Here is a 57,671-nt window from a genome sequence, read left to right on the forward strand (position 1 = left end):
TGGCAAAATCGTCTCCAATTGATCAATGCGCTCGGCAGCAGCATAAAGTGTGGTTGCTAGCGCTGTTTGCTGTCTTCCTTTCTGTTGGTTTGTATGATTAAAAATATTTAATAACTCCGGATGATTGGAAAGCATTCGTTTATAAAAATGACTTGTGATTTCTGTTCCTTGCTTAGCTAAAACTGGCACGGTGGACTTTATAATTTCAATAGTACGTTCGGATAACATAAATTTGCACTCCTTTGTTTTGAAAAAAAGATGTATTTTATATATATCTTTAAAATAGTTGATCTTCGTCTTAAAAGCAATATTTTAAATACATCTTTTGAAAAGATGTCACATTTTTGAACCTAAATTATCCATCAGTGTATAATGGAGCTAGTACGGACAAAGAGAGGGAGGCCAATGCGTCTTACAAACTATACTGACTATTCGCTCCGTGTGCTCATTTACATTGGCACGAAAAACCGAGAGGAATTATCCAATATTAAAGAAATTGCGGATGTGTACGGCATTTCAAAAAACCATTTAATGAAGGTCATTTACCAGCTTGGGAAAAACGGGTATATTGAAACGATTCGAGGACGAAATGGCGGTTTCCGTTTAGCACGTCCTGCATCCGAAATAAATATTGGCGATGTGGTCAGAAAAACTGAAGAAGATTTCCATCTTGTCGAATGTTTTAATGAAAAAAACAGCGAATGTGTGATCACATCCGCCTGCAGGCTGCGCCATGTTTTCCAGCAAGCCTTGCAAGCTTATTTACAAGTGCTGGATCAGTACACACTCGCTGATTTAATCATAAATCAAAACGAATTGAAGCATTTGTTTAATGTGAAGTAGAAAAAAGCCTTAAATGGTCTTTCGTTTTTTGAATGAGGCATTTATACATTTGTTTTGAAAGAAACGGCTGTTGTTATGTCCAACATTTGCAACGGTACAAAAAACCGATTTATTCATACAATAAACATAACTCCTTTTAGGGAGGGATGTTTATTATGAATAAAATGGATTACGACAAAGCATTATATTACACGCACCGTTCGCAATGGGACAATTTGATTATTTTAATGGTGCGCACAAACGACGATTTTCTTTCCAAAAAAATTGAGCATTTTTTACACGCTTATAATTTTGAACACGATTATCAAATTATTGAGCATAAACTATATGCTTTACTTCGTTATATTGACCATGCATTAGAAAACGTAACAGAGGTTGAACCGGAAATCGCGCTGAAATAGTTTCCAGAAAGGTGACTCAATAGTTTAAGCAACCTTTTTTCAGAAAAGTTATTTCTGAAAAATGGGGTTGCTTTTTCTTTCTGTTTTAGTCGTTTAAGTTATTGCTTCAATGCTGAAAGCGGCGATCGTTTTTGCCGAAAGCCCGTTTTTTCAGGAGCCTTTTTTCATGGCTATTGATCCGCTGCTATAATCGGCTATCAACTTTGCCAAAACTCGGGACTTAGCCCGCTTTTTTAAGAGCGTAAACGAAAAAGCGAGGGTGGAAAAACGTCTTGTTTTTCTCCCTCGCTCTTATTTTTAAGACTTATTGGACAGACTGAAGGGATCTCAATCGAAATGGAGTTAAGCTTTTTTAACTGTCAGAATATCATTTACTTTTTCCATTACGGCATTTATTAATTCTTCCAATGCCTTTTCACTATTATTCAGTGAATCGGCCTGAACAGCAAAATAAAATTTCACTTTCGGCTCGGTTCCCGAAGGCCGCAAACAGAACCAAGATCCGTCTTCAAGGAAATATTTCAATACATTTGATTTTGGCAAATCAATTGTTTCCTTTTTGTTCGATTGAAGCAATGTACGTTCACTTGTTAAATAATCCTCGATAATCGTAACCGTTTTACCTGCAATTTCAGCAAGCGGATTTTGGCGGAAAGATTCTAAAATTCGCTTAATCTGTTCTGCTCCGTCCTTACCTTTTAAGGTTAACGATTTTAACCCTTCTCTGTAATACCCGTATCGATTAAAAATTTCCATTAATCCGTCATAAAGTGTGAGCCCTTTTTTCTTATAAAATGCACATACTTCAACAGCTAAAACGGCCGCTTGAACGGCATCTTTGTCTCTGGCAAAATCGCCAATTAAATATCCGTAGCTTTCCTCATAACCGAATTGAAATTTGTATTGTTTCGTTTGTTCAAATTCTTTAATTTTTTCCCCGATAAATTTAAACCCGGTAAGCGTATCAATTGTTTTTAGTCCATATTCCTCCGCTATTGCGCGGCCTATTTCCGACGTAACAATCGTTTTTAGAACAACGCCATTTTCAGGCAGCAATCCTTTTTTCTTTTTCTCAGAAAGGATATAGTTGAGCAAAATCGCACCCGTTTGGTTTCCTGTTAACACAATGTATTCGCCTTTGTCATTTTTGACAGCAACTCCTAAACGGTCAGCATCAGGGTCAGTTCCGATTAAAATATCAGCATCAATGCGTTTCCCTTCTCTTATCGCTAGCTCAAACGCTGCATGCTCCTCAGGATTCGGCGAAGCCACTGTCGAAAAATTTGGATCTGGAAGCTCCTGCTCTTTGACGACGGTTACATTTTGATAGCCTAATGATTGAAGAGCTCGTCGAACCGGTTTATTGGCTGTACCATGAAGCGGCGTAAAAACGACCTTTACATCTACTTCTTTTGCCAAATTAGGATTCAGTGAAATCGTTTTGATCTTTTCATTATATGCTTCGTCTATTTCCGCTCCAATGATTTTAATCAAGCCTTTTTGTTTTAAAATATCTTCATTTTCAACAGCAACTTCTAATTCATTTTCAACTTCATTCACTTTTTTGATGATTTCATCAGCTATTTTTGGAGGAATCTGACCTCCATCCTCTCCGTAAACTTTAAATCCATTATATTCCGGCGGGTTATGGCTTGCCGTTATTACAACACCTGAAAATGCGTTTAAATAACGGACAGCAAAAGATAATTCAGGAGTTGGCCTTAATTCATCAAATACATAAGTTTGAATACCATGCGTTGCGATAGTTTTTGCCGCTTCCATAGCAAATTGCGGCGATTTGTGGCGGGAATCGTAAGCAATTACCACGCCGCGTCTTTTGGCTTCTTCTCCAAAAGATTCAATATATCTTGCCAATCCCTCAGAAGCCTTGCGGATTGTATAAATGTTCATCCGATTTGTGCCTGGGCCAATTTCTCCCCGCATTCCTCCTGTACCAAACTCTAAGCTTTTATAAAAGCAGTCCTCTAATTCGAGTTCATTGTCTGCTTTTTCTAGTAATTGCTGTTTTAGCTCTTGATCTATATCTTCTTTCGATATCCATCGTTGATAATTTTCTTTCCATTTCGCCATAACTTAACACCCCTCCAGTTCCCCTTCTTTTTCTCTCCTGAAATATTTTATCACAAATTTTATGGAAATGAGATGATCATCCCTATTTTTAGAACTATTCGAAACAGCTTTTACATATTTTTCGCAAATGATCGTCTTTCCATTTCTCGAGTTATTTATAAATTTATGTATTATTTGTATCATTTGAAAAAAAACAAACCGAGCGACAAAGCTCTTTGCCACTGAACGGAAAAAAGAGCGCCAAACGGACGCTCTTTTTTCAGCAAGGCACTCCCATCCCGGGATTGCAAGAGGGGTTATTGAAGATCTTTTTCAGAAATGTTTGTTAATGCTTCTCCTGCCGCTTCATCAGAAGTCTTATTTGTTGCTAAATCTCCTAATGCGACCATGCCGACAACTTGATTATTTTCCACTACAGGCAACCGGCGAATTTGATTTTGTGCCATGATTTGGGCAGCTTCTTGCAGACTCGCGTCTGGACTACAGCATACAGGGTTTGTCGACATAACTTCTGCAACGGTTGTGCTTTCGTTTTTGCCCTGAGCTGTTGAGCGAAGCGTAATATCACGGTCTGTAATAATTCCTTTTAATTGTCCATTATCTGCAACAGGGATCGCACCAACATTATGCTGTCTCATTAACTGAGCAGCTTCCTGAACAGTTTGATTTGATGAAACGGAAATGACATTAGAAGACATGATATCGCGAATTTTATCCATAGTCTCACTCCTTTCGTTGATAGTTTGAACAATATGTAAAAATTTATGAATGATAATAATTCTTAGCTGATGTTTTATTGATTTCATCGCAAAATCATTTTTAATTCAGGGGAAATGTATTATAATGCCTTTAGAAAGAAAACAGAGAGGTTAGTTGGATGGATGATAAGCGAAAAGACAATTTGCTGTTGATAGGCTGGATCGCTTCTTTAATTTCTACCTTAGGAAGCCTGTATTTTTCTGAGATCATGCATTTCGAACCATGTAAATTGTGCTGGTTTCAAAGGATATTTATGTACCCGCTCGTTGTTATACTTGGAATAGCTGTAGTAAAAAAGGATTACAAAATTGCAAGCTATTCCTTAACTTTGTCCATTATGGGAGGCATGATTTCCATTTACCATTATTCTATACAAAAAATTCCTTTTTTGGGGGAACATAGCCTCGCATGCGGAAGAGTTCCTTGTACAAGCGACTACATTAATTGGTTTGGATTCGTTACAATTCCTTTCTTGGCTTTAATTGGCTTTTCAATTATTTTCCTCACAAGCTTTTTCATTTTACGGCAGAAAGGATAACGTTTCCGTTATTTTCAGATTTTTCAAGAGGCGAATGATGCAAATTCTATAGACCAGCAAACAAAACCTTTGGATTTATAGCTTTCAATTATGTTTTTTTACCCATATTAAGACTTAATCGCAATCCGGCAAGTTCATGAGGTCTTAGAAAGATAAACATTTATTTTTTGCGGTTGCCGTCATTCCCGTCATTTATGAAAATCGGTTTACATTTTTTAGTGCAAAGGAACGAAAGGAGTGAATAACGGCGATACTTTCCCCAAAATTTTTAAAATTACGGGGTCTTCTCGCCAAATTATATGAAAAAACTGCTTATATTCGGCGGAATCATTATTGTACTGTTCGCGGCACTGGCAATTGTAACAAATTTGCAAAATAAGCAAAAGGCGGAAGGAAATCCGTACAAAAAGTCGAGCCTGCATCCTGAAACCGTCAAGCTGCTGGATGATCCAAATTATCAAAACATCATACTTCCGGATGAGCTAGAAACAAAATTAAATAATCAAGAAGATGTCATTGTCTATTTTTTCAGTTCTACCTGCCCGCACTGTAAAAACACAACACCGATCTTAATGCCTTTGGCAAAAGAATTAAATGTGGATATCTACCAATACAACCTTCTTGAGTTTGAAGAGGGCTGGGATGAGTATAAAATTGATGCAACTCCAACGCTTGTCCATTATGTAAACGGAAAAGAAGCCGATCGTATCGTCGGTTCACAGGAAAAAAGCGTTTTTCGAGAAGCGCTGGAAAATTGGACAAAATCAAAATAAGGAAAACCTGTCTTTTCATGACAAACATGGAAGCTGTAAATGCTTGCTTGGCAATATGGAACAATTGTCTGTCGGAGAAAAACAAAAACTTGCACAAGAAAGTTAAAGCCGCTTTTATTTCAAAAGCGGCTTTTTGAATAATCAAATTTTGTCAATCTTAACAGGAAAAGCGGACAGAATATCCGTATCTCCAATATTTAGAAATTTTGTTCATACTGCAATAAATCGTCTTCATACGCTTGGCTCCAGCAAAATGATGAATGATTTGCAAATCACTATCGCAAAATAATCAATTTATCCGGAAAGATTTCCAAACATATTTCTTCTTCAAGCTCACAAATGTATTTCCATTGAAGCTGAAGCATTTTTTCACCTTTCAAAAGCTGCTGAACAGCATATAGGAAAGGCTTGTAGTATTACCGATTTCTTATTTCTTACCTTTTAAAAAGTATCAGGATCAGGACCTATCCGCTCATTTTTATTGAGGGAATCGATTTTTTCCATATCTTCTTGAGATAGTTCAAAATCGAAAATAGAAGCATTTTCAATAATTCGATGCTCTTTTGTCGATTTTGGAATTGTCACGACCTCATGTTGAAGATCCCAACGGAGAATCACCTGTGCGATCGTTTTATTGTATTTTTCAGCAATCTCGGCTAAAGTTTCATTATCGAGAAGCCCACCTCTCATAAGCGGGGACCAAGCTTCAAATTGAATGTTTTGCTCTTTGCAATATTTTCTAAGTTCCTCCTGTGTTAATCTTGGATGAAATTCCACCTGATTAACCATCGGTTTAATCTCCGCACTTTGCAATAAATCCTCTAAATGGTGAACATGGAAGTTGCAGACTCCAATCGCCCGAACTCTTCCGTCTTTATACAACCGTTCTAATGCCTTCCATGTTTCTTTATATTTTCCTGAAACTGGCCAGTGGATTAAATATAGATCCAAATAGTCTAATCCTAATCGATTTAGGCTGTCATCAAACGCTTTTAATGTAGAGTCGTAGCCTTGATCGTCATTCCAAACTTTTGTTGTGATAAATAGTTCTTCTCTCGGTATTCCCGATTCTTTTATCGCAATTCCGACTCCCTCTTCATTTTTATAATATGCCGCCGTATCTATGCTGCGGTAGCCCGCTTTAATTGCTGATTTTACAGCTTGAATCACTTCTTCCCCTTCATTGACTTTATATACGCCTAAACCAAACCACGGCATTTTAACACCATTATGTAAAGTCACCGTATCTTGCAAGCTTTTGACCAACCAACTCCACTCCCTTTCTAGTTTTGGTGCATCACTTCTATTATGCATGATCCCTGTCAAAAAGTGAATATTTCGAAAAAATTAAATCATTTCAACAATATCTTCCACTTCCTTTAGCATCGCCTTTTTCGTATTTTCATCGACATAAGGAACCGAATAAAAAAACTTATGAGTGATTGTTTCAATCCCGCAAAAATTTAAAATACCGACATCAACGATTGTCTCCATTGATGCAATTAACTGATACGGCTTTAAATAATTTTCCGGATGAGATGTTGTTTGAAAAATAATCGCTCTTTTATTTTGCAAAAGCCCTTTTGCCCCTTCATCCGTAAACGTAAAAGCGAAGCCATTCGTGAATATTTTTTCGATATATCCTTTTAAAATAGCGGGCATGCCGTTCCACCATGTCGGATAAATAAAAATTAATTGTTTTGCCCACGAAAAATGCATTTGCTCTTCTTGTATCGCTTTGGATACGGCTGGATTGTGTTTTGTAAAGTAATCCTCTTTTAAGACAGGATTAAAGTTCATTTCATATAAATCCCGAATTCTAATTTCATGCTGCTTTTGCTGAAGTTTTTGTACAGTAGTCTGCAAGATCGCGTAATTAAAACTGTTTGGATTTGGATGGGCGTAAATAATCAGTGAATTCATAAAACTACCTCCAGACGATGTTACTTTTAGTATGAAAGTTCTTGTTAAACTTCATGCACGACAGAAAATAATGAATCCCCTTTCATTTTTCATAATTTTTGAAATGGAAAATAATTATAAAATAAGGTTGAAAGTTAGTTGGAAATTGATAAAATAACAGTAATCTAAATCTTTTTTTGAAAAGGTTGGGAATACTATTTGAGTACAAAAAAAACTTGCCGTTTTATTATTCATGCAACTGGAAAAAATGGAGAAACGTATTTAGCGACCTGTCAAAACAAATGGGAAGTAAAACAATGGATTGCAGCCAATCACTCGAAAGTAAATAAAAAAGAATTGAAAATCATCGACAAACAGAAAAAACAAATAGTAGCCAAAAACATTTTCATTGTGTCCACCGTTCTACTTGTACTTTATCAGCTTTATATACTTCTTTAGGGACATCCAGTCAATTGGCTAGATTTTATTTTTGATCATTTTTTGGACAATTTCTTTAGTATAATATATAGAGAATTTGTTCTTTATTAGGAGGAACTTGAATGGAAAACTGGATTACAGAATTTATGGAGCAATATGGCTACCTCGGAATTTTTTTAATTATTGCGCTAGAAAACATTTTTCCACCGATTCCGTCCGAAATTGTCCTTCCTTTTGGCGGTTTTATGACCACTTATTCGAACTTGACAGTTCCAGGAGTTATTTTGGCGGCAACTTGCGGCTCCGTTGTCGGTGCAATCATTTTATACGGCGTCGGTCTGTTGCTAGATGTTGAGAGGTTGGAAAAAATTGTTGACCGTTGGGGATACATATTGAAAATTTCAAAAGAGGATATACATAAAGCAGACAATTGGTTTGACCGTTACGGCATATGGACTGTGTTATTTTGCCGAGTTATTCCGTTATTGCGAAGCTTAATTTCCATTCCTGCTGGAATGTCCAACATGAATTTCGTTTTATTTTTGATTTTCACTACGATCGGTTCTCTCGTATGGAATATATTTCTCGTATCGGTTGGCGCGGGATTAGGAGAAGCTTGGCCTCTCATTACCGAATACATAGACATTTATTCAAAAATCATTTATGCTGTGATCGCCGTTCTTGTATTTGCTGCAATCATCATTTGGTATTTTTTTCGATTCCGACGCTCCAAATCATAACGCTTTGCCTGAAGCGCTGAAAAATAATATATGCACGTTTTTTATACTTTTAGCTCGCCTCAATCAAACAAATACCGCTCGCAATGATGATTGAGGCTTAGCTATTCCATTCATCGCTGATAAGCGATTATTTCCACTTGTCTGGCCGAATGAAAGGATATTGGAAAGCTGCTTCGAAAACGCGCTTTCCAATGATTTGTTTTATGCGTCATACAATTCAAACAATGTAGCGAGGCCCAGACCACCTGCGATTCCTAATGTTGCGATTGCCCGTTTGCCTCTCAATCTTTTCATTTCTGTGCAAAGCCTTGCAACAAGAATAGCGCCTGAAGCACCATAAGGATGTCCGATGGCAATAGCCCCTCCTCCCACATTCAGCTTTTCCAATGGGATGTTTAATTGCTTAACAGAAGCCAATACTTGAGAGGCAAAAGCTTCATTAAATTCGATTAAATCGATATCCTCCATTTGGAAGCCGGTTCGTTTCAGCAGCTGTTGCACTGCTGGAACAGGACCAATGCCTAAAAGGTTCGGATCGACACCTGCACTTGTACAATCGACAAATTTCAGAACGGGCAGAAGCCCAAGCTCTCGGCATTTTTTTTCAGACATGACAAGGACGGCACAAGCCCCGTCATTCAATGGACAAGAATTGCCAACAGTGACTGTGCCATTTTCTTTAAATATCGGCTTCATGGCACGAAGCCTTTCCAAGCTCAACCTTTTCCTTGGACATTCATCACGATCCATGCCATTTACAGGGACAATTTCACTGCTGAATCTGTCATTCTCCATCGCTTGAACCGCTTTTTGATGGCTGCTGTATGCAAACAAGTCCTGCTCTTCCCTTGAAATTTGAAACGCTTCCGCAACATTTTCCGCCGCTTCCCCCATTTCAGGATCACCGAACGACTCCGGCGAAAACCGTGCTCTCGTATAGATCTTAGGTGGCTTCATTTCATATAAAGATAAAGGTTTTTCAATTCTCCAAGGGGCAAGGCTTGTACTTTCGACTCCTCCGGCAATATAAATGTCGCCGGCTCCTGATTGGACAAGCCGGCAAGCGAGATTCACCGCTTCCAATCCTGATCCGCATTGGCGATCAACAGTAATACCCGGAACTTGATCGGGAAGCCCCGCTAAAAGGAGTGAGAGTCTAGCGATATTTCCTCCTGGACCGACCGCATTTCCTAAAATAACTTCATCAATTTCCTGCGGATCGATTCCGCTCTCGTCTACAATCGCTTTGATGACTGCAGCAGCCAGTTGTTCAGGGCGGACGTTTTTAAACATTCCCCCCATTTTTCCAATAGGCGTTCTTTTTGCCATAACAATGACAGGGATCGTCATTTTTCTTCCCCTTTCACAATGAATTCAAGTTCTTTTCGCGCAATCTTTCCGCTGGATGTATAAGGGAACTCGTCCACTTCATAAAACGTTCGCGGGCATTTATATAACGGGAGCTCAGATCGGCAATAGCGCTTTAATGCATTGAAGCTTCTATGCTGAGCTTTCTCTTTCCATTTAATAAATGCAACCGGCTTCTGCCCCCAATAATCGTCCTCTACTCCGATAACAACCGCTTCCTCAACCTCATCCCGTTCCTTCAAAACTTTTTCAATTTCTTCCGGATAAATATTTAAACCGCCGCTGATGAACATATTTTTCTCGCGTCCAACGATCGTTAGAAAACCGTTCTCGTCTAAGTACCCTAAATCACCAATTGATGCGCCGTCATCCTTCAATACATTTTTTGTTTCAATCGGGTTGTTGAAATACCCTGAAAATAATAAATTGCTGCGTACGACTACTTCCCCAACTTCATTAAAGGATGCTTCCGACCCATCTTTTTTTCTGATTGCTACTTCCACACCTGGAAAAGGAATGCCGACACTTTTTGGCGCTATTTTAAAAATTTCATCATCGACATAACTGACAAAGCTTAATTCCGATGCGCCATAAAACTCAAACAACTGTCCGTTCGGAAACTTTTCTTTTAACTGCTTTCTAGCTTCATAAGAAAGCTTTGCACCAGACGAAATGATTGTTACATTGTTCATTATGCATTTCTCTTCATTTTTCATCATTTGAAGCAAAGCTTGAATCATCGTTGGAACGCCATAAAATACAGTTGCCTCTCTCTTTAACAAAATATTGAATGTTTCCTTTTGAGAAAAAGCCGGGAGCAAATAAAAAGTCGCCCCGATATGTAAGGCGTGAACAGCCGCAAACAAGGACAACGAATGACATAAAGGGCCGGGAGCAATGATGACATCATTTTTTCCATATCCAAAAATTTGTTCTCCTACATTAAAGCTTTCCAGCCAGGATTTATGATTTCTCATATATCCTTTCGGTTTTCCAGTTGAACCTGAAGTAAAGCCGAGATAAAACAATTCTTCATCAAACTCTTCCCACTTCTCGTGATGATCCGTTTGGACATCTTTTTTTATTTCATCAATTAACATGACGTTCTCATGCTTTATTCCGGTCCTGTCCAAAAAATTGCGGCTTCCAATGCATATATCCAGCTGGCAGCTTTCCAATACATGCCGGATATCGCGCTTTTTCCATTTTGGATCAAAAGGAACAGCAATCCCGCCAAGTGTAATAACGGCAAAAAACACTTCTAAAAATTCTGAAGTGTTTCCCATTAATATGCCAACTTTTATATTTTTTTTGTTTGTCAATCGAATGAAAGCTGTTTGTATTTTTTTTATATTTTCGTACAGTTCATAATATGTAACCGTCCGTCCATTTATTTGTTGAATTGCCGGTTTTTGAGGATGTTCGTATGCAAATTGGCTAATGTTTCTCCCGATCCCCATCAGCTCACCCCTTAAGCAGCCTGTTTATTACGAGCTTTAATCAATGGATACGATTTTTGAATTCTTACTGCCAAAAATGCTGAAATCACCGCTTTTGTTAAATCTCCTGGAATATAAGCCAACGCCGATATGCTCGCACTTATCCAATTCATATTGGCAATCCAAGACAAATAAGAAATGCCGCATAAATAAACAAATAAAATGCCTCCAATTATATTAAATACTAACACTTTCCAAAATGCTAATTTTTCAAAATTCTTTTCAACTAAAAAACCGATTATAAAGGATGCAAAAGGCCAAGATAAAATATATCCACCGCTCGGACCAAATAATACTGCCAGCCCGCCTCTTCCGCCAGCAAGAATCGGTGCTCCGGCTCCTACAAGTAATACAAACAACAATAAACTGATAAATCCTCGTTTGGATCCTAATATTGCCCCTGCCAGCATCACACCCAATGTTTGAGCGGTGATTGGCACTGGCGTGAACGGAAGCGCAATCGGCGGTATGAGGCCGAGCACAGCAACAACAGCCGCGAACATTGATACTAATACCATATCATATAACTTCATATAAATAACTCCTCGTATACTAAGTTTCAGAAAGTTTTTTTATCGAATTTCCAGTCCGATACGCTCCTTGACAATCGCATATCTTGGGTGGTTACCTTTGTGGGAGGGGCGCGCCCCTCCCACAAAGGGTTCAGCGTACCGGGGTTGGACTTTTCGCAATGTTCCTGGATAATGGTCTTAGGATCATCGGGGATACTCTTCTCACTCCTGTAGCTTCGACTACTTGTAAAGTCTGTCTCCCCGGCCCCTGTTTGGACGTCTAACCCGCAGGCTGTTCCCGTTGGTTTTCCCCATGCTGGAAGGAGCAGCTTCCAGGGCAGCCCATGGTCCAACGTGAGTTCTCATATGCGAGGGTGACTGGTCAACAGGCGCGATCCGGGGGCATCCCGAAGAGTCCTACCCCTCGATCCTACAACAATAGGAGGTGATCTCATGAAACTCTACGTCGGGATCGACGTGAGCTCACGCGACTTAGCCACCTGCATTATGGATCATGAAGGAAATACGTGCGCACGCTTCAAAGTGGATAATCATCTTCTGGGCGCCACCTTCCTTCGGGATCAAATCCTCCTGTGGGCTAACAAGCGAAAGCCAACCGAAATTCTGATCGGGATGGAAGCCACCTCGGTCTACAGTTGGCATCCAGCTATGTTTTTCCACCAGCAGGAGGCCTTGCAGGCTTGGAACGTCAAGGTGTTTACGATCAATCCAAAGCTCATTCGCAAGTTTAAAGAAGCCTATGTCGACTTGGAGAAAACGGATGACATCGATGCTTGGATCATTGCGGATCGGCTTCGCTTCGGCCGTCTGAAGATGACGGCTGTCCTCAAGGAGCAGTTTCTCGCGCTTCAGCGACTGACACGCATGCGATATCATCTCGTCCACCAGTTAACCCGTGAGAAACAGTATTTTCTCCAGCACTTGTTTTACAAATGCAGTTCCTTTACCCAAGAGGTGGACAGTTCGATCTTCGGACATGCCATTCTCGAACTGCTGCTTGAGTCGTGGAGCCTCGATGACATCTGCCAAATGGATGTCAAGCAGTTGGCCGACTTCCTGCGCCAAAAAGGGCGCAATCGCTTTGCCGATCCGGAATGCATCGCCAAGTCGATTCAAAAGGCGGCCCGTTCGTCGTATCGGTTGTCCAAGTGTGTCGAGGATTCCATCGACTTGCTGTTAGGGCTGTCGATTCAATCAATCCGCAGCCTGCAATCGCAGCTCAAAGAGCTCGATAAAGCCATTACCCGCCATCTTGAAGGCATTCCGAACACACTGCAAACCATCCCAGGCATCGGACCGGTTTATACCGCAGGCATCCTGGCCGAAATCGGGCAAATCGAGCGGTTTCACAATCAGGCCGCCTTGGCAAAATATGCCGGCTTGACATGGTCCAAGCACCAATCGGGCCGTTTTCAAGCCGAGGACACCTCCCTCATTCGTTCCGGCAATCGCTATCTCCGTTACTACCTAGTGGAGGCTGCCAACTCGGTACAACGGCATGATGCGACGTTTCGTGCGTACTACCGGAAGAAGTATGAGGAAGTGCCCAAACACCAACATAAACGAGCCCTCGTCCTCACCGCTAGAAAACTCGTGCGTGTGATCGATGCGCTGCTACGCAACGGTCAAATCTACACGCCAAGAAAGGGGGAAGATCGATAAGAGGATCGATCTGGTATACCAATATCAACCTTTAGACCCAGTTTATTACATGTACTAATACTGGGTTTCTTCAGTATTGCCTTTTTTCGGATCATCGGACAAGGGAATTTCCAATTTCTATGATTTTTCACCTTGACATATTACCGCAGGACTTTCGAAAAAATTTTATAATCACATAATAGTTGAAATAACGATTTTTGTAAACCTAAAATTTATTTAAGTTTACATTAAAATGTTTTTTCATAAAGAAATGACAATTAGGCTTGTTCACGATACAATATCTTTATAATTGCTATTGAGGTGACTCTTGTGCCCGAACTAGAGCTGACTTTTGATACATTAATCATCGCCCTTTCACTGCAGATCTGCATACAGATCGGGCTAAACTTTTTTCATCGTTATGTCCGTACTGGTTATCAAATTTCTGCCAAAGCGAAATTTGAACAGTTCAAAAACAGCTTTTTTGACAGCATTTCAAGAGAGATCCCGTATTTCACTTTCCTTTTTCTTTCATTTCTTATAAAGAAAAGAAAGCGGAAAGAGGGACCGGACGATATGGAGGATCATCTTTTTCCTTCCCTGTTGGAGACACATTTTGTTTATTTATAAGGAGGAAAAAGATGCGAAATATTTTGTATATCGTAGTCATGATCACTTTTGTTGCACTAACTGGATGCAGCGCTGGCAGCTCAAATCAATCAGGCTTTTTCCATCAAACATTCGTTGAACCTTTTTCAATTATTATTAAAACTTTTGCGGACTGGTTTCACGGCAGCTATGGAATCGCGATTATTTTAATTACGGTCTTGATTCGGTTGATTCTTATGCCGTTAATGCTTCGCCAATATAAAGACCAGCAAAATATGAAATTGAAAATGGAGAAAGTCATGCCGGAGATGAAGGAGCTGCAAGAAAGGTTTAAAAAGGCGAAGGATCAAGCAGAACAACAAAAAATTCAAAAGGAAATGATGGATTTCTATCGAAAGCACGACATCAATCCATTGAAAATGGGCTGCCTTCCCATTATTATTCAAATGCCGATCATCATGGGGCTGTATTATGCCATTCGCGGTTCGAAAGAAATTGCAACACATTCATTTTTATGGTTTAATCTCGGAACACCTGACCTTATTTTGACGCTTTGTGCTGCAGCTATTTATTATGTGCAATTTAAAGTTTCCATTAGAACGGTACCTGAAGATCAATTGCAAGGACCGATGAAAATGATGGGAATGCTGTCGCCGCTAATGATAGGAACAGCTTCTTTTGCTTCACCCGCTGCCTTGCCTCTTTACTGGACAGTGAGCGGATCATTCCTTATTCTGCAAACATTACTTGCGCAAAAGCTCTACTATAAACCAATAGAAAAAGAAAAAGGCCAGAACTCTGAACAGTAGAATCAGTAGCCGTACAAAAATACCTTTTGCGAACAATATGAATAAATTAGCGAATTGATCTTTCCTCTTGCGTTAGACAGTAAAATAACCTGTCTAGCGCAGGAGGAAATTTTTTTGGTTGAAAGGGACTGTGAAAATCTTCGTGCTTATCTTCTCTCCAACATTCAAATGAATCTGCTGAAATTTTTCCTTCAAAAAATCTTTTTGAACAGCTGTTACTAGAAACTGCAAAACAAAAGAAGGGACCTATGTCAGGCCCCTTTTCACATTTAGCTGGTTTTACTTTCTTGTTTTTTAAAAAAAGTTTTCATCGCATGAAACACATCTGCTTTTTGCTTTAACACAAAATAGCGGAATTTTGGATTGTTGATGTTTTTATAAGCAGACATTAAGGTGGAGTATCTGTTGTACTGGTTGACCTCGCCGTAACAAAAGATGTTGCAAATTTTCATCAGTTCTTCCACAAGCTTCACGCATCGGCTGTTGTCTGAAGTTAAATTATCTCCATCGGAAAAATGGAATGGATAAATATTGTACCGGGAAGGCGAGTATTTATCTTCAATAAGTGCTAATGCTTTTCGATAGGCAGAAGAACATATAGTGCCTCCGCTTTCACCTTTTGAAAAAAATTCATCCTCAGTGACAACCTTTGCCTCCGTATGATGGGCAATAAATTCAATATCTACCGTTTCGTATTTCGATCTTAAAAATCTAATCATCCAAAAGAAGAAACTTCTCGCCATGTATTTTTCCCATATTCCCATAGAACCGCTCGTATCCATCATTGCAAGCACAACAGCTTTTGACTCTGGTTTTTCCACTTCGTTCCAAGTTTTAAATTTCAAATCTTCCGGATATATCGGATAAAAACTTCGTTTTCCTGCCATCGCATTTCGTTTAAATGCCGAAAGCATTGTCCGTTTTTTATCAATGTTTCCCATAAGGCCTGTACGGCGAACATCGTTAAATTCTATTTTTTCAGCAATATTCACATCCATTTCCTTTTGCTGTAAATCTGGAAGTTCAAGTTCCTGAAAGAACGCTTTTTCCAAGTCCATAATCGACACTTCAGCTTCATAATAGTCCTCTCCAGGCAAATCTCCAGCGCCTTCACCTTTCCCAGCTGCTTGTGCATCATTGCTGCCATCCCTCGCAACGACATCGCCAATTTTACTGTCTCCCTCTCCTTGGCCGACATGTTTGTTTTTGTCATAGTTATATCGAATTTTATATTCATCAAGCGACCGTATCGGAATTTTTACTACATTTTTTCCGTTTGACATGATGATGCTTTCTTCTGAAATAAGATCAGGGAGATTATTGCGAATCGCTTCTTGCACTTTTTCTTGATGGCGAACTTGGTCATCATGGCCTTTACGATGGAGGGACCAATCCTCTCTAGAAACAACAAAGTGATGGTTCCCTTTGGATGTCATTTTTTTCCCTCCCTTAAAAAACTTGGCAATTCTTTTATTATATTCATACGAATGGGTTTGTTTGAAAAATAAGAGATTATTCTATCATATGCTTGAATCTTCCATAATTGACATGCTGTTATAAAAAACAGCTATTGCACACCTTTTTTGATTGGAAATTTTGAAAAAAATAGCGCCCATTGGGCGAATCATGAATGAAGCCAGCTTCAATTGTCAACGATTTAGCAAGCTGCCTACATAGCGAAGAAGTTCATTGGCAGATGTCGAATTGTATCCATATTCATCAATGAGTCTCGCTACAACCTCGTTAATTTTCTTTAATTGCTGTTCGTCAGGCGTTTTAGTTGACGTTGTAATTTTCACAACGTCCTTCAAATCTGCAAACAATTTTTTTTGAATAGCTTCGCGCAACCGCTCATGGGAATTGTAGTCAAAACGTTTCCCTTTTCTTGCATATGCTGAAATGCGAATCAAAATTTCTTCTCGGAAAGCTTTTTTTGCATTTTCTGAGATGCCGATTTGCTCCTCAATCGAACGCATCAATTTTTCATCCGGATTCATTTCCTCGCCTGTCAGCGGATCGCGGATTTTGCTTTTATTGCAATACGCTTCAACATTATCTAAATAGTTGTCCATTAAAGTTTTTGCTGATTCTTCATATGAATAGACAAACGCCTTTTGAACCTCTTTTTTCGCAATTTCATCGTATTCTTTCCGCGCGATGGAAATGAAATTCAAATAACGCTCACGGTCTTCTTCTGAAATCGAAGGATGCTGATATAAACCTTCTTTTAACGAACGAAGTACATCTAACGCATTGATAGAAGGCACTTCTTTCCGAATAATGGTAGAAGAAATCCGATTGATGACGTAACGAGGATCGATGCCGCTCATTCCTTCTTCCGGATATTCTTTTTTTAGCTCTTCCACATCTACAGCATTAAACCCTTCAACCAATTCTCCGTCGTAAAGCCGCATCTTTTTCACAAGATCGATATCCGATCTCTTCGGCTCCTTTAAACGGGTTAAAATAGTAAACATTGCCGCTACTCTCAATGTATGAGGAGCGATATGAACATCGGATACATCGCTTTCTTTAATCATTTTTTCGTAAATTCTTTCTTCATCGGAGACCTTTAAATTATACGGGATCGGCATGACGATAATTCGCGAATGGAGAGCCTCATTTTTTTTGTTTGAAATAAATGAACGATATTCTGTTTCATTCGTGTGAGCGACTATGAGCTCATCAGCTGAAATGAGCGCGAATCGGCCCGCTTTAAAATTTCCTTCCTGAGTTAGAGATAGCAGATGCCATAAAAATTTTTCATCACATTTCAACATCTCTTGAAACTCCATCATTCCTCTGTTTGCCTTGTTAAGCTCTCCATCAAATCGATAAGCCCTCGGATCGGATTCTGAGCCGTATTCAGCAATTGTAGAAAAATCTATACTTCCCGTTAAATCGGCAATATCCTGCGATTTTGGATCAGACGGACTGAATGTGCCGATTCCTACCCGTTTGTCTTCTGAGAAAAAAATTCGTTCAACTAAAACATCCTCAATTCTTCCGCCGTATTCTTCTTCAAGGCGCATCATATTAAGTGGAGATAAATTGCCTTCAATTCGAATGCCGTATTCTTTATAAAAGTCATCGCGAAGATGGTGCGGAATTAAGTGCAAAGGATCTTCATGCATCGGGCAGCCTTTAATTGCATAAACTGCACCTCTATCGGTTTTCGAATATTCTTCTAATCCCCTTTTTAACAAAGTGACAAGTGTAGATTTTCCGCCGCTGACAGGACCCATTAACAACAGAATTCTTTTTCTTACATCCAGCCGCTTAGCAGCGGGATGAAAATATTCTTCCACAAGCCGTTCCAATGCTTCGTCCAGTCCGAAAATTTCCTGGTTGAAAAATTTATATCGTTTTCGGCCATTAATCTCCTCAATCCCTGCATCTTTTATCATATTATAAACGCGAGAGTGGGCGGATTGGGCTATCCATGGTTTTTCTTTTAATATTTCCAAATATTCAGCGAAGGTGCCTTCCCATTTTAAGCGCTCTTCCATTTCTCTATGCTTTTCGATTTTTTTCAAAATATCCATCAGGGACCTCCTCCATCGTTGGTTTGAGCACCAGATTAATACAATTTATGCGAGGATGTCCTTAAAGATGATTTTTGATTAGCTTAATATTTGAAAATGAGTTAAAAAATTTTGACAAAATGACAAACCTTAGGGAAATTCTTTCACTCGTTGGGAATGTTAATGTATAATAAAACTAGTAATTTTTGATTACGTTGTACATATGAAGGAGGGATCTTTTTCATGAAAACTGCTTTAGTTTTAGGTGTCTGCATCACATTTTTAATTGCTATTTTCACTGCAGGATACAACGATAAACCTGGTGTCAACAAAAAATAATTTTGTGCATATTGATGATTTGTTCACAAGTAGTCCTCCCGATAATTTTGTGAAGCGATAAAGCAGGTAGGGAATTGCGGCTTGTTTTAGTTCCATGAAAATAACTCCAAAAACATAAAAGGGGTGCTAATTATGGCGGTAGAAAGAGTATTTATCAGCCCTGCAAAATATGTTCAAGGTAAAAATGTCATTACAAAAATCGCGAATTATCTTGAAGGAATTGGAAACAAGACAGTCGTGATAGCTGATGAAATAGTTTGGAAAATTGCTGGGCATACAATTGTAAACGAATTAAAAAAAGGAAATATTGCAGCCGAAGAAGTAGTTTTTAGCGGAGAAGCTTCGAGAAACGAGGTAGAAAGAATCGCGAATATTGCAAGAAAAGCAGAAGCTACTATTGTAATCGGCGTTGGTGGAGGAAAAACGTTAGATACCGCAAAAGCGGTAGCGGATGAATTAGATGCTTATATAGTGATTGTGCCGACAGCTGCTTCAACTGATGCTCCAACTAGTGCTCTTTCTGTTATATATTCTGATGACGGCGTATTTGAAAGCTACCGTTTTTATAAAAAGAATCCAGATCTTGTACTTGTCGATACGAAAATTATCGCTAATGCTCCGCCACGTTTACTTGCCTCTGGAATCGCTGATGCACTTGCAACTTGGGTGGAAGCACGCAGTGTTATAAAATCCGGAGGAAAAACGATGGCGGGCGGTATCCCTACAATTGCAGCTGAAGCAATTGCAGAAAAATGTGAACAAACTTTATTCAAGTACGGGAAGCTTGCCTATGAATCAGTAAAAGCAAAAGTGGTCACCCCTGCGTTAGAAGCGGTCGTCGAAGCAAACACGCTCCTTAGCGGACTAGGTTTTGAAAGCGGCGGTTTGGCAGCGGCTCATGCTATTCATAACGGATTTACCGCGTTAGAAGGCGAAATACATCATTTGACACACGGAGAGAAAGTGGCATTTGGTACTCTTGTCCAGCTCGCTCTCGAAGAACATTCACAACAAGAAATTGAACGCTATATTGAGCTTTATTTGAGCCTTGATTTGCCAGTCACGTTGGAGGACATTAAATTAAAAGATGCTTCACGCGAAGATATACTAAAAGTCGCTAAAGCAGCAACCGCAGAAGGGGAAACAATCCATAATGCATTCAATGTGACAGCTGATGATGTAGCAGATGCGATTTTTGCTGCTGATCAATATGCGAAAGCATATAAAGAAAAACACCGCAAATAACGTTTTGAATTGGCATTTCTTCATGGGATACCTTGTTGACTGCAAAAAAGGCCAGGCGCTTTGACAGCTCTGGCCTTTGTATTTGCTTTTTTAACCTTATGGTAGTCCGCTCCTTCTCATACTTCCTTTATATTTGAACAGAATAACCGCCAAAAATAATGTATATTTACAATCCGAAAGAAGCCCAAAACTAAAAGTGTTTAAGATAATCCATGAAAGCTTTGCTGTCTTAGCGCCTCATACACTAAAATAGCGGCAGTGTTCGACAAATTTAATGCCCGAACGTTTTCCGTCATTGGAATGCGCAAACACCGATCTTCATTTTCTGCAAGCAATTCTTTTGGAAGTCCTGTTGTTTCACGTCCAAAAATGAAGAAAATCTCTTTGGAAGGATCACTAAAATCATAGCTCGTATAATATCGTTTTCCAAATTTAGTTATATAGTAGAAATCCCCGTTCTGGTTTTGCTGAAAAAAATGGTCAAGAGAATCATAATAATGAATGTTTACAAATTCCCAATAATCAAGCCCTGCGCGTCGAAGCATTTTATCATCCGTTGAAAAACCTAAAGGACGAATTAAATGAAGGGCTGTATTAGTCGCCGCACAAGTTCTAGCAATATTTCCAGTATTTGCAGGGATTTCTGGTTGATATAAAACAACGTGTAATGCCACAATGATTCACCTCGAAAACTATTATAACATTTTTAAGAATCCTCATTATCATCAATGATATGAAAAAATTTATATTGAATGTTTTCTGTATAGGCAGTTGAGTCTTCGTACGACCAATATCTCATTCGGCTGTTGGATGTTTGGGCATTGACAAGCGGCATATCGCTTTTATCTTTTGCAACAACAAATGTTGAATGGTCAAATCTGCCGTCGCCTTGAAAATCATAACAAATCACATCCCCGGGCTTAAGCAGCTCAGGAGACGAAACTTCTTTCGCTCTAAGTCCTGTTTTCGATGTGGACAAATACAGCATCAGCGCATGAGCTACAGACCAGCTGTAGCTCCAATTATTATTCGCAAGCCACCATCCTGATGACCGGTTCGGGTAGCCTCTCATCGGCGCATCACCGGCACGTAAACATTGGGAAACATAATTTGTACAATTTACGTCAAAATAAGGATAATTCGGATTTCTGCTGTTCCACCACCGTTCCGCATATTGGACGCTTTTCAACCGATCATATTGAAAAGAAACCCGTTCATCTTTTTCTTGCCATTTTTCGTTTGTCCAATCATCCTCTTCATCTTTATGAAAACAGTCTTTTAGTTTAACTTCATCAGATATTAAATGACCTTTATTGGAAAACTTCGCTACCCGCTCTTCCCCAATTTCTTCTATATATAAAAAATCACCCTGCTTATAAAGAAGCCTGTAATCACATAAATAATCTACAACGGTTGCCTCATCTTCGATCTGTTTCGGCCATTTTATGAGACAAGTCGCTTTCACTATTTCCGCTTTTCGTTTTGCTGCCAGCTCTTTTTTCTTTTCACACCATTCAAGCTCTGAAGATTGCTGCCGATTGTGATTGACAGATTTGTTCACTAAAAATTGCAGCTTTTCATTTATTTTTCGATAAACAGCCTGTACGTCCACATTTGTCACCACCATTTTCGTTTCTTCTATATACGTATGATGGTGACAATTAAAATCATGCTTTCAACATTTCAATTCCTTTGACAATTTCATTCTTTACTTCTTCATCTTGTTCTTTTTCCAGAGCTTTTTCCAATTCAAAAAGCACTGATTGATCTCCTATCCTTCCAATCGCCCATGCGGCGGTTCCCCGAATAATCGGTCTTGAATCTTCGTGCATCAGTTTAATTAAGTCAGGCAAAGCCGTTCTATCTTTATAATGGGCTAAAGCGATGATCGCATTTCGCTGAATCGGTTTTTTTCCTCTCCATGAACCAGCTATATGGCCGAATTTTTCTTTAAACTCGCGGTTTGAAATATGAAGAAGCGGCTTTAATTTTGGCTTTGCAATTTCAGGATCCGGTTCCATTTCAGAATGGATATGGAAATCCTTTCCTTTATTTTCCGGACAAACAAGCTGACAAGTGTCACAGCCGTAAAGCCTGTTTCCGATTTTCCCACGATATTCATCAGGCAGAAACCCTTTTGTTTGCGTTAAAAAAGCAATACATTTCTTTGAATCGAGCTGCCCGCCTTGTACGAGCGCACCAGTCGGACATGAATCGACACATATGTTGCAGGATCCGCATCGGTCTTCAATGGGGCTGTCGGGAGGAAAAGGAATATTTGTAATCATTTCGCCCAAATATACATAAGAGCCGAATTCCGGTGTAATAATCATGCAGTTTTTTCCGCTCCATCCGATACCGGCTCGCTCTGCTACGGCCCGATCCGACAGCTCCCCCGTATCGACCATCGATTTAACCTGTGCTCCGTCCACTTTTTCTAAAATAAAGCTTTCCAGCTTTTTCAACCGATCTTTTAGAATCACGTGATAGTCTGTCCCCCATGAAGCCCTGCAAAATAAACCGCGCCGCTCTTTTTTTGTACTTCTGGGAGCATTTTTCATTTTTGAAGGATATGCCAACGCTATAGAGATAATCGATTTTGCTTTTGGAAGGAGCAGCTCAGGATTTGTCCGCTTTTCGATATCAGGCTCCTCGAATCCTGACTGATATCCTAACTGCTGCTGTACAATTAGCCGCTCCTTCAATGTTTCAAAAACATCAGCACTCGCAAAACCGATTTTATCGATTCCAATTTGCTTGCTGTATTCAATAATTTCTTGTTTGAGAACTGCGAAATCCACACCGCTCCACCCCCTTTATTTTTATTTCAAAAAATATATAAACTATGTTAAGATAAAATGGCTGAAAATAGGAGGGAAATCAATGGAATTTTTTATTGCTGAAGAGGTCAAACAACGAATTCCTCACTTTAAAATAGGCTTAATTGAGTATGATCATATTCAAGTATCCGAATCCCCCCAAATGTTAAAAGGGAGACTTCGTTTCTTTCAAGAATCTATTTTTTTCGATCTAGAAAATAAAAATGCAGCTGAATTAGACGGCATTCGAGAATGGCGGGAAGTCTTTAAGCGTGTTGGCACTGATCCTAATCGATACCGCCCATCCAATGAGGCTCTTTTTCGCCGCGTTCAAAAACAGCAATACTTACAGTCTATCCATTCAGCCGTTGACTTAAATAATTTTTTCTCCTTGAAATATGAAATTCCGTTAGGCATCTACGACCGAAACAAAATAAAAGGACCTATTACGTTAAAAATCGGTAAAAATGGCGATTCATATGATGCCATCAACGGCCGCCAAGTGAATTTGGAAAATAAACTAGTAACCTGTGATGCAAACGGACCTTTCGGAAGCCCCTATGTTGATTCTAAGCGAACAGCAGTACAGCTTTCGACAACAAGCGCTTTACATATCGTTTATTTAAAGCCATCGATGCGGACAGAAGAAGCAAAAAAATTACTTGAAGCGATGGCAAACATGTTTGTTCAAATTCACAGTGGAGATGCTCGCCAACAAATTTTCGCTTAAGCCTCTCCCTTTTCTTTCTTTTAATGGCATGGCAGCCATATACAAAATTTCTATAATGAAAAAACGCAATGCTTCGTTTGCTTATAAAAACGAAACACTGCGTTGATGAATGATATGTATGGAGCGGGTGATGGGAATCGAACCCACGACATCAGCTTGGAAGGCTGAGGTTTTACCACTAAACTACACCCGCATACATTATTTCTTTTCTATCAAGACGAAAAACACGCACTTGCCATGCCTCTTCCTCTTCCAGCTTATTCGAAGAAGGAGATGCGTCGAGGCAACTCGATGCTTATTCATTGAAGCATCGCTCGTGGCTGAGGTTTTACCACTAAACTACACCCGCATACATTATTTCTTTTCTATCAAGACGAAAAACACGCACTTGCCATGCCTCTTCCTCTTCCAGCTTATTCGAAGAAGTAAATGCGTCGAGGCAACTCGATGCTTATTCATTGAAGCATCGCTCGTGGCTGAGGTTTTACCACTAAACTACACCCGCATACATTATTTCTTTTCTATCAAGACGAAAAACACGCACTTGCCATGCCTCTTCCTCTTCCAGCTTATTCGAAGAAGTAAATGCGTCGAGGCAACTCGATGCTTATTCATTGAAGCATCGCTCGTGGCTGAGGTTTTACCACTAAACTACACCCGCATACATTATTTCTTTTCTATCAAGACGAAAAACACGCACTTGCCATGCCTCTTCCTCTTCCAGCTTATTCGAAGAAGGAGATGCGTCGAGGCAACTCGATGCTTATTCATCGAAGCATCGCTCGTGGTAGCCGTAATGCAATGACGGGTTTTATTATAGCAAAGCGAAAATGACGGTGCAACGGAAAAATGTAAAAAAAACGACATTTTTTTATGTTTTTGTCGAAATTGTGAACAAAATAGATACCAAGCTGTCCATTTAACACCCTATACCACTGAAAAAAGCATTAAATCAACAAGTTTTTCTTATTTCGTTCATATATTTACAAAGCTGGTGGTAAATGTCCGGCGTTTAAATGTAAACTCCGAAATCATGGCAAGCTTAGATAACAGTTAGATTGAACCCCTCAGTCATTCCTTCGCAAACTAAATTTATCAACCAACATAAAATACTAAGAGCTGAGAAGATTCCTATAAAATCAGAGTAAAGTTAAGACCAAATGATAACTATACCTCAAAAACTACACCATTTTGATTCATTGAAAAAATGTGATGAGCGCACTTATCCCATATCTTTTAACTTTCTATAGCACTTTCGTGACTACAGCTCCCATACCTTGCCCATTTCAGAGCTGTCAAGAATTTTTTCAAAGATAAATATACACTTATCCGGTGGATCAAAAATCTGCCTTTTTTATATTACTATAAACAACTTGCTCTTCTAAAAATTCAGCTGATGAATCGTTAAAAGAATCGAGTAGGAGGGAGCGATTAACTCCCGTCCTCTCACACCACCGTACGTACGGTTCCGTATACGGCGGTTCAATTAAGATAATTGACGCAAGTCTTTATAACTTCCGTGAATAGCTGTTCTCTTTATGCCAGTGGTCACTCCACCCTCCAAGAGATCTCCCACGGGATTCACCGCTTCCTCCCTCAAGTGAGGTACTACGTTTTCTGTGTTCATCATGACTCACTGAATGCCAAGGGCTATTCTCTCTTAATTGTTCGGTCCTTCTTAGTTGTTCTAGACCAACTAATACTATGACCTCTGCTGACTTCTGACTGTTCAGCTATCTATCACTAGATAGGTTACCAAGGTTACTTGGCGTGCCAGCCAGACCTCCCCGGGTAAGAGTGTAATCTTTCCTTCCATCCATCTGCTTCATTTACTCTGTATCACCTTCGGCAGAAAGGGCTTTGTTTTGTCTTGCAAACTCACCCAGTGATACCTAGCCTCATATGAAGTTCGTGTTCCGAGAGACCTTAAAGTTTGCCGCTCGCTTCCTTCAGATTCCGCGTCACCACGGACACCCTTGCGTTAAGCTAACTGCTACTTCTGCCTTCGCAGCTCGGGACTTTCACCCTATAGATTACACCCATGCCGGGCGCACAAGTAAAAAATCGACGTTCAAAAACGCCGATTTTCACCTTATTTTTTCAACATTTCAAACACTTGCTCGACATCCTTATCTCCTCTGCCAGAGAGATTAACGATCACAATATCCTCCTTGCTTAGCTGCGGGGCAAGTTTCATCGCATATGCTACAGCATGTGAACTTTCAAGGGCAGGGATGATTCCTTCCAACTTAGATAATTGCTGAAAAGCTTCCAAAGCCTCTTTTCCAGACACCGTAACATATTCTGCCCGTCCGGTTTCCTTCAAATAGCTGTGCTCTGGACCAATTCCAGGATAATCAAGCCCTGCTGCAATAGAGTAAGTCGGCATTGGATCATTATTTTCGTCAAGCAAAGTTAAGCATTTAAATCCGTGAATAACAGCTGGAACACCTTTCGTAAGCGTTGGTGCCTCTTCCGGCTCCACTCCTATTAATCTTACGTTTGGTTCGTCCAGATAATGCGCAAAAGCTCCGATTGCATTGCTTCCTCCTCCTGCACAAGCAATCACTGCTGTTGGAAGCTTCCCTTCTTTTTCAAGAATCTGCTTTTTCGACTCTTCACTAATAACCGATTGAAAATGCTTGACAATTGTTGGATACGGATGCGGGCCGACAGCAGATCCAAGCAAGTAAAACGTGTTTTGGTAATTTTCCACATAATCAGCTAAAGCTGCATCCACCGCATCCTTCAAACGTCCTTGTCCTTTTTCAACCGGTACTACCTTTGCACCAAGCAGCTCCATCCGAAACACATTTAATGCCTGCCGCTCTGTATCGAGCTTGCCCATATAGATGGTGCATTCCATTCCAAACATCGCACACGCGGTTGCTGTTGCAACACCGTGCTGTCCAGCACCCGTTTCTGCAATGATTCTAGTAGCCCCCATCCGTTTGGCAAGCAAGATCTGTCCAATTGCATTATTGATTTTATGTGCTCCGGTATGATTTAAATCTTCACGTTTTAAATAAACTTTCGCGCCCCCGAGCGCTTCTGTGAAATTTTTCGCATATGTCAGCGGATTTTCTCTACCAACATATTCTCTTAAATAATATGCCAATTCTTCATTAAACGTTGAATCGTTTTTAAATTTTTCGAAATTCTCTTCCAGTATGTCCAATGCTCTTTGCAAATCCTTTGGAACAAAGCTTCCTCCAAATTGGCCAAAATAACCCTTCTCAACTGTTTGCTGACTCATCTTACTCATCTCCTCTAAGCTTTTATTCAATTATAGCAAAACATGTTCAAATCAAACACTTATTTTTAGAATTTCTGCCGCTTATTATTTTGCATAGTTTAGCTCCCAAACTACACCGAATTTATCGATTACCACACCATATTTTGAATTCCAAAAAGTATCTTGCAATTCCATTTTGACCTGTCCGTCTTTCGCTAATGTTGTAAAAATTGAATTTATTTCATCTTCTGACTCCAAATCCAATGTCAGCCATATATTGTTCCCCTTCGTCACCGGTGAGAAAACATCGGCAAAATAAAGTACACATGATTCGTTAATATGCAGCTCGGCATGAATATATTTTCCTTCGTGGCCTTTAAACATTTCTTTTCCATCGGATGTCTCTACATTTTTAAGTTCTCCTCCAAATACTTGCTGATAATATTGCAACGCTTCCTTACAGTTATGCAAATAAATATGAGGGATTATTTTTTTCATCTTTTTTACCCGCCTTTGCCAGATTGTAGGGATAAACATTCTTCTCGTCCATTTTATCATAAGGGAATGACACCTTGTTTTATATAAAAATAAACGGGTTAAATGATTCAAAGCTTTTTCTTTTGTCCAAACTAAAATCTTTATGAAATAGAGCATTACTAGAAACAATTGAAATATTCTAAAATATAAAATGAAGTTAAAAAGCGCAGCGTGATGCAGGTTACCTGCTCCGAAAATAGTTTTCAAATTGGTAAACAAGAAACATCTTGTTATATTGTGTAATCTTTCTTAACGAGATACTTAGCAAAAAATTCAAATTATGTAAAAATCAATTTGGAGGACACATTCATGAAGAAGAATGACTACTTTCATTCGAAAAATTACACCGGGAATCATTTACATGTAGACAACTTTAAAGATGAATTTTCCCCTTTTATCGAAGGAATTGCCTGGGAAAGAACTGATGGCACAATGGATTTATTTTTTGACGATTTAAAAGAGGAAGAATTTCAACAATTATTTGCAAATAAAGAGCATTATTATGATAAATTTAAAGGTGGATTTATAGAAAATGTTCAAACAAATGAGGAAGCGTATGAAAAATTTCGTCAATGGGTGGATGAAGTACTGGAACCGTTTAGAAATGGCCAAAAATAAGCGAATGTTCCATTGAAATGCATTTTGCAAAATTCTCCCATATTTTTACTACAAATGAAAGAAGGGATCCTATCACATGAAAAAAGACAGTTGGAATGCAGCTTTGTATGATGCAAAACATTCATTTGTTTCCAAATTTGGAGAGCATTTGCTTGATCTGTTGGAGCCAAAAAAAGGTGAACGTATTCTTGACCTCGGCTGCGGTACGGGAGATTTAGCCTGGAAGCTTTACGAATTAGGAGTTGACGTCGTCGGAATTGATAAATCAGAAAATATGATTAATCAGGCTAAAGCAAAATACCCCGGTTTAAGCTTTGAGGTGAAGGATGTTCTAAATCTTGGATACCGCAACGAGTTTGATGCCGTTTTCTCCAATGCAGTTCTTCACTGGATCAAGCCGCCAAAACAGGCGTTAATCAATATATACCAGGCCTTAAAGGAGAACGGCCGTTTTGTAGCGGAATTCGGCGGCAAAGGCAATGTCAAAACGATTACCGATGCCATCCGAAATGAATTCAATAAATTGGGCATGGAGGAATTAGCAGACCAATTTCCTTGGTATTTCCCGAGCATTGGTGAATATTCATCGTTGATGGAAGAAGTGGGGTTCCGTGTCGTGTTCGCCCAGCATTTTGACCGCCCAACGCCATTACATGGGGAAAATGGGGTAAAAAATTGGATAGAGATGTTCGCTGGCAGCCTGTTTAACAGTTTGACAAACGAAACAAAAAATCTTATCTTCACAAACGTGGAAAACAACTTGAAAAACGTCATATATAAAAATGGCATCTGGTTTGCCGATTATAAGCGAATTCGCGTCATCGGGATTAAAGAATAGCACGTAAAGAGGCGTCTCATATCTTCGCGAATTGTTGAATCTAAAAGAAAGTGAACAATATGTAACTTTCTCAAAAAAATTTTGGAAAAAGCTAAATCTCCAAGAGCTTAAAGTTGCTTCTTATTTTCTCTTGATTTATGCTCAAATTGAAGGCTATTAGAATAACAGCTAAGAGCCTCCATATATTGACAGAATATAAAAATGATGATAGCATAAAGCGAACTATTTCAATAAGATTTATATGTTTTTTTAGAATCGTAGAAAGGAGCATAGTAGTAAATGAGCAAAGTTGTAATTATCAATGGAAGTCCGTTTCCATCATCAAGATTAAATGGATTAATCCAATATGCTGAACAGCAATTGCAGCAAAAAGGAATTGAGATTGATTACATTCAAGTAGTACAGCTGCCTGCGGAAGATTTAATCAAAGCAAAATTCGACAGCGAGGCGATTCTGAACGCCAACCAAAAAGTAGAACAAGCTGACGGAATTATCATCGCAAGCCCAGTGTATAAAGCAGCTTATACAGGCGTATTGAAAACATACCTTGACCTACTTCCGCAAAAAGGGCTTTTGGGTAAAACAATACTTCCGTTGTTTATTGGTGGCACATTGGCTCACCTTCTATCTATAGATTATGCGCTAAAACCAGTGTTATCCACAATGGGAAGCAGATATATTCTAGGAGGCGTTTATGCCGTTGATGCCTGGGTAACCAGAGAAGAAAATGAACAATACAGCTTGTCTGAAGAGCTGGTGCAAAGATTGGACGCAGCAGTAGAGGAATTTGCGAATGCTTTAAATGGACAAAAAGCATGATCAGCTCCTAATCAAAACTCAAAGGTTTTTTTGTTCGTACTTGATTTCGCAAAATTGCCGCTAGTAAATTAAAAGCAGACTGCCCGTACGGTGCAATCTGCTTTTTTCATTATTATTGTTAATAAAAAATGAAAGCATTTTGAGTAAAATATTGAATTTTTCTTTATACAAGATGAAGATTAACGCCACTATTTTCCCATTTTTTGATTTCAATCTCACTTAATTCAGAGCCTATAATAACTGCATCAATTTGATTTGGACTGGCAACAGTATGCAAAGCAATCCTTCCTACTTTCGTATGATCCGTTACAACATAGACGCTCTTCGCAGCTTTTATCATAGAACGCTTCGTTGCAGCAATCTGTTCATCAAAATGAGTAAGGCCAAATTTGTGATGAAGGGCTGGCGTTCCGATGAATGCTTTGTCCACATGGAGATTACCTAACACTTCATCAGCAATGAGTCCATTTAACATATAGCTTTCCGGATATAGCGTGCCACCTGTTACAATAACTTTAATCCCATTTGAAAAACGCAACTTTGCCGCAACATTTATATCGTTTGTAATTACTGTTATGTTTTTTCTATCTAATATCGCTTCAGCAATATGAACGGTCGTTGTTCCTGAGTCTAGTATAATATTTTCGCCATCTTGTATAAACTGTGCAGCACGCATGCCAATTCTTCGTTTTTCCTCGAACTGAACGGTTTCCCGATCCTGAAAAGACGGCTCCGATTTTACTTTATCTTCCTCAATGACAACGCCGCCATGGGTTCTTCTCAATTTCCCCTCTGATTCTAATAGCGACAAATCTCTTCGAATCGTTGCCTCATGAACATTAAAATATACAGCCAATTCAGCCACAGTAGCAATTTTCTTTTCCTTTACGTATTCTACTATTTTTTTTTGCCTTTCAAGAGCTAACATAGTCGAACTTCCTAACAATTTAAATTTTTCTATTCTTATATTATTCTCTTTTCATTAGGAATTCAATCGACTATGTTTTTTCAGCTCTTGTTATTTCGTTTCTTCAGGCAATGTAATAAATTTGGTTAATAGAGCGCTTACAAAATAAAGTATTGCCAGCACCCAAATAACTCCTGCATTTCCTATTGAACCAATTAACAGGCCAACGATAGCAGGACCAACAAAAACAGGCAAGCCAGCGCCTAAATTTAGAACAGACATTGCAGCTCCTTTGTCCTCTTTCACCAACGAAGGTACTAAAGCAGACAACGGAACATATCCCGCTAACAATCCGCCCCATAAAATGGCTACTAAGCCAACAATCCAAATATTACCATTAAACCACTCTGGAAAATAATATATAGCTAAAGTAGTAACTCCGCAGCCAATACCGCCAAAATACATGATGGTATTGCGCCAGCCAATTTTATCCCCTATATATCCAAAAAATAGATTAAATAAAATATTGCTTGTAAAAATTGTCCCCCAAATAGCCAACCATGTAGATGTTGGAATTCCGTGTCCAGCAAGATAAGTAGGCAAAAAAACAGGAAATGCAAACTGCGCAGTAGTATTAATGACACGAACAATGCCGCCTAATAATACTTTCGGCTCTTCCTTGACAATTGTGACACCTTTTATTAGCTCATATAATTTTTCTTTTGCAGAACTTCCTTGTTTTGGTTCTAATTTGTCTTTATTAATTATTAATGCGATTATCGCCCCTAATACGACCCAAAAGATTGATGACCACAACGTAGTATAGTGCCCAAATAATTTGATTGCAACTACGGAATAATAAGCCCCTAAAACATTTAAACCTCCTGTAAATACAAACCAAAACCAGCCGACTGCTGTTCCGAGACGCTCCTGATCGGCACGGTAAGCAATCCATACTAGGAAAGAGTATGCAAACAGCGGGTATCCCAAGCCCCTTAATGCATAAAACGGAACCATCCACCAAATATTAAAATTCGGCAGCCCAAAACTTAAAAATCCAATTGTTCCCAGTATATAAAATAACACCCCTAGCCACATCGTTCTTTTTGTACCAAGCGCTTCAACTAATACTCCGGACAGCCACGAAGAAACAGCGACTGTCACCCCATAAGCCGAAAACAATAGGCTAGTTTGCTGAACTGTAAATCCTTGATCAATTAACCAAGGACTTAGCCAGCCAATTTCCAGTCCATCTCCCATCATGAAAATTAAAATCCCTAAATAACCCCATGCAATCGAAGAAGGTATACCTAATTTTTCAGTCCATTTCACTCCAGTTACTTGTGTCATTATTTTACACCCCTTTTATTTAGTTCCATGAAAAAGATAAATATGTTTTTTTCCACCCTTTATGTTCAGCAGCTTCATCCATTGCCTTTTTTAAATCTTCTGCGTTTCGGATTGCTATGCTTTTTTCCGGTATCAACTTAGAGAGAGTTTTCTGATAATCTTCATTTAGAAATGCTTGCATCAAAGTTTTAAAATCTTCACTTGAACTTCTGGAACTTCCGTAAAGCTGCAACCCTTTTTCTAATACATCTCTTGTATTAATTGGTACACGCTGCTCTGTCACCCCCATTAAAATCAATTTGCCTTCAGGCTCCAATAAATCAATCGCTTGGTTGATAGCGCTTTCGCTAAACTTGCCACCTGTGCATTCAATTGCAACTGTCACCCCTTTAGCTTCTAAAAAAGGAAAATCGTTAACTAAGTGTACAGTGGCAAAATCAAACTGATTCAGTTTTTCTTCCACTGCTCCAAACACTAATAGCTGGCTTTTAGGAATATGAAAATAATGATATAGCATTGCGGCTGTTAAATATCCTACTGGTCCATCGCCGAACACAGCAATTTTCCCTTTATGAAAATCTTCTTCTTTCAAATGATTCAGTGCATGCAGTGAAACTGAGCATAACTCTGCTAATACAGCAATCTCATCTTTCAGCTTTTCTGGAATTGGTACAACATTTTCGCTTGGCAATACTAAAAACTCCTGACCAATGCCGTCATATCCGCTTCCTAAAAACACTCCAGTTTTACAATAGTTATCTGCGACATTTCTCCTGCAGGATTCACAACAATCTTCTTTTTTCTTTTGCTCTAGTCTGTAACCAGGGATGCTTGGCACAATTGCAACCTTTTGTCCAACTTGTATAAACTCATCTTTTGAAATGACTACTTCTCCAATCCCTTCATGAAATAATGCCATCGGAAGCTTTTGGTTAAGAGCTTCTTTTCTTCTTTTGCCGGTATAGTATCTTAAGTCTGCATGACAAATACTGGCTAAAATAGGCTGGACGACAACTTCACCTTCCTTTACTTTATGTTCAATAACTGTTTCTTTAAATTTTCCAGGCTCTATTAACCTATAAGCCTTTGAATAAATCACATCTGTCATCCTTAATCCTCCATGTTCATTTATGTTCTTTCTTGCTTATTTTTGATTGTTTATAATGAATATAATCCGATACTGTTTAAATTGTCAATATAAATGAACAAAAATATGTTTATTTTTGCTCGATTATATTAATTTTATGCTTGTAAATTTTATTTTATTAGTTTAATATAATCAGTACAATGAAAGCATTTTCATGGAGTGGTTGGTATGGAAAAATATACTATTGGAATTGATTTCGGTACTGAATCTGGGAGAGTTTTAATAGTAAACATTGACGATGGATCTATTAAAGGACAATGTGTCATTCCATATGCGCATGGAGTGATTACAGAGATGCTTCCGACGAACGATGGGACGAGATTACCCAGAGATTATGCTCTTCAGCATCCGGGCGACTATTTAGAAGTCATTATGAAAGGAATTCCTCATGCTATAAAAGATGCAAATATCAGCTCTTCACAAATTATTGGTATTGGCATTGATTTCACCTCATCTACTATGGTCGCAGTAGATGAAAAAGGAAAACCATTATGTTTTCACAAGGAATTTCAAAACAATCCCCATGCGTGGGTAAAATTATGGAAGCATCATGGGCCGAAAAAAGAAACAGAAGAAATGTTCAAATTAGCTTCTTCACATAAAGAAAGCTGGCTAAAAAATTACGGCTACAACATTTCAACAGAATGGTTTATCCCAAAATGCTATGAAGTTTTTTGCAAAGATCGTGAAGTGTATGAAAAAGCTAGCTTATTTTTGGAAGCAGGAGATTGGATTGTTTCACAGTTAACAGGGAAAGTTGTCAGAAGCAATTGCTCGTTAGGCTTCAAAGCTTTTTGGAATGAAAACAGCGGTTTTCCCGTGCAATTTTTCGAAAAGCTCCATCCTGAATTTAAAAACATTGTTTCTTCAAAGTTAAAAGGTAAAATTGGATATATTGGTGAAAAAGCTGGGGTCCTCACTGATGAAATGTCAAGTCTTTTAGGATTGCCGAAAAATCTGCCTGTCGCCGTTGCCATTATCGATGCTCATTCCGCAGTATTAGGAGTCGGTTCATCCAAACCGCATCAATTGACAATGGTAATGGGGACGTCCACTTGCCATATTATGCTGAGCAAAAAAGAAATTCATATACCGGGTATTTCGGGAGTAGTAAAAAATTCTATTATCCCAAGATTATATGCATACGAAGCCGGACAATCCGCTGTAGGCGATTTATTTGGCTGGTTTGCAAAACAAGTTCCGGAATCATTGATGAAAGAAGCGAAAGAACAAGGAATTTCAGTATTTGATTTACTGGAAAAAAAGGCATCTCACCTAGAGCCTGGTCAATCTGGTCTCATTGCATTAGATTGGCATAATGGAAACCGATCTATACTTTCAGATGCAGATCTTTCAGGAATGATTGTAGGACTGACCCTAGCTTCCAAACCTGAGGATATCTATAGAGCATATATGGAAGCTACAGCATTTGGCGCAAAAATGATTATTTCAAATTATGAACAAGCAGGATTAAAAATTAATGAAATATTTGCTTGCGGTGGTTTGCCCCAAAAAAATGATTTACTCATGCAAATATATGCAGACGTTTTAAATAAAGAGATTATTGTTTCAGCCAGCGATTATACCCCTGCAGTTGGCGCTGCCATTCTTGGCTCTGTTGCAGCTGGCAAGGAAAATGGAGGATATGATAGCGTAGAAGAGGCTGTTGAAAAGATGAAACAGCCAATTTTGAAAACTTACAAACCAATTCTCAGCCATGTAGAAAAATATAAAAAATTATTTCAAATATATCAGCAATTACACAATTATTTCGGAATTACGAAAAAAAGTTGGATGAAGGATTTAAAATCTCTTTAATCCGAACATGTCGCCCCAAAAAATATCTGCATGGAAGCATATCGTCAGTGCCGAAAGCAATATGATCATTCATGCTTGAGCAAAAACTGAACACTATATTTTTAGCAGGTTTCCCATTGGAACAACCTGCTTTTTCTTTTCACGCAACAATTCTGCCAATATTTTGTTCAAGTCTGCCAAAAATTCGGCAAAAATCTATTTTGTATTTTTCTAATATTCCGCAAATTAAGCGCTTTCAATTTTGGTACGGTTCTTGCATGATATAAAGTCGAAAAAAAAAAAAAATGAAAGGGGTTGTTTTGAGTGAAAGCAGCAGTAGTTAACGAATTTAAAAAAGCACTTGAAATCAAAGAGGTGGAAAGACCAAAACTAGAGGAAGGTGAAGTTTTAGTTAAGATCGAAGCATGCGGTGTGTGCCATACGGATTTACATGCAGCCCATGGTGACTGGCCGGTTAAACCGAAATTGCCGTTAATTCCGGGGCATGAAGGAGTCGGAATTGTTGTAGAAGTCGCAAAGGGAGTTAAATCAATAAAAGTGGGAGATCGCGTCGGCATCCCATGGTTATATTCTGCATGTGGTGAATGTGAATATTGTTTAACTGGTCAAGAAACACTTTGCCCGCATCAATTGAATGGCGGATATTCCGTTGATGGCGGATATGCGGAATACTGTAAAGCTCCCGCAGATTATGTGGCGAAAATTCCTGATAACTTAGATCCAGTTGAAGTAGCTCCAATTTTATGTGCAGGCGTAACGACATATAAAGCGTTGAAAGTATCAGGTGCTCGGCCAGGTGAATGGGTGGCCATTTACGGTATTGGAGGACTTGGTCATATTGCATTACAATACGCCAAAGCGATGGGACTTAATGTGGTAGCTGTTGATATCAGTGATGAAAAATCAAAATTAGCCAAAGATTTAGGTGCAGATATTGCAATCAACGGTTTAAAAGAAGATCCTGTCAAAGCGATACATGATCAAGTAGGCGGTGTTCATGCTGCTATTAGTGTAGCGGTGAATAAAAAAGCATTTGAACAGGCCTATCAGTCAGTGAAACGGGGAGGCACATTAGTTGTTGTCGGTCTGCCAAATGCTGATCTGCCTATTCCGATCTTCGATACAGTATTAAACGGCGTTTCCGTTAAAGGTTCCATCGTCGGTACAAGAAAGGACATGCAGGAAGCATTAGATTTTGCTGCTCGCGGAAAAGTCCGTCCAATTGTTGAAACCGCTGAATTAGAAGAAATAAATGAAGTATTTGAAAGAATGGAAAAAGGAAAAATCAACGGTCGTATCGTACTAAAATTGAAGGAGGATTGATGATGAGCTCAATTGCAGCCCCTAAATTAAAAGAAAAAGTTGAAAAGTTTTTATCCGGCAAGAAAAAAATGTATATAAACGGCAGCTTTGTTGAAAGCGCTTCAGGAAAAACATTTGACACTCCTAACCCTGCAACGGGAGAAAGATTGGCAACAGTTTATGAAGGAGATGCTGAAGATATCGACCGCGCTGTGAAGGCAGCCAGAGAAGCGTTTGACCGAGGACCGTGGTCAAGAATGAGCGCAGCAGAAAGAAGCAGGCTCATGTATAAACTGGCGGATTTAATGGAGGAAAATAAAGAAGAACTGGCTCAGCTAGAAACATTGGATAATGGGAAACCGATTCGTGAAACAATCAATGCCGACGTACCGTTGGCAATTGAACACATGCGTTATTATGCTGGATGGTCTACGAAAATTGTCGGACAAACAATTCCAGTCAATGGACCGTATTTTAACTATACACGTCATGAACCAGTTGGCGTCGTAGGACAAATTATTCCTTGGAACTTTCCATTGCTCATGGCAATGTGGAAGCTTGGCGCCGCGCTTGCAACCGGTTGTACAGTTGTATTAAAGCCAGCTGAACAAACACCTCTTTCTGCTTTATATTTAGCTGAACTTATTGAAGAAGCCGGTTTTCCTGCTGGTGTTGTCAATATTGTTCCCGGATTTGGTGAAACAGCAGGTGATGCATTAGTCAAACATCCACAAGTTGATAAAATTGCCTTCACTGGTTCAACTGAAGTCGGAAAATTAATTATGGCAAACGCTTCGAAATCTCTTAAACGCGTTACGTTAGAACTAGGCGGTAAATCACCGAACATCATTTTGCCTGATGCTGATTTTTCAAAAGCAATTCCGGGTGCTTTAAATGGCGTCATGTTCAACCAAGGACAAGTTTGTTGTGCAGGCAGCCGCGTCTTCATTCAGAAGAAACAGTATGACAATGTTGTGGCTGATATGGTATCCCATGCAAAATCTATTAAACAAGGATTTGGACTAAAAGCAGATACAGAAATGGGACCGCTTGTTTCTTCCGAGCAGCAAAACCGAGTCCTTGGATATATTGAAAAAGGGCTGGAAGAAGGTGCTGAACTTTTAACAGGAGGACAAAAACCTTCCGAACAAGGGTATTTTGTAGAGCCGACTATTTTTGCCAACGTTGAAGATTCTATGACCATTTCAAAAGAAGAAATATTCGGACCGGTAATCGCCGCTTTGCCATATGAAGATATAGACGAGTTGATTGAACGTGCAAATGATACAAATTATGGATTAGCAGCAGGGGTTTGGACGCGCGATGTTACAAAAGCTCATTACATTGCTAACAAGCTCCGTGCTGGAACAGTTTGGGTAAACTGTTACAACGTCTTTGACGCTGCAAGTCCGTTCGGCGGATATAAAGAATCCGGCATAGGAAGAGAAATGGGATCCTATGCATTAGACAACTATACAGAAGTGAAAAGCGTTTGGATTGCCCAGAATTAAACAAAATAGGGGAGTGCTCAATAAGCCCCTAAATAATTCAAGTAGAGAAAAACAAATCGTTTTTCTCTACTTGATTTCGTATTTTTGTCTGAAAGTAGCTGGCGGATGCCGGCTACTTTCAGTATGTTGTGGTAAGCAATGAATTGTTGCTTGCCACTTACATATTTTGTTTACCTTTTACATATTAAAAGGATTTTTTTATTTTTATATGGAATTATGTATTTATGGAAAAACTGTCAATGTTAAAGGGGGGGACATAATGAACATTCATAAATTTGTCATGCCGGAGATAATATTTGGAAACGGTTCCATTTCTGAAGTCGGCAACTGCTGTTTACGTTTGGGCGCATCCAATGTGCTCATCGTCAGTGATCGCGGTATTTCGGAGGCCGGCTGGCTGGATGTAGTCATTAATAGCTGCGTGAAAGCCGGTTTAAAATACGAGACATTCATTGACATTACGGTTAATCCAAAGGATACAGAAGTGGATAAAGGGCGAAATATATATCTTAAATATGGATGCGATTCGGTGATCGGGATTGGCGGAGGCAGCGCTATTGATGCAGCCAAAGCTATTGCTCTGTTAGCGACAAATGGCGGAGTCATTCATGATTATGAAGGCGTCGACAAAATTAAGCATCCCCTCCCGCCTCAAATCATGATTCCTACTACAGCCGGCTCGGGATCAGAGGTTTCACAATTTTCTATTATTTTAAATACAGAAAAACAGAAAAAGATGACCATCATTTCAAAATCATTAATACCAGATATTGCTATTATTGACCCTGAAACACTCGTGACAAAAAGTTCCCATTTAACTGCTTCAACAGGAATCGACGTTTTAACACATGGGATTGAATCGTATATTAGTTTGGCCGCAACACCGCTAACTGATGTTCATGCCAAAAATTCTATATCGCTTGTCGCTAAATATTTACGGCCTTCTGTCGCCTCTAAATTAAATAAAGAGGCGAAAACCAATATGGCAATGGCAAGTTTACAAGCTGGAATTGCCTTTTCCAATGCCATTTTAGGAGCTGTTCATGCCATGTCTCATGCAGTTGGTGGCAGATATCCTATTTTGCACGGCGATGTGAATTCTATTTTATTGCCTCATGTCATGGAATTTAATTATTTAGCAAATCCTCAAAAATTTGCAGATATTGCGTATCTCCTTGGATTAAATGATTGCGACATATCGAAAATGGAAGCAGCCAAAAAGGCGATTGACCTTGTGAAGGAATTAATTCAAGATGTTGGAGCTCCGCAAAGGCTTTCTGAAATTCATGTAAAAAAAGAAGAAATTCCTCAAATGAGCTTAACTGCTTTAAATGATGCATGTATGATCACAAATCCAAGGGATGTCACTGTCGAAATTATTGAAGAACTTTTCAGAAAGGCTTGGTAGAAATGTTGCTAAAAGATCGAGAAGAAATGATCAGCAAGCTGACTGGTGTCCAGTCTTCTAAAAAAAGCTACTATAATGAATTGAAAATCATGGTTGAAGAGCTCAAAAAGAAAAACATGCAGCTAGAGGTGATAAATGAGGTAAATAGAAGCTTCAATATCGATATGTCAATAGATGAAATGCTCAAAAATATATTTGAAAAGCTAAAAGTTTTTTTTCCGCTTGAACGAATCAGTTTATCTTTATATGAACATGATAAGCTGACGCTAACAAATGTATATCCTCCCAATTCTTTATATTTTCCTATTGGATTTGTTTTTCCAAAAAAAGATTCTTTATATTGGCAGGCAATTGAGTCGTCACAAAAAATTTTTTACCAAATGAATAATGATCTTCATTATTTCATTGAAAAAAAGGCGTATCAATCATTAGGTATTCAAAGCGCCTTAGTCATTCCCCTCGTAAGCAAAGAAGCGGCTATCGGTCTTTTAAGCATTGGAAGCAAAAAAATCAATCATTTCGATGAATCGGACCTTGCGTTTTTTCAGCAGCTATCCGATCAAATTGCCGTTTGCATCGAAAATGTCCGTCTTTATCATAAAGTCTTAACAGCCAAAAAAGAATGGGAAGAAACGTTTCGTGCGGTATCAGATATGATGTTTATTACCGATTTAGAAGGAAATATATTAAAATCGAATGATTCTGCAAAAGAATATTTTAAAACCGATCTTATCGGACAGAATATACACAAGTTATTAGAAATCGATAAAAAGGAAGCTACTCAGGAAAAATATCTCTCAGTCAAAGAAAATATTATTGATGAGTTTCATTTAAAAAATCACGTCTTTGAATTCCGCTCATTTCCGATCTTTAATAGGAGCCATGAGGTTTATTCATATATCATCTACATTATCGATATTACAGAAAAACGAAAGATGGAGGCTCAACTAATTCAGTCTGGAAAATTAGCGGCTATTGGAGAAATGGCAGCCGGAATCGCACATGAACTGAACAGCCCTTTAACAGCTATCCTTGGCAATTCTCAGCTTTTATTAAGATCATTCAAACAGGACGACCGCTCCTACAAACTTTTATCAGACATATATTTATGTGGAAAAAGGTGTAAATCCATTATCCAAAATTTACTTACTTTTTCGCGTCAAGATGAATATGTGTTCGAAGAATGCTCTATCAATGAAGCGGTGGAACAAGTATTAGGAATTTTTAGCGACCAGTTTAAACAACAAAATATCATCATTCAACAAGAACTGGCTGAGCATATAGATCATGTGAAAGGAAATATTCAGCAAATCGGACAGATCATTTTAAACTTATTAATTAATGCAAAGGATGCCTTGGAAGAAAAAAATATACCGAAGAAGATCATCAAGATTGAAACAAAAGAAATAATTGAAGACAACAAAAAATGGATCACACTGTCCATAACAGATAATGGAATCGGAATTCAAAACCAGCATTTGCAGGAAATATTTAATCCTTTTTTTACCACGAAAAGTCCCGGAAAAGGCACTGGACTAGGGTTGTCCGTTAGTTTAGGGATCGCTGAAACACACGGCGGTACAATTGTCGTGAACAGTAAATACGGAGAAGGCAGTGAATTTATTTTAAAGCTCCCAGTTAGACACGAATAGAAAGGGAGATGATTTGCAATGAAAAAGGTACTAGTAATAGACGACGAACGTGAAGTAGGAAACTTTTTTCGACATCTTTTAGAAGAAAAAGGATATGATGTAAAGGTAGGTTTGAATGCTGAAGATTTTTCCAACTTAATTTCGCTCCATTCCTTTGATTTAGCACTAATTGATGTAAAGCTGCCTGGTACAGATGGTCTTCATTTGCTTAAGCAATTAAAAGCAACTCATCCTTCCTGTAAAGCTGTCATTATGACAGGATACAGCACAGTGAAAACGGCTGTAGAGGCCATTAAGAATGGTGCAAATGATTATATTGAAAAACCGTTCGATGATATAAGCCAATTAGAGAAAACATTAGAAGATTTATTAAATAGCGAGAAATTTTCTTCACCAGCAAACACCGACAAACTGGCCGATACGATTGGATTTATTATCGGCAACAATAAAAAGATGAATGAATTAGTCAAGCTGGCGGAAAAAATTGCTAAGAAAAACATAAATGTATTAATTGAAGGAGAAACAGGAACAGGCAAAGAGGTGCTTGCCCATTTTATTCACAACATGAGCTTAAGATACGATCAACCATTTGTCCGAATAAATTGCGGAGCTGTTTCCGAAACGTTATTGGAGAGTGAATTATTCGGGCATGAAAAAGGTGCTTTTACTGGAGCCATTAAACAGAAAAAAGGAATATTTGAAATAGCCAATAACGGTACATTGTTTTTAGATGAAATTGGTGAAGCAAGCCAGGCCATTCAAGTACAGCTGCTAAGAGTACTAGAGACGGGGGAATATTTCAGAGTAGGCGGTGAATCAATCCGTAAAACGAATACACGGATCATTGCGGCCACGAATAAAAATTTGGCCGAGGCTGTCCAAGAAAAAACGTTTCGAGAAGATTTATTGTATCGTTTAGACGTAGTGAAATTAAGAATTCCCCCTCTGCGAAACAGAATAGAAGATCTCCCGCTGTTTTTGGATTATTTTCTAAAAAAGATAAATGCTTCACATCTAACATTCTCTGATGAAAGCATTGAACTAATGAAAAACTATAACTGGCCTGGAAATGTAAGAGAGCTATTTAACATTGTCAAAAGAGCCGCAACATTGGCAGATGGAGAGACAGACATAATTACGCCAAAATATTTACCCGACAAATTAAAAACCAGCTTCAGCTTCCAACTAACAAAATTTCCAAAAGCTAGCACAGTTCATGATGATTTAGAAGCTTATTTATCGAATTGGACGAAACATATTTTATCGTTATGGAAGCAGCAAGATGACATCGACCTTGAACAAGTATTGGATTCCATTAAAGAATTAGAAAAACAAATTGGCCGATCATTTGTCCTCAAATCACTTAAAAAACATACAGGAGATCGAAAAAAAACAGCAGAAGCACTAAACATTACAACTCGGCAGCTACGATATTTGCTTAATGAAAAAGGGAAAATTTAAATTAAGCACTTCTTAATAAATAAAAATTATTGTGAATGAGAATTAAATGCTGCCCGTAAGCTAAAACAAGCGGATCATGAAAGATCCGCTTGTTTTATTAACACATTACTTTGATTGTGAAAAAATCAAGCAAACTTGAAAGCAGAAAACTCACAGCCATAAAAGCTGATACGGTTTTTCTAAATATTTTTTCACCAGCCCGAGAAATTGGCTTGCCGGAGCTCCATCAATTACTTGATGGTCAAACGTTAAGCTGAGCGGCAAAATTTTTCTCTTTTGAATGGTATCTCCTGAAAACACTGCCGTATCTGCAGCTGTTCCTACTCCGAGAATACCCACTTCCGGAGGATTCAAAATCGGGGTGAAAAATTCAACGCCGTAAGCCCCTAAACTGGTGATCGTAAAGGTCGAGCCGCTCATTTCTTCGCTGCTTACATTTCCTTCTCTTGCCTTCTTACTTAGTTCTTTGATATTTTTCGAAATTTCGCTTAAGGAAAGCTTGTCGGCATGGCGCAAAACCGGCACAACGAGCCCGTTCTCCAATGCAACTGCAATGCCTAAATGCACTGAATCATACGTTTGAATCTGCCCATTTTCATACAAACTGTTCATTTGCTTTTGATTTCGCAGCGACAGAATGACCGCCTTGGCTACAAAGTCAGTAATAGTCAATTTTAAATTCTGCTCATCTTGCAGTTCGCTTTTAATCTTTTCTTGCAGCTCAAATAAAGAGGTCACATCGGCTTTCATATGAATCGTCAGCTGTGCTGTCTGATGCAGACTTGTAAACATCCTTGATGCAATCACTTTACGCATGCCAGTGACAGTTTTTACTGCAATATCTTCTTGCTCTTCCGCCGGCTTATTTGTCGGGATTACTACTTCTTGTTCAGGTTCTAAATGGGGGGATGCTTTTTTCGATTGAATCGCTTTTTCAACGTCCGCTCTTGTAATTCTTCCTTTTGGCCCTGAACCCGAAATACTGCTCAAATCAATCCCGGCTTCACGTGCTAGTTTTCGGGCGGCAGGTGAAACGCGAATTGTTGTTTGAGAAGATAAGCTTTCTTCTTTCAAAATGGTTGTCGCCACTTCTTGGGCAGCATCGTTCGTTATGTTGTTGATTACCTCCCCTTCTTGACCGATATAGCCAATGGCTTTTCCTACTTCCACTGTTTCATCCTGCTCGGCAGCAATCTCTAATAACACGCCATCTTGCGGTGCTTCGATATCCTTTTCAATCTTATCAGAGCTGATCACCACAACTGGTTCTCCTTTTTTTACTGGATCGCCCTTTTTCTTTAACCACTCTACTACCGTTCCTTCTTCCATGCTCATTCCCAGCTTTGGCATGATAATTTCAACTGTCATGTTTCATCTCTCCTTTGATGAATACTAGAAATGCTATGCGTGTTGATGTCTCCATTCATCAACACGCACAGCTTTTTTTATGCGGTCACGATCGCTTCGTCTCCAATTATTTCAGCCGCTGCCTTAAGCACTTTTTCCGGTGTCGGCAAGTAAAGATCCTCCAGCGCAGGCGAAAAAGGAACCGGACAATGCGGAGCCGTAATCAGCTTAATTGGTCCATCCAGATAATCAAATCCTTTATCTGCTACAAGAGCGGAAATGTCAGCAGCTGCACTGCAGCGAGGATTTGCCTCATCAATGACAATTAACCGGCCTGTCTTCGATACAGAAGATAAAATCGTTTCTTCATCAAGCGGGGACAGTGTTCTCGGATCAATTACCTCCGTTTCGACTCCTCTCGTTTTTAATATGTCGGCAGCCTTCAAGGCCGTGTGCACTTGCTTCCCTATCGCTACGATGGTCAAATCGCTGCCTTCCCGTTTGATATCCGCTTTTCCAAACGGGATCGTATAAAATCCTTCCTCTACTTCTCCTTTTAGGTTATAAAGTGTTTTATCTTCAAAAAAGATAACGGGATCATCGTCAAAGATGGAGGTAAGCAACAGTCCCTTCGCATCCGCCGGTGTAGAAGGAACAACGACTTTTAAACCGGGTATATGGGTAAAAAGGGCATACAGGCTTTGGGAATGCTGCGCCGCCGCTCGAAAGCCGGCACCGTGCATTGTTCGTATCGTTACAGGCACCTTCGCCTTGCCTCCGAACATATAACGAAGTTTTGCCGCTTGGTTCATAACTTCATCTAAGCAGCTGCCGATAAAATCGTTAAACATTAATTCGGCAATCGGTCTTAGTCCTGTTGCTGCGGCGGTAACTGCTGCACCAATATAGCCGGCCTCCGCAATAGGCGTATCCAACACTCTTTCTCTTCCAAACTCTTGAACAAGACCTTTCGTAACCCCCATTACTCCTCCCCAAGCTTCATCGTCCTGCAAATGATCCACATTCGCTCCTCCTGCAACGTCTTCTCCAAGTAAAATAACATTTTGATCTTTGCGCATTGCCAGCTTCATAGCTTCATTGACCGCACCAGAAAAAGAAATTTTTCTTGCCATTTTTCGTTCCTCCTAACTCCTTTGATTTAATAAGATACATAAACGTCCTTTAAAAGATCCTCAGCAGACGGAAACGGGCTTTTTTCAGCAAAATGTACCGCCTCCTCAACCGCTTTTGTTACCTGTTGTTCGATATTTAATAATTCTTGTTCGGATATTAATTGATTGGAAAGAATGTAATGGCGGAATTTTGCAATTGCATCATTCTCCTGTAAATGCTTTTGTTTTTCTTCCGCAGATTTGTAAGTCTGGGCGTCACCTTCAAAATGTCCGTAATTCCGATATGTCTTACATTCAATTAATGTCGGGCCCTCTCCATTTCGAGCTCGTGCAACTGCTCTTTCTGCCGCCTCATATACAGCTACCACATCTTTGCCGTCGACCACTTCTCCCGGGATATTATAGGCTTGAGCCCGATCCGCAATGTTTTTACAGCTGGATGCATATTCAAATGGGGTCGCTTCTGCATATCCGTTGTTTTCCGCCACAAAAACAACAGGCAATTTCCATATAGCTGCAAGATTAATACCTTCATGAAATGTTCCATGATTGTTCGCGCCGTCTCCGAAAAAACAAACTGCAACCGCTCCCGACTTCTTCAATTTTGCTGTCAGGCCTGCCCCAACAGCTAGCGGGAACCCCCCGCCGACAATTCCGTTGGCCCCAAGCATTCCTTTTTCAACATCGGCAATATGCATCGATCCTCCTTTTCCGTTGCACAATCCTGTTGCCTTTCCGTAAATTTCAGACATCATTCCGTTCAAATCACAGCCTTTGGCAATGCAATGTCCATGTCCGCGATGCGTACTTGTGATATAATCTTTGTCATCTAAATGCGCGCAAATTCCTACAGCGACCGCTTCCTCGCCAGCATATAAATGGACAAAGCCAGGCAGCACTCCTTTGCTGAAAATTTCATGAACCTTGTCCTCAAACTGGCGAATTTCATGCATTTTCTGAAATATCCATTTTGCTTTTTCTTGTGTAATGGGAGTAGATGTTGATTTGGCAATCGTCATAAAGATAACCTCCTATTTGATTGGCTTCACTTTTTTCATTTGCAACTATCATGCCAATAAAAAAATGCTTACAAATCAACATTCTTTGTAAGCGCTTTATAAAAAATATTTTTTTCATCTCATTTTGTCCTAATTTTTATCGTTTTGTCGCAAATTAGCTCAATTTATATTTTTTTAATTTGCGATACAGTGTACTTCGAGAGATATTTAACGCAGCAGCCGCCTCACCAATATTTCCATTTGTTTTCTTCAACATATTTAGAATGCGTTCTCTTTCTAGCTGATCCCGATACGACAAATTACCTTTATGGAATGTTTCGGAATTTTCCTGTTCTTGCTCCCAAGCAATCAGCATGGATTTCAAGTGGGAAATGGATGGAATACGGTCTCCATATTCCACTCGTATACGCTCGAGCACGTTAAACAGCTCCCTTATATTTCCGGGCCAGTGATAAGCTGAAAACAACTGTATGACATCATCTGGAAAAGAAATGAGCCAATCATTTTTTTGACAATAATACTCAATAAAGAATGGGATATCTTCTTTACGCTCTCTTAATGGCGGAACGTTAAGCGTGCATACATAAATGCGGTAAAATAAATCTTCACGCAGCTTTCCTTCCTTTACTAATTTGTATAAATTGCGATGTGTTGCAGTTATGACTCTTATATCAACAGGAACGGGCTTTTCCCCGCCAATCGGTACAACTTCTTTTTCCTGAAGCACTCTTAAAAGCGCTACTTGCATTTCCGACGGTATTTCACCGATTTCATCAAGAAAAATGGTTCCGCCGTCAGCCTGAACAAATTTCCCTTTATGCCCCGTCCGTTTGGCTCCTGTAAATGCCCCGTCAACGTAACCAAATAACTCGCTGCCGATCAATTCCTTTGGAATAGCTCCGCAATTTACTGCAACAAACGGCTTATTTTTTCTCACACTATTTTGATGAATCGAACGAGCAATGAGTTCTTTTCCTGTTCCTGTTTCTCCCATGATACAAACAGTCGACTCCGTTTTTGCAACTTTTTCACAGATCTTTAAAAGATTTTGAAATGATAAGCTTTTTCCAACTACTCCTTCAAAGTGATAAATTGTTGTAGGAAATGGAAAAGCTTCATGATAATTCGTCTTCTGCAGGGTAACTTCATAGCCAATCAAATCATGGTAAATGGAAGAAAAAATAGGAGTCTTCGTTTTGATTCGCCAATTTTTATCACAAATTTCTTCAAGCGGTTGATCCATCATGCTCGCGAAGAAAGAACGTAAACAATGGTTGATCCATACAATCTTCCCTTGATCATCACATATCATTGAAGGGAAATGAGGATTTTTCACTTTCGATGAATATTTAAGCAACTCCAACATATCGTCCTTTTTTCTCATGTGAAATTGTTGTTCAATCGTATACGCTGCAGCGACAACAGTGGCTAAGGCATGGTTGGAAAATTGAGAGCAGTCGATGGGGTAAGATAAGTCGATAATTCCGACAAGTTCTTTTTTTTCGTCATAGATCGGCGTGGCTGAACATACCCACTGCTGAGAAGCAAGAGAGTAATGCTCTAACCCAGTAACCGTAATAGGTTCACGAATCCTCAATGTTGTTCCAATTGCGTTCGTCCCCACCTCATCTTCAGTCCACTTCACCCCCTCAATAAAATTGATTGTTTCTGCCTTGTTCATGGCCTGTTTATGGCCGTTCATATACAAAACGTATCCGTTACTATCAGCGAGAAGAAGAATTGATTTCGTTTCTTGAAACACTTTTTCCAAATGTTCTAATATCGGAGCAGCAATTTGAAGCAATCTTTGATTCTTTTTCCTTCTTTCCGTCAACAGCTGCGAATCGAGCACAATCCTTCCTTTTCCATCGTAAGGATCGACATTTTGTCGGCGGCAAATATACCATGACTCTTCAATTCTTTTATTCATCCTCCCATGATCCAATACTCCCTCCCGAACAAAACGGCGCCAAATTTCGTGTTTCAAAGGATCAACGATACTCATTTTTCTCCTCCTTCCCACATTTTCCACCAATATGAACATTCGACTTTTTATGCAAAATTCCTTTTGAAATACGCTAATCGTTGAATTAAAGCTTTTACTGCTGAACAGTTTTTTATTTTAGATAGCGACTTGTCTGGAAAAGTTTTTTAGATAAACGCTTCATAGGTCATCGTGAAAATGAAAACGATCCAAGCGACAGCCATGGAACTTTTCATTGTCAAAATCAGATTATTATGATGCGGTGAAAACAATGAAACGTTGTGTTGACCAAACATTGATTAAATGGTTTTTCGTCATAATCAAATATATGAAACTGAAAGACTGAAATTCTGGAAGTATCTTAACATTTGCATTTCGAGGATGTTAGTCATTCAATAATGCAGTAAAACGTATAGGCTTATCTAGCGAGCAATATTGACATACAATTTTCACCTTTAAGTTCTAGTAACAGGAAGAAAACTATTGAAGTTGATTTTCATTCCCAATATAATTGAGAATGAAAATCATTAATTTGAGGGGTTGTTGATCGCATGAAACGCTATAAATTGCCTGTCATATTATTTTTATCAAGCAGTTTGTTGTTTAGCTGTTCCCAATCAAATGAAAGTTCAACAACGGAACCGGCAAAAAAAGAGACAGCGAAAGAAAGCTCCCAAGTTGATTTAAATCAAATATCTACAGATTATCGCACGTTTGCGATCGCTGAAATAGATGAATTTGTTAAAAAGACAGAAGAGTTTGCCAATGCAGTGATCGCTGGGGATGTGGAAAAAGCAAAAGAACTTTATGCGCCGGCTCGCATGCACTATGAGCGTTCTGAACCAATTGCTGAAGCGTTTGCAGAACTCGATCCGAAAATTGACGCTCGTGAAGGTGATGTCCCTGATGCAGAGTGGGGAGGTTATCACCGGATTGAAAAGGGACTCTGGGTTGAAAATACGACGAAAGGCTATGAAAAATATGCTGAGCAGCTTATAAAAGATGTGAAGCTTTTGCGCGCAAAAGTTGAAACTGTTGATGTGACACCCGATCTTTTGATCACCGGCGCAGTCGACCTTTTAAATGAAGTTTCAACATCAAAAGTTACAGGTGAAGAGGATCGTTATTCCCATACAGATTTATACGATTTTGTTGCCAATGTTGAGGGTGCTGAAAAGATTTATGAATTAATGAGCCCTGCCCTTAAGGAAAAGGATGAGGCGCTCGCTAAGGAAATCGAACAGCGGTTTCAAGCAGTTTATGCACTTCTTGACAAATATAAAAAAGGCGACGGGTATATTTCATATACTGAACTAACCAAGGATCAAGTAAAAGAATTGAGCCAATCGATCAATGAACTGGCAGAGCCTCTTTCTAAACTAGGGGTTGTACTGGAGGGATAACCAATGTCTGAACCTGATAAAAAAGAAACGACATCTGTCTTTAACAAGAACGTATCAAGACGAGATGTGTTGAAGGCTGCGGGCATCGGAGGAGTCGGCGTGCTAATCGGTGCATCCGGCATTGGTGGAGCGCTAGCATTGGCTGACGTGTTGCCGACCTCTCAAAAAAAAGAAAATACAAATGCGGTTGTTCCGTTTTACGGAAAACATCAGGCAGGCATTGCAACTGAAGTGCAAAACCACATTTATTTTGCTGCTTTTGACGTGACGGCTGAAGACAGAAACGAGCTTATTCAGCTTTTTAAAGAATGGACGAAGGCTGCCGCAGCTATGACAGAAGGCAAATCGGTTGGAGATCCAGCTAATAATAAATACCTTCCTCCAGATGATACGGGGGAAGCTGCAGGACTTAATGCGTCAAATTTAACCATTACTTTCGGCGTCGGCCCGACGCTTTTTACAAAAAACAACAAGGATAGATTTGGTTTGCAAAAAAAGCAGCCGGATGAACTAAAAGAACTGCCGAAGTTTCCGCTTGATTCATTGGAAGAGCAGTGGACAGGCGGAGATCTTTGTATTCAAGCATGCTCGGATGATTTGCAGGTTGCCTTCCATGCGGTTAGAAATTTAGCGAGAATTGCCCGCGGCAAAGCGGTTCTTCGCTGGGCACAGGCCGGCTTCCAGCGTACAAAGCAAGCGAGTCCGAAAAAGGAAACGCCGCGAAATTTATTTGGCTTTAAGGATGGAACAGTGAATCCAAATGTGAAAAATTCTGCTGAAATGAATCAATACGTTTGGGTGCAGCCCGGTGACGGACCTGATTGGCTCGTGAACGGAACGTATTTAGTAGTAAGGCGGATTCAAATGTTTATCGAAGTTTGGGATCGGACTACTTTAAAGGAACAAGAAAATACGTTTGGCAGATACCGGGATTCAGGTGCATACCTTGGGCAAAAAAATGAGTTCGATCCGCCGGATTTTGAAAAGAAGGATGAAAACGGAGAATACTACATTCCAATGACCGCCCATGTTCGAGTCGCTCACGGTGACGGAAAACAGAAAATTTTGCGCCGTTCTTATTCATATGCGGATGGAATAGATGCAAAAACAGGAACATTTGATGCCGGATTATTGTTTATCAGCTTTCAGCGCAGCATAAGCAAGCAATTTATCCCAATTCAAAAGCGGCTTTCGCAAATGGATGAATTAAACGAATATATCGTCCATCGAGGAAGTGCTGTATTTGCCTGTCTTCCTGGAGTAAAAAAAGGCGGATATATTGGAGAAACGTTATTTTCATAATCCCTTTCTCTCTTTCATAGGAGTTGAAGCTGATGTATAAAAAATTAGGGCTTATTGCCTTCGCAATTCTTTTCACAATGGGTATTTTCTCAAATAAAGCCGTAGCCGCAGAGAACCTTGATGATTTATATGTTTTGATAGGCGATGCCATCATGAAAACAAAGGAAGCGAACTGGGATGTCGTACAGGACAATTTGGAACAATTCTCACAACAATGGAACGAAGTAAAAGCTGTTGATAGCAAAAAAACAGCTGAAGTCGATAAACAGTTAAAAAATGCGAAAAACGCCCTTGCTCAATCTGAAAAAGATGCAACGAAAATAAGTGAAAATTTGTCCGCTTTATCAAAAGCGCTTACTTCGTACGAAGAAGAACAAAATCCGACAGATCCGCAAAAAGAAAAAGAAAAGCTAAAACAGATGTATCAATTTATTGATGAAATCGAAAAAATGATTCAAAACAATAATTTTGATCAGGCGGCCATGAAATATCAGCAATTACTTTCCACTTGGACGGCAAACGAGAACATTGTTCGTACCGAAAGCGTTGTTTCGTATGGCGAAATTGAAACACAGCTTGCTTTGTTAAGAATTTCACTGACGCAAACTCCGCCTGATCAAGAGAAGGCTTTAAAGAGCCTCAAGGATCTGACAGCTTCTGTTGAAAATTTTTTAAGCGGGAAAAATGCGGGAAAATCCGCTGGAAATGAATACACATTAAGTGATGTAACAGATTTATTGGAAAAAAGCGTACAGTCGCTAAAAGATCATAACCCATCCGAGGCATCAGAACATTTAAACAAAATATTGCTTATATGGCCGGTAGTTGAAGGGGAGGTTCGGACAAAAGACTACTCCCTATACAATCGCATGGAAACTGAAATTCCCTCCGCAATCAGTTTATTGCAGTCTGACAATAAAAACGTAGAAAAAGCTCAAACGATGATTAGTGAATTGTATGATTCCCTTCAGCTCATCGCAGCCAAAACAAGCTATACGTATATAGATGCTATGCTTATTTTACTGCGTGAGGGATTTGAAGCTCTTTTAATCATCGCCGGTTTGCTTTCATTTTTGAAGAAAACGAATCATGCCGACAAACAAGGTTGGATTTGGATCGGCGTTTTGTGCGGCATCATTTCTAGTGCTATTCTAGCTGTTGTCATGAACATGTTTTTCTCCAAAATAACTGTTGCCGGAAGCCGCGAATCGATCGAAGGAATCGTCGGCATCACTGCTGTTGTAATGATGCTGACGGTTGGCGCTTGGCTTCACAAAAAGTCAAATATCGCCCACTGGAATCAATATATTAAAGAGCATCTCGGACACGCATTGGCAAAAGGAAGCTTGTTTTCCATGGCCTTGCTAAGTTTTCTCTCAATTTTTCGCGAAGGTGCCGAAACGATTATTTTCTATGCCGGAATGGCTCCGTCGATGGAAATCAGCCAGTTAATTTTAGGAATCGCTATCGCCATGGCGATCTTAGTGATCCTCGGGTTTATTATCATCCGCTTTAGTTCAGCGATTCCCGTCCGGCCGTTCTTTATGGGCGCAACGCTGCTTATTTATGTATTATCATTCAAAATGCTCGGAATCAGTATTCATGCCATGCAGATAGCAAACACGCTGCCAACACATTCATTGCCGAATGTTCCTTATATTGAACCAATCGGTTTCTATCCGACGATTGAAACAGTAGTGCCGCAGCTGCTTCTTATTCTTATCATCATCGGCGTAACGATGTATGTGAAAAAAACGGCTGTAAATGAAAAGGCAGTTGTTGAAAAATAAAGGATCTTAAAAGCTTCAATAAAAAAATGTACTTCGGTGAATACCGCAGTACATTAGCTGAATGCACGAGGTGCTAGTTGAACTTATTATTGTTCGACTAGCACCTCAATATTTTTCATTATGGAGTTAATTTTAAATCCGCCCAGTGCGGGTGCGCCTCAACTCTACGCTCCATATCACGGAACGCATTGAGTGAACGTCTCAGCTTACTATAAGCGTCGCCGCCTTCACTCCAACCTAAGTAGCCGATCATTCCGTTATAACCGATCTTTTTTAACTGTCCAAGCAACGCAAAATTATCTAACTCCCCAACATCCAAAGGCTCGATTGTTGCCACTCCGCCAAAACCGTGCGGATTGCGGCTGCTGCCGGACATGTTTACTTGTTTTAAGTAAGGAGCTACCGCTTGAATCGTTCCTTTTAGATTTGTTCCATCTGCCGCATACCAATGGTAGCCGCAAAAGACAATTCCAAGATTAGGATGGTTCAGGCGTTTGCATAGTCTCACTGCATCTTCATGGCGTTCAATCCAGAAGGATAGATGCGTGTAAAGCAAAATGTTAATATTTCTTCGTTCGGCAATCTTCAATGCTTTTTCCAGCCATTTTACTGCGATGTCGTCCCCTTTTGGATCTGAAGGGCGGATATGCTCTCCGACAGATTGAATCGCCAGCTCAACCGTGCTGCACCCTTCCATAATTTCCAGCATCTTTAAAATGCCTGCATTTCTTGGATGGTCCTCGCCTAGTGAAAGATCTAACACAACGTACACGCCTGCGACGTCCAGCCCATATTTCTCCTTTAACGTTTTTGAGCTTTTCTACATCTCTCCATCGCTCTCCGTGCCAGACGGATAAATGGGTTGCGTCATAGCCTATTTCCTTTAACATTTCACATCGAGCTTCAAAACTATAAATACCCATTGAATTATAGAAAGCAAAATCCATTGCGTAAAAAGGGTAAGCCATTTTCCAATTTCTCCTTCCTTTTCCACTGAACGGTTCATTACAGTGATTTCAACGCTTCGCTAATTTCTTTATCTCCTGACATTAAATCGAATGCTTTTCTATACGTATTTGGTTCATCAAGAGCTTGAACAATCGTTCTTGCTACATCCTCGCGAGGAATGTAACCGACAGGTAAGTTTTCAGCTGCGGTAACCAGTCCTGTACCTTTTTCATTCTTTAGATAACCAGGACGAATAATCGTATAATTTAGGCCGCTATTCATCAACACACGGTCGGCATAATGTTTGGCGACATAATATGGCTTAAGGTTTTCCGGCCAGTTCTGACGATTATGGGCTTGGAATGAGCTCACGATAACAAAACGTTCAATTCCGATTTTTTCAGCAGCCTCCATGGCTTTTACAGCGCCGTCTAAATCTATCAGCAATGTTTTATCAGCCCCTGTGTGTCCCCCTGAACCAGCTGAAAATACGATCGCATCGCAGCCTTTGGCCGCTTCGGCAATTTCATCGACAGTGCCTTCCAAATCAGCGAGCACCGCTTCAATTCCTTTTTTCTGAAAATCCTCCAATTGCTCTTGCTTTCGAACCATTGGGCTTGTCTAAAAAGTCCATAAAAACAGAGCGAATGGAGAAAACAATGAGTTTTTCCATTCGCTCTGTTTCCTTATTTTTGAAATTGGTTTGGGAATTTGCGGCCCATTTCAGTATGTTGTGGGCCATTGCCACAATCCCGAATTCTGTTCGGACTTTATGAAGCCCCCGTAACAGAAATCGAGTGAAACGCAAATTGCCCTTGATGTTACCGAACACACTTTCGACATCCACTTTACGCTTCGCATAAAGAGCTGCCTTTTGTTCGTCACCAAGAGCTGCTTTGGCTTTCGCTTTCATTTCTTCATAAATCGTGTTCCAATATACTCGACGATTTCCTTTGGCTTTCGTACACCCATTCTTCAACGGGCAATCCGTACAATCTTCACACTCGTACACTTTCAAATCTTGTATGTATCCAGATGCATTTTTTCTTTTTTGATAATACTTGAATACGACTTTCCGATTGTTCGGACAGATAAAGCAATCGTCTTCTTCGATGTATTTCCAGTTTTGTACTTTTGATAAATCCTTTTTAAACTTTTTACTTTGTTCCTTCAAATAGGTTTGGTATGGGGCTAATAATTCAAAACGAGGTTCTTTTTCTTCGCCAATCGCATATAAATAGTTTTCTTCACTCGCATATCCTGCATCGGCAATGACATACTTGAGTTTCTTTTCCTTCGGCATCGATTCCAATAACTTTTCCATAAATGGTTGGAAACAGCGAGTATCTCCTGGATTTTGATAAATTTCAAATCCCACGATAAATTGATGTTGTGTGGCGAGTTGAACATTATAACCCGCCTTGAGTTGGCCGTTTTTCATATGGTCCTCTTTCATTCGCATAAAAGTGGCCTCATGGTCGGTTTTCGAGTAGCTATTTCGTTCACCTAGAATCTGTTTTTGTACTTTGTATTTTCGTAATCGTGGAAGATAATCCGTTTGAATCGTTTTCAGTTGTTTGGTGAGTTGGGATTTTTTAGAGCGAAGTTCTTTTTTTCTTTCTTTGTCTTCTTCCTGTTTATAATCTTTTTCCAAAGCTTCTATTCTCTCAGAAAGTTGTGCCGATGATTTTTCTAATTCTTCTTCTAATTGTTCTTCTTTTAATTCCTCCAAGGCGATTTGGTGCGCTTCTTGTAGAAACGATTGAATTTTGGCTCGTAGTTTCTGATCATATTTTTCTACGGATTTTCGCCATACAAACGTATATTTGTTGGCATTCGCTTCTATTTTCGTACCATCCACAAAAATATGGTCGAGGTCGATAAGTCCTTGTTCTACTAGTTGAAGGACAAATTGTTCAAATACAGAATCCATCATGTTTGACATACGAACACTACGAAAATCATTTATTGTGCGATGGTCAGGGGTTTGCAATCCCGCCAACCACATCATCGGAAGATTTTCTTTCACCATTTGCGCTATTTTCCGACTTGAATAAACATTTTGAGTGTACGCATATAAAATCACTTTCAATAACATTTTAGGGTGATAGGGTGCACGACCCCCACCAACATAATGAGTATACAACACTTCATCCGGAATCGATTCCACCATTTCATCCACTAAACGGGCGACATGATTTTCAGGAATATACATTTCGATATCTAAAATGCTCATGACTTGACGATTGCAATAAGGTTGGAAAACTAGTTTTTTGCGTTTCTTATTCTTTTGAACCTCTATTTTTTGAATACCCTCTAGAGTCATTTCTAATTGCGTGTTATAATTTTCTTGAATAGTCATTTGATTATTCATAAGAAATCGTCCTTTCTGTAGAATGTTTTTTGGTCAATTTCATTCTATAAAAAAGGACGATTTTTTTGTACCCTAAAAACAGAAAAAAGGGCTGAGCCCAAGGTCGATTCAATCGACTTTTCGGACAGCCCCGCATGAAGCATATTTACTACTTGTTGTCCTACTTGCCCGTTGGCTCCAATGACCAAAACTTTCATCATATCCATCCTTTCTCATATTGATGGTTTTTAAATTTTCTTATCATGTTAAAGCAGGGAAATGCGGAAGCACATACTCGCCTAATTCTTCAATCACTTCTTCGACTGGACGCTGTCCATATTTTAAGTTGATGATGACATGGTTCACACCTGCATCCTGTAAAGCTCCAAGAAATTCGATTACGAAATTTCGTCCCGTACGGAATCCAAGATGTATCGGAATTGGTACATGATTTGGATCTTCCGTTAAGTCAATGTAAAGAGATTGGGAAAATGGCTTAAATTCTTCTGTTAGCGAACGCCAATTATCGATTAATGCTTTTTGAAACTTAATTCCACGCGGATAGTATATCCATCCATCACTATGTTCAGCAATCCATTCAGGAGATTGTCCACTGTGACCTGTTACCATTAATGGTATATCTGACAATTTTGGTTTTGGCAGCATATCTCCACTTGTCATATGCACTCGTGTCGTGTTAATCGTCGGAAAATGGTCACGCCAAACCTTTCTTATAGCAGCTACTGATTCTCGGAATAATTCGCTCCGTTCTTCTGGATTCACAGAAAATGCTGGAAACTCGATTGGACGGTCACCAGTTGCGACGCCGAGAATGAGTCTTTCACCAGATAATCTGTCTACAGAAGCTGCCGCTTTTGCCACATGAAGTGGGTGACGCAGCGTTAAAATAATGCTTCCAGTTGCTAAAGCAATCTTATCGGTGTGAGCCGCAACATACCCTAAATACGTAAACGGATCATACATTTGTCCAACATCTCCGAAATTTGGATCGCGCAGCGGCACATCTCTCACAAACAATGAAGCGAAATTCAGCTCTTCTGCTCGTTTTGCCAGCTTCATTTGCTTTTCGATATTCATCTCAGGGACGTCTCCCATATACGATTCAATCGGAAAGAACAGCCCTAAAGTCAGTTTGTTCTCTTGATACATGCGTGAATACCCTTTATGATTTTTAAATTTTTCCATTGTTTTTACCACTCCTAAAGAAAAGGTGGGCCGTATATAAAATATAAAGGAAAGGCCCTGTTTAAAATAATTTGTTTTACAGATATGAACAATATTTATAATTTGTACAAAAACATATATTATATCTGTAACGAACTTTTTATGATGCAGCCGCGGCAATAGCAGCATCGTCTTTTATCACTTTGTCAATAATGGCGCTGCCAAGACAAATCTCACCTTCATAAAATACCGCTACTTGCCCTGGTGTCACAGCCTTAACTGGTTTTTCAAATTCTACAAACACCGTTCCATCCGGACGAATATGGACACGCACCTTTTGATCCTCTTGACGGTAGCGGAATTTAGCTGTACATGCAAACGTACTAAGACGAACATCCCTATTTATCAAGTTCAGGTTTGATGCAATCAGTCCAGTAGAGAACAATGCCGGATGGTCTTTGCCTTGAGCAACAAGTAAAACATTGTTGTCTAAATCTTTATCGACGACATACCAAGGTTCTCCTGTTCCTTTGCCGCCGATGCCAAGCCCTTTTCGTTGGCCGATTGTGTAATACATTAAACCATCATGAGTACCGAGCACTTCTCCATCAAGCGAACGAATTTCTCCAGGCTGTGCCGGCAAAAAATTCTTTAAAAAGTTTTTGAAATTTCGTTCTCCAATAAAACAGATTCCGGTACTATCTTTTTTATTGGCGGTAATAAGGTTCAATTCTTGGGCGATTTTTCGCACCTCACCCTTCGTTAACTCACCCAGCGGGAACAGAACTTTAGACAAATGGTCCGATGTTAGCTGGCTAAGAAAATACGTTTGATCTTTATTCGCATCTTTTCCACGCAGCAAGGTGATTTGGCCATTTTCTCTGTTGATTCTTGCGTAATGACCCGTTGCGATATAATCCGCATCAAGTGAAAGAGCATAGTCAACAAACGCTTTAAATTTAATTTCAGTATTGCATATTACATCTGGATTCGGTGTTCGGCC

50 protein-coding genes, 1 tRNA gene and 1 pseudogene (2 of these 52 cut by a window edge) are annotated in these 57,671 nt (G+C 39.4%); 23 read left to right on the top strand and 29 right to left on the bottom strand.

Annotated elements, in window-relative coordinates; all coding sequences use genetic code 11:
• Nucleotides 1-228, bottom strand: the start of a protein-coding gene (hmpA, locus tag NSU19_RS15230; RefSeq protein ID WP_130156492.1) for an NO-inducible flavohemoprotein. 993 nt of this gene lie to the left of the window's left edge; the window shows 228 of its 1,221 coding nt (coding positions 1-228); its start codon is at nucleotides 226-228; its stop codon lies beyond the left edge, outside the window.
• A 177-nt stretch (nucleotides 229-405) separates the two neighbouring features.
• Between hmpA and NSU19_RS15235 the strand changes: the two genes are divergently transcribed.
• Nucleotides 406-843, top strand: coding sequence for an Rrf2 family transcriptional regulator (locus tag NSU19_RS15235; RefSeq protein ID WP_063387262.1), 438 nt, complete (start codon nucleotides 406-408; stop codon nucleotides 841-843).
• Nucleotides 844-998: 155 nt separating this feature from the next.
• Nucleotides 999-1,244, top strand: coding sequence for a YhdB family protein (locus NSU19_RS15240; protein WP_063387261.1), 246 nt, complete (start codon nucleotides 999-1,001; stop codon nucleotides 1,242-1,244).
• Between the two features lie 342 nt (nucleotides 1,245-1,586).
• Here NSU19_RS15240 and NSU19_RS15245 read toward each other — a convergent pair whose 3' ends face one another.
• Nucleotides 1,587-3,335 (bottom strand): phospho-sugar mutase, encoded by a 1,749-nt coding sequence (locus NSU19_RS15245; protein ID WP_063387260.1) that lies wholly within the window; start codon nucleotides 3,333-3,335, stop codon nucleotides 1,587-1,589.
• A gap of 296 nt (nucleotides 3,336-3,631) precedes the next feature.
• On the bottom strand, nucleotides 3,632-4,054 hold the full coding sequence (locus NSU19_RS15250) for a CBS domain-containing protein (RefSeq protein ID WP_063387258.1): 423 nt from the start codon (nucleotides 4,052-4,054) through the stop codon (nucleotides 3,632-3,634).
• Between the two features lie 158 nt (nucleotides 4,055-4,212).
• Here NSU19_RS15250 and NSU19_RS15255 point away from each other — a divergent pair, with 158 nt between their 5' ends.
• Nucleotides 4,213-4,632, top strand: a complete 420-nt coding sequence (locus NSU19_RS15255; protein WP_063387257.1) for a disulfide oxidoreductase — start codon at nucleotides 4,213-4,215, stop codon at nucleotides 4,630-4,632.
• Nucleotides 4,633-4,931: 299 nt separating this feature from the next.
• Entirely contained in the window at nucleotides 4,932-5,405 is a 474-nt protein-coding gene (locus NSU19_RS15260; RefSeq protein WP_063387256.1) for a thioredoxin family protein, read from the top strand.
• Between the two features lie 441 nt (nucleotides 5,406-5,846).
• Here NSU19_RS15260 and NSU19_RS15265 read toward each other — a convergent pair whose 3' ends face one another.
• Complete coding sequence (locus tag NSU19_RS15265) at nucleotides 5,847-6,671, bottom strand: aldo/keto reductase (RefSeq protein WP_094244595.1); 825 nt, start codon at nucleotides 6,669-6,671, stop codon at nucleotides 5,847-5,849.
• 81 nt (nucleotides 6,672-6,752) lie between these two features.
• Nucleotides 6,753-7,328, bottom strand: coding sequence for an NAD(P)H-dependent oxidoreductase (locus tag NSU19_RS15270; RefSeq protein ID WP_327848599.1), 576 nt, complete (start codon nucleotides 7,326-7,328; stop codon nucleotides 6,753-6,755).
• Nucleotides 7,329-7,526: 198 nt separating this feature from the next.
• Here NSU19_RS15270 and NSU19_RS15275 point away from each other — a divergent pair, with 198 nt between their 5' ends.
• The gene (locus NSU19_RS15275; protein WP_339193259.1) at nucleotides 7,527-7,766 is read left to right on the top strand and encodes a hypothetical protein; all 240 of its coding nucleotides are present in this window, start codon (nucleotides 7,527-7,529) and stop codon (nucleotides 7,764-7,766) included.
• A gap of 101 nt (nucleotides 7,767-7,867) precedes the next feature.
• Nucleotides 7,868-8,485 carry a DedA family protein gene (locus NSU19_RS15280; protein WP_117016936.1) on the top strand — a complete coding sequence of 206 codons (618 nt, stop codon included), beginning with the start codon at nucleotides 7,868-7,870 and terminating at the stop codon, nucleotides 8,483-8,485.
• Nucleotides 8,486-8,686: 201 nt separating this feature from the next.
• Here NSU19_RS15280 and NSU19_RS15285 read toward each other — a convergent pair whose 3' ends face one another.
• The 3 genes from NSU19_RS15285 to NSU19_RS15295 are packed head-to-tail and all read right to left on the bottom strand — an operon-like array spanning nucleotide 8,687 to nucleotide 11,885.
• On the bottom strand, nucleotides 8,687-9,835 hold the full coding sequence (locus tag NSU19_RS15285; protein ID WP_130156496.1) for a thiolase family protein: 1,149 nt from the start codon (nucleotides 9,833-9,835) through the stop codon (nucleotides 8,687-8,689).
• Entirely contained in the window at nucleotides 9,832-11,313 is a 1,482-nt protein-coding gene (locus NSU19_RS15290) for an AMP-binding protein (protein ID WP_339197195.1), read from the bottom strand. Before NSU19_RS15290 ends, NSU19_RS15285 begins: the two co-directional genes overlap by 4 nt.
• Nucleotides 11,314-11,324: 11 nt before the next feature.
• A complete protein-coding gene (locus tag NSU19_RS15295; RefSeq protein WP_094244590.1) occupies nucleotides 11,325-11,885 on the bottom strand; it encodes a biotin transporter BioY in 561 nt (186 codons plus the stop codon).
• A gap of 432 nt (nucleotides 11,886-12,317) precedes the next feature.
• On the opposite strand from NSU19_RS15295, the gene NSU19_RS15300 reads away from it, so the two are divergent.
• From NSU19_RS15300 to yidC, 3 genes are all read left to right on the top strand, one after another.
• Nucleotides 12,318-13,547: an IS110 family transposase gene (locus NSU19_RS15300; RefSeq protein ID WP_027725928.1), complete on the top strand. Its 1,230-nt coding sequence runs from the start codon at nucleotides 12,318-12,320 to the stop codon at nucleotides 13,545-13,547.
• A 309-nt stretch (nucleotides 13,548-13,856) separates the two neighbouring features.
• Nucleotides 13,857-14,156 carry a hypothetical protein gene (locus NSU19_RS15305; protein ID WP_339197197.1) on the top strand — a complete coding sequence of 100 codons (300 nt, stop codon included), beginning with the start codon at nucleotides 13,857-13,859 and terminating at the stop codon, nucleotides 14,154-14,156.
• A gap of 11 nt (nucleotides 14,157-14,167) precedes the next feature.
• A complete protein-coding gene (yidC, locus tag NSU19_RS15310) occupies nucleotides 14,168-14,944 on the top strand; it encodes a membrane protein insertase YidC (RefSeq protein ID WP_327848602.1) in 777 nt (258 codons plus the stop codon).
• Nucleotides 14,945-15,213: 269 nt separating this feature from the next.
• Here yidC and yhbH read toward each other — a convergent pair whose 3' ends face one another.
• Together yhbH and NSU19_RS15320 are read right to left on the bottom strand one after the other, a co-directional pair.
• Nucleotides 15,214-16,380: a sporulation protein YhbH gene (gene yhbH, locus NSU19_RS15315; RefSeq protein WP_339197200.1), complete on the bottom strand. Its 1,167-nt coding sequence runs from the start codon at nucleotides 16,378-16,380 to the stop codon at nucleotides 15,214-15,216.
• Between the two features lie 213 nt (nucleotides 16,381-16,593).
• Nucleotides 16,594-18,489 carry a PrkA family serine protein kinase gene (locus NSU19_RS15320; protein ID WP_063387245.1) on the bottom strand — a complete coding sequence of 632 codons (1,896 nt, stop codon included), beginning with the start codon at nucleotides 18,487-18,489 and terminating at the stop codon, nucleotides 16,594-16,596.
• Between the two features lie 450 nt (nucleotides 18,490-18,939).
• Between NSU19_RS15320 and NSU19_RS15325 the strand changes: the two genes are divergently transcribed.
• On the top strand, nucleotides 18,940-20,052 hold the full coding sequence (locus NSU19_RS15325; protein ID WP_327863191.1) for a glycerol dehydrogenase: 1,113 nt from the start codon (nucleotides 18,940-18,942) through the stop codon (nucleotides 20,050-20,052).
• Nucleotides 20,053-20,252: 200 nt separating this feature from the next.
• On the opposite strand, the gene trmL is transcribed toward NSU19_RS15325, so the two are convergent.
• The 3 genes from trmL to queG are packed head-to-tail and all read right to left on the bottom strand — an operon-like array spanning nucleotide 20,253 to nucleotide 22,853.
• Nucleotides 20,253-20,726: a tRNA (uridine(34)/cytosine(34)/5-carboxymethylaminomethyluridine(34)-2'-O)-methyltransferase TrmL gene (trmL, locus tag NSU19_RS15330; protein WP_094244585.1), complete on the bottom strand. Its 474-nt coding sequence runs from the start codon at nucleotides 20,724-20,726 to the stop codon at nucleotides 20,253-20,255.
• A 32-nt stretch (nucleotides 20,727-20,758) separates the two neighbouring features.
• Entirely contained in the window at nucleotides 20,759-21,679 is a 921-nt protein-coding gene (locus NSU19_RS15335) for an amidase domain-containing protein (RefSeq protein WP_339197202.1), read from the bottom strand.
• 40 nt (nucleotides 21,680-21,719) lie between these two features.
• The gene (gene queG, locus NSU19_RS15340) at nucleotides 21,720-22,853 is read right to left on the bottom strand and encodes a tRNA epoxyqueuosine(34) reductase QueG (protein ID WP_339197204.1); all 1,134 of its coding nucleotides are present in this window, start codon (nucleotides 22,851-22,853) and stop codon (nucleotides 21,720-21,722) included.
• 82 nt (nucleotides 22,854-22,935) lie between these two features.
• Here queG and NSU19_RS15345 point away from each other — a divergent pair, with 82 nt between their 5' ends.
• Nucleotides 22,936-23,601 carry a phenylalanine--tRNA ligase beta subunit-related protein gene (locus NSU19_RS15345; RefSeq protein ID WP_339197207.1) on the top strand — a complete coding sequence of 222 codons (666 nt, stop codon included), beginning with the start codon at nucleotides 22,936-22,938 and terminating at the stop codon, nucleotides 23,599-23,601.
• Nucleotides 23,602-23,720: 119 nt separating this feature from the next.
• On the opposite strand, the gene NSU19_RS15350 is transcribed toward NSU19_RS15345, so the two are convergent.
• From NSU19_RS15350 to NSU19_RS15360, 3 genes are all read right to left on the bottom strand, one after another.
• A tRNA-Gly gene (locus NSU19_RS15350) sits at nucleotides 23,721-23,794 on the bottom strand.
• A 1,899-nt stretch (nucleotides 23,795-25,693) separates the two neighbouring features.
• Nucleotides 25,694-26,857 (bottom strand): tryptophan synthase subunit beta, encoded by a 1,164-nt coding sequence (trpB, locus tag NSU19_RS15355; protein ID WP_063387240.1) that lies wholly within the window; start codon nucleotides 26,855-26,857, stop codon nucleotides 25,694-25,696.
• Between the two features lie 84 nt (nucleotides 26,858-26,941).
• Nucleotides 26,942-27,334, bottom strand: a complete 393-nt coding sequence (locus NSU19_RS15360) for a VOC family protein (protein WP_063387239.1) — start codon at nucleotides 27,332-27,334, stop codon at nucleotides 26,942-26,944.
• Nucleotides 27,335-27,682: 348 nt separating this feature from the next.
• Here NSU19_RS15360 and NSU19_RS15365 point away from each other — a divergent pair, with 348 nt between their 5' ends.
• The 3 genes from NSU19_RS15365 (at nucleotide 27,683) to ssuE (ending at nucleotide 29,648) form a co-directional block, all read left to right on the top strand.
• Nucleotides 27,683-27,991 (top strand): hypothetical protein, encoded by a 309-nt coding sequence (locus NSU19_RS15365; protein ID WP_339197210.1) that lies wholly within the window; start codon nucleotides 27,683-27,685, stop codon nucleotides 27,989-27,991.
• A gap of 76 nt (nucleotides 27,992-28,067) precedes the next feature.
• Complete coding sequence (locus NSU19_RS15370) at nucleotides 28,068-28,829, top strand: methyltransferase domain-containing protein (protein ID WP_339197212.1); 762 nt, start codon at nucleotides 28,068-28,070, stop codon at nucleotides 28,827-28,829.
• 279 nt (nucleotides 28,830-29,108) lie between these two features.
• Nucleotides 29,109-29,648, top strand: a complete 540-nt coding sequence (gene ssuE, locus NSU19_RS15375) for an NADPH-dependent FMN reductase (RefSeq protein ID WP_339197214.1) — start codon at nucleotides 29,109-29,111, stop codon at nucleotides 29,646-29,648.
• A 163-nt stretch (nucleotides 29,649-29,811) separates the two neighbouring features.
• On the opposite strand, the gene NSU19_RS15380 is transcribed toward ssuE, so the two are convergent.
• The 3 genes from NSU19_RS15380 to NSU19_RS15390 form a co-directional block, all read right to left on the bottom strand.
• A complete protein-coding gene (locus NSU19_RS15380; RefSeq protein ID WP_063387235.1) occupies nucleotides 29,812-30,576 on the bottom strand; it encodes a DeoR/GlpR family DNA-binding transcription regulator in 765 nt (254 codons plus the stop codon).
• Between the two features lie 90 nt (nucleotides 30,577-30,666).
• Nucleotides 30,667-31,905: an MFS transporter gene (locus tag NSU19_RS15385; RefSeq protein ID WP_339197217.1), complete on the bottom strand. Its 1,239-nt coding sequence runs from the start codon at nucleotides 31,903-31,905 to the stop codon at nucleotides 30,667-30,669.
• Between the two features lie 19 nt (nucleotides 31,906-31,924).
• Nucleotides 31,925-33,013, bottom strand: a complete 1,089-nt coding sequence (locus tag NSU19_RS15390; RefSeq protein ID WP_339197220.1) for an alcohol dehydrogenase catalytic domain-containing protein — start codon at nucleotides 33,011-33,013, stop codon at nucleotides 31,925-31,927.
• A gap of 207 nt (nucleotides 33,014-33,220) precedes the next feature.
• Between NSU19_RS15390 and NSU19_RS15395 the strand changes: the two genes are divergently transcribed.
• The 6 genes from NSU19_RS15395 (at nucleotide 33,221) to NSU19_RS15420 (ending at nucleotide 42,204) form a co-directional block, all read left to right on the top strand.
• Nucleotides 33,221-34,870, top strand: coding sequence for a ribulokinase (locus NSU19_RS15395; RefSeq protein WP_339197223.1), 1,650 nt, complete (start codon nucleotides 33,221-33,223; stop codon nucleotides 34,868-34,870).
• A gap of 303 nt (nucleotides 34,871-35,173) precedes the next feature.
• Nucleotides 35,174-36,193, top strand: coding sequence for an alcohol dehydrogenase AdhP (adhP, locus tag NSU19_RS15400; protein ID WP_063387231.1), 1,020 nt, complete (start codon nucleotides 35,174-35,176; stop codon nucleotides 36,191-36,193).
• Nucleotides 36,194-36,195: 2 nt separating this feature from the next.
• Nucleotides 36,196-37,683: an aldehyde dehydrogenase family protein gene (locus NSU19_RS15405; protein WP_063387230.1), complete on the top strand. Its 1,488-nt coding sequence runs from the start codon at nucleotides 36,196-36,198 to the stop codon at nucleotides 37,681-37,683.
• A 259-nt stretch (nucleotides 37,684-37,942) separates the two neighbouring features.
• Nucleotides 37,943-39,091, top strand: coding sequence for an iron-containing alcohol dehydrogenase (locus NSU19_RS15410; protein WP_339193268.1), 1,149 nt, complete (start codon nucleotides 37,943-37,945; stop codon nucleotides 39,089-39,091).
• 2 nt (nucleotides 39,092-39,093) lie between these two features.
• Nucleotides 39,094-40,743, top strand: coding sequence for an ATP-binding protein (locus tag NSU19_RS15415; RefSeq protein ID WP_063387228.1), 1,650 nt, complete (start codon nucleotides 39,094-39,096; stop codon nucleotides 40,741-40,743).
• 18 nt (nucleotides 40,744-40,761) lie between these two features.
• Nucleotides 40,762-42,204, top strand: coding sequence for a sigma-54 dependent transcriptional regulator (locus tag NSU19_RS15420; RefSeq protein ID WP_144597043.1), 1,443 nt, complete (start codon nucleotides 40,762-40,764; stop codon nucleotides 42,202-42,204).
• Between the two features lie 150 nt (nucleotides 42,205-42,354).
• Here the strand turns inward: NSU19_RS15420 and NSU19_RS15425 are convergent, their stop codons facing one another.
• From NSU19_RS15425 to NSU19_RS15440, 4 genes are all read right to left on the bottom strand, one after another.
• Complete coding sequence (locus NSU19_RS15425; protein WP_339197226.1) at nucleotides 42,355-43,572, bottom strand: dihydrolipoamide acetyltransferase family protein; 1,218 nt, start codon at nucleotides 43,570-43,572, stop codon at nucleotides 42,355-42,357.
• Between the two features lie 77 nt (nucleotides 43,573-43,649).
• Entirely contained in the window at nucleotides 43,650-44,684 is a 1,035-nt protein-coding gene (locus NSU19_RS15430; RefSeq protein WP_063387225.1) for an alpha-ketoacid dehydrogenase subunit beta, read from the bottom strand.
• A 26-nt stretch (nucleotides 44,685-44,710) separates the two neighbouring features.
• A complete protein-coding gene (locus NSU19_RS15435) occupies nucleotides 44,711-45,703 on the bottom strand; it encodes a thiamine pyrophosphate-dependent dehydrogenase E1 component subunit alpha (protein WP_063387224.1) in 993 nt (330 codons plus the stop codon).
• Between the two features lie 154 nt (nucleotides 45,704-45,857).
• Entirely contained in the window at nucleotides 45,858-47,708 is a 1,851-nt protein-coding gene (locus NSU19_RS15440) for a sigma-54-dependent Fis family transcriptional regulator (RefSeq protein ID WP_066250963.1), read from the bottom strand.
• A 530-nt stretch (nucleotides 47,709-48,238) separates the two neighbouring features.
• Between NSU19_RS15440 and efeO the strand changes: the two genes are divergently transcribed.
• From efeO to NSU19_RS15455, 3 genes are read left to right on the top strand one after another with little or no spacing between them, the layout of a single operon-like run.
• Nucleotides 48,239-49,090 carry an iron uptake system protein EfeO gene (gene efeO, locus NSU19_RS15445; RefSeq protein ID WP_063387222.1) on the top strand — a complete coding sequence of 284 codons (852 nt, stop codon included), beginning with the start codon at nucleotides 48,239-48,241 and terminating at the stop codon, nucleotides 49,088-49,090.
• Between the two features lie 3 nt (nucleotides 49,091-49,093).
• A complete protein-coding gene (gene efeB, locus NSU19_RS15450; protein WP_144597041.1) occupies nucleotides 49,094-50,392 on the top strand; it encodes an iron uptake transporter deferrochelatase/peroxidase subunit in 1,299 nt (432 codons plus the stop codon).
• A 32-nt stretch (nucleotides 50,393-50,424) separates the two neighbouring features.
• Nucleotides 50,425-52,182, top strand: coding sequence for an FTR1 family protein (locus NSU19_RS15455; RefSeq protein ID WP_339197232.1), 1,758 nt, complete (start codon nucleotides 50,425-50,427; stop codon nucleotides 52,180-52,182).
• Nucleotides 52,183-52,300: 118 nt separating this feature from the next.
• Here the strand turns inward: NSU19_RS15455 and NSU19_RS15460 are convergent, their stop codons facing one another.
• The 6 genes and pseudogenes from NSU19_RS15460 to mnmA form a co-directional block, all read right to left on the bottom strand.
• Entirely contained in the window at nucleotides 52,301-52,954 is a 654-nt protein-coding gene (locus tag NSU19_RS15460; RefSeq protein WP_339197235.1) for a TIM barrel protein, read from the bottom strand.
• Between the two features lie 233 nt (nucleotides 52,955-53,187).
• Nucleotides 53,188-53,742 (bottom strand): annotated as a pseudogene (locus NSU19_RS15465) (SDR family oxidoreductase); the annotation flags it as partial.
• Nucleotides 53,693-55,504, bottom strand: coding sequence for an IS1182 family transposase (locus tag NSU19_RS15470; protein WP_339197238.1), 1,812 nt, complete (start codon nucleotides 55,502-55,504; stop codon nucleotides 53,693-53,695). The pseudogene NSU19_RS15465 and the gene NSU19_RS15470, both read right to left, overlap by 50 nt.
• A 44-nt stretch (nucleotides 55,505-55,548) precedes the next feature.
• The gene (locus NSU19_RS15475; protein ID WP_339197241.1) at nucleotides 55,549-55,701 is read right to left on the bottom strand and encodes a hypothetical protein; all 153 of its coding nucleotides are present in this window, start codon (nucleotides 55,699-55,701) and stop codon (nucleotides 55,549-55,551) included.
• A 43-nt stretch (nucleotides 55,702-55,744) separates the two neighbouring features.
• Nucleotides 55,745-56,689 (bottom strand): LLM class oxidoreductase, encoded by a 945-nt coding sequence (locus NSU19_RS15480; protein WP_063387217.1) that lies wholly within the window; start codon nucleotides 56,687-56,689, stop codon nucleotides 55,745-55,747.
• Between the two features lie 139 nt (nucleotides 56,690-56,828).
• Nucleotides 56,829-57,671, bottom strand: partial view of a tRNA 2-thiouridine(34) synthase MnmA gene (gene mnmA / locus NSU19_RS15485; protein ID WP_339200031.1) — the 3' portion only. The gene runs 270 nt beyond the window's last position; 843 of the gene's 1,113 nt are visible here — the last part of the coding sequence; its start codon lies off the right edge, out of view; the stop codon is at nucleotides 56,829-56,831.

The sequence above is a fragment of the Aeribacillus sp. FSL k6-2211 genome (assembly GCF_037966125.1).
Classification (GTDB): domain Bacteria; phylum Bacillota; class Bacilli; order Bacillales; family Aeribacillaceae; genus Aeribacillus; species Aeribacillus composti.

What these genes read in the sequence shown, in the direction of transcription:
- NSU19_RS15235 (WP_063387262.1), top strand. Translation starts at nt 406, where the DNA reads ATGCGTCTTACAAACTATACTGACTATTCGCTCCGTGTGCTCATTTAC.
- NSU19_RS15240 (WP_063387261.1), top strand. Translation starts at nt 999, where the DNA reads ATGAATAAAATGGATTACGACAAAGCATTATATTACACGCACCGTTCG.
- NSU19_RS15245 (WP_063387260.1), bottom strand. Translation starts at nt 3,335, where the DNA reads ATGGCGAAATGGAAAGAAAATTATCAACGATGGATATCGAAAGAAGAT.
- NSU19_RS15250 (WP_063387258.1), bottom strand. Translation starts at nt 4,054, where the DNA reads ATGGATAAAATTCGCGATATCATGTCTTCTAATGTCATTTCCGTTTCA.
- NSU19_RS15255 (WP_063387257.1), top strand. Translation starts at nt 4,213, where the DNA reads ATGGATGATAAGCGAAAAGACAATTTGCTGTTGATAGGCTGGATCGCT.
- NSU19_RS15260 (WP_063387256.1), top strand. Translation starts at nt 4,932, where the DNA reads ATGAAAAAACTGCTTATATTCGGCGGAATCATTATTGTACTGTTCGCG.
- NSU19_RS15270 (WP_327848599.1), bottom strand. Translation starts at nt 7,328, where the DNA reads ATGAATTCACTGATTATTTACGCCCATCCAAATCCAAACAGTTTTAAT.
- NSU19_RS15280 (WP_117016936.1), top strand. Translation starts at nt 7,868, where the DNA reads ATGGAAAACTGGATTACAGAATTTATGGAGCAATATGGCTACCTCGGA.
- NSU19_RS15285 (WP_130156496.1), bottom strand. Translation starts at nt 9,835, where the DNA reads ATGACGATCCCTGTCATTGTTATGGCAAAAAGAACGCCTATTGGAAAA.
- NSU19_RS15290 (WP_339197195.1), bottom strand. Translation starts at nt 11,313, where the DNA reads ATGGGGATCGGGAGAAACATTAGCCAATTTGCATACGAACATCCTCAA.
- NSU19_RS15295 (WP_094244590.1), bottom strand. Translation starts at nt 11,885, where the DNA reads ATGAAGTTATATGATATGGTATTAGTATCAATGTTCGCGGCTGTTGTT.
- NSU19_RS15300 (WP_027725928.1), top strand. Translation starts at nt 12,318, where the DNA reads ATGAAACTCTACGTCGGGATCGACGTGAGCTCACGCGACTTAGCCACC.
- yidC (WP_327848602.1), top strand. Translation starts at nt 14,168, where the DNA reads ATGCGAAATATTTTGTATATCGTAGTCATGATCACTTTTGTTGCACTA.
- yhbH (WP_339197200.1), bottom strand. Translation starts at nt 16,380, where the DNA reads ATGACATCCAAAGGGAACCATCACTTTGTTGTTTCTAGAGAGGATTGG.
- NSU19_RS15320 (WP_063387245.1), bottom strand. Translation starts at nt 18,489, where the DNA reads ATGGATATTTTGAAAAAAATCGAAAAGCATAGAGAAATGGAAGAGCGC.
- NSU19_RS15325 (WP_327863191.1), top strand. Translation starts at nt 18,940, where the DNA reads ATGGCGGTAGAAAGAGTATTTATCAGCCCTGCAAAATATGTTCAAGGT.
- NSU19_RS15335 (WP_339197202.1), bottom strand. Translation starts at nt 21,679, where the DNA reads ATGGTGGTGACAAATGTGGACGTACAGGCTGTTTATCGAAAAATAAAT.
- NSU19_RS15345 (WP_339197207.1), top strand. Translation starts at nt 22,936, where the DNA reads ATGGAATTTTTTATTGCTGAAGAGGTCAAACAACGAATTCCTCACTTT.
- trpB (WP_063387240.1), bottom strand. Translation starts at nt 26,857, where the DNA reads ATGAGTCAGCAAACAGTTGAGAAGGGTTATTTTGGCCAATTTGGAGGA.
- NSU19_RS15360 (WP_063387239.1), bottom strand. Translation starts at nt 27,334, where the DNA reads ATGAAAAAAATAATCCCTCATATTTATTTGCATAACTGTAAGGAAGCG.
- NSU19_RS15365 (WP_339197210.1), top strand. Translation starts at nt 27,683, where the DNA reads ATGAAGAAGAATGACTACTTTCATTCGAAAAATTACACCGGGAATCAT.
- NSU19_RS15370 (WP_339197212.1), top strand. Translation starts at nt 28,068, where the DNA reads ATGAAAAAAGACAGTTGGAATGCAGCTTTGTATGATGCAAAACATTCA.
- ssuE (WP_339197214.1), top strand. Translation starts at nt 29,109, where the DNA reads ATGAGCAAAGTTGTAATTATCAATGGAAGTCCGTTTCCATCATCAAGA.
- NSU19_RS15380 (WP_063387235.1), bottom strand. Translation starts at nt 30,576, where the DNA reads ATGTTAGCTCTTGAAAGGCAAAAAAAAATAGTAGAATACGTAAAGGAA.
- NSU19_RS15385 (WP_339197217.1), bottom strand. Translation starts at nt 31,905, where the DNA reads ATGACACAAGTAACTGGAGTGAAATGGACTGAAAAATTAGGTATACCT.
- NSU19_RS15390 (WP_339197220.1), bottom strand. Translation starts at nt 33,013, where the DNA reads ATGACAGATGTGATTTATTCAAAGGCTTATAGGTTAATAGAGCCTGGA.
- NSU19_RS15395 (WP_339197223.1), top strand. Translation starts at nt 33,221, where the DNA reads ATGGAAAAATATACTATTGGAATTGATTTCGGTACTGAATCTGGGAGA.
- NSU19_RS15405 (WP_063387230.1), top strand. Translation starts at nt 36,196, where the DNA reads ATGAGCTCAATTGCAGCCCCTAAATTAAAAGAAAAAGTTGAAAAGTTT.
- NSU19_RS15410 (WP_339193268.1), top strand. Translation starts at nt 37,943, where the DNA reads ATGAACATTCATAAATTTGTCATGCCGGAGATAATATTTGGAAACGGT.
- NSU19_RS15415 (WP_063387228.1), top strand. Translation starts at nt 39,094, where the DNA reads ATGTTGCTAAAAGATCGAGAAGAAATGATCAGCAAGCTGACTGGTGTC.
- NSU19_RS15420 (WP_144597043.1), top strand. Translation starts at nt 40,762, where the DNA reads ATGAAAAAGGTACTAGTAATAGACGACGAACGTGAAGTAGGAAACTTT.
- NSU19_RS15425 (WP_339197226.1), bottom strand. Translation starts at nt 43,572, where the DNA reads ATGACAGTTGAAATTATCATGCCAAAGCTGGGAATGAGCATGGAAGAA.
- NSU19_RS15430 (WP_063387225.1), bottom strand. Translation starts at nt 44,684, where the DNA reads ATGGCAAGAAAAATTTCTTTTTCTGGTGCGGTCAATGAAGCTATGAAG.
- NSU19_RS15435 (WP_063387224.1), bottom strand. Translation starts at nt 45,703, where the DNA reads ATGACGATTGCCAAATCAACATCTACTCCCATTACACAAGAAAAAGCA.
- NSU19_RS15440 (WP_066250963.1), bottom strand. Translation starts at nt 47,708, where the DNA reads ATGAGTATCGTTGATCCTTTGAAACACGAAATTTGGCGCCGTTTTGTT.
- efeO (WP_063387222.1), top strand. Translation starts at nt 48,239, where the DNA reads ATGAAACGCTATAAATTGCCTGTCATATTATTTTTATCAAGCAGTTTG.
- efeB (WP_144597041.1), top strand. Translation starts at nt 49,094, where the DNA reads ATGTCTGAACCTGATAAAAAAGAAACGACATCTGTCTTTAACAAGAAC.
- NSU19_RS15455 (WP_339197232.1), top strand. Translation starts at nt 50,425, where the DNA reads ATGTATAAAAAATTAGGGCTTATTGCCTTCGCAATTCTTTTCACAATG.
- NSU19_RS15470 (WP_339197238.1), bottom strand. Translation starts at nt 55,504, where the DNA reads ATGAATAATCAAATGACTATTCAAGAAAATTATAACACGCAATTAGAA.
- NSU19_RS15475 (WP_339197241.1), bottom strand. Translation starts at nt 55,701, where the DNA reads ATGAAAGTTTTGGTCATTGGAGCCAACGGGCAAGTAGGACAACAAGTA.
- NSU19_RS15480 (WP_063387217.1), bottom strand. Translation starts at nt 56,689, where the DNA reads ATGGAAAAATTTAAAAATCATAAAGGGTATTCACGCATGTATCAAGAG.